This is a genomic window from Streptomyces sp. NPDC002156 (assembly GCF_053593675.1).
On sequence record NZ_JBSFDA010000036.1, the window covers coordinates 1 to 57,671 of the forward strand.

Consider the following 57,671-nt stretch of genomic DNA (forward strand, 5'->3'; position numbering starts at 1 on the left):
ATGGCCGAATCCGTCGCGGAGGCGATCGACGACGGATCCCATCACGTCTCCTGGGTGCGTCGGGCCCCCGGCGCGTTACAGCACCGGGCGCATCACCACGCCTGGGTGGGGCGCGGGACCCGAGTGGGTCACAGCACCTGGGGGCGTCAGAACACCCTGGCGGGTTACAGCACGGGGGCGCTACTGCACCGGGGTGGGTCACGACGCCTCGGCGCGTCACCACACCTCGGTAAGTCACGGCACCATGCGCATCACGTCTCCTGGGTGCGTCGGGCCCCTGGCGCGTCACAGCACCGGGCGCATCACCACGCCTGGGTGGGGCGCGGGACCCGAGTGGGTCACGGCATCCGGGGGCGTCAGAACACCCTGGCGGGTTACAGCACGGGGGCTCTTCACCGCACCGGGGTGGGTCACGGCGCGCAGGTGGGTCCGACCCCCCCGGCGGGTCCGCCCCCCCCGGTGGGTCACAGCACCGAGGTGGGGCACGTCACCTGGATGGGTCCGACCGCCCGGCGCGTTACAGCACCGGGCGCATCACCGCACCCGAGCGGGTCACGACACCGGGGTGCCCCACAGCATCCCGCGGCCTCACAACACCTTGTTCCGCACCAACAACGACAGCACCAGCGCCCCCGGTAGCAGCGGCAGCCAGACCGTCAGGACGCGGAAGCCGACGACCGTTGCGGCGGCCAGGGACAGGGGGGCGCCCAGGGCGGCCAGTGTGAAGACCAGGGCCGCGTCGACCGGGCCGATGCCGGCCGGCGCGGGTACGGCGCCGACCGCGGCGCTCGCCGCGAGGTAGGCGAAGAGGACGTCCGGCCAGGCGATCGGGAGCCCCAGTGAGGCTCCGACGCTGGCCAGTACCGCCGCCTGGCACAGGGAGAAGCCTGCGGCCCCGCCCCAGAGCGCCAGCACCCGGGCCGGCCGGGTGTGCAGCCGTCGCGCGTCGGTCAGGGCGGTGCGCAGACCGTCGAGCAGGGGGCGCCGCAGCGGACGTACGAGGGTCAGAAGCAGTGTCACGGCGGCCACTGCGACGGCCACGCCCACGCCGATGGGCAGCAGGGTTCCGCCGTCCGGGAGGAGGTCGGTGGCGCCGAGGGACGTCGGGAAGGTGGCCAGCAGCACGAGGATCACCAGGAGCTTCGCGACCGGTTTGACCAGGGAGTACAGGGCCAGGGATGCCGTGGCTCGGGCCAGGGGGATGCCTCGGCCGGTGAGGAAACGCAGGGTGACCGCGTGGGCGCCGAGACCGGCTGGAAGCACGTTGTTGGCGGCGCCCGCGGCGAACTGCGAGGCCAGGAGCAGCCCGGGCGGCAGCCGCTCCGGGATCGCCCCCTGCCGGGCGAAGGCGGCGGAGATCCAGCACAGCAGGGTGAACGCGCCCCCGATCGCCAGCCAGCCGGGGTCGGCGGTGGTGAGCTGGCGGGCCCCGTCGTGCAGGACCCGCCAGTTGTCCGCCGCCCAGACCCCGATGAGCAGGAGCGGCAGCAGACAGAGCACCCGGCGAGCGTGCCGGGCGCTGGGAAACCGTGGGGGGCGGGCAGCGGTGGGGGAGCGGTCCGGGGCGTCCTGGGTAGGGAGCGGGACCGTGGAGGCGGGCGGGGCTATGGGGACTATCGGCAATGAGGACACAGCGCGCGTCGTCCTTCCGCGTGGCGCCCACGCGGACGGGGCGAACGGGGGGAAATGAAGAGCGAAGCAAGCGGACGGCAGGAGCGTCCCCAGTCCGCGTGACGGGGTGGTGTCCAGGAGCAGAAGGGGTGAGGGCGGACGGGCGACACAAATGATGCCTGCATCTTTATTTACGGAGTCTCCCCCCGTCGTCGCCGATCGACGCCTCAATCGTGAGCCGTCTCACACGGCTGGCCGGGCGCGCCTGTTTCGCGCCGGTGCTTCATATGGGGCGGCCTCGCCCGATTTCTCCGACTGTCGGCGGAGTGTCGGAGGCGGTCCGTACGCTCGTCGGTATGGAGGGGAACGAGCTGCACGGGGAGCAAGGGGAGCAAGGGGAGCAGGGGGAGGAGCCCGGCGCCGGGGCTTGGCAGCGACTGAGCGCCTACAGCTATCTCAGCGCGCCCGAGCGACTGGAGTACGTCGCGGTGATGCGAGTGTTCTGCGGCACGCTGCTCGCGGATCTGTCCATACCCGATGTGCTCGCCAAACTGGGCCGGGCGGGCGGATCGGGGGCGGCAATCGACGCCGAGACACTCACCGCCAGGCTCGAGCAGCTGGTGCGCTGGGGCAATCTGCTGCGCAGCACGCACACGGTCAGGGCGATGAGCATCGCCGAGTACCAGCGCTCCCGGTCCCGTTACCAGCTGACCAAGCTGGGGGAGCGGGTGCAGCGTGACGCCGACGAGGTGCTGGCCGGGGCGGACGCCGCGCGCGAGGTGAGCAGCGAGTTGCTCGCCCTCGTCGACCGTGGGCTGCGTGAGATCGTCGCGCTGGCCACGGCGCCGGGCGGCGCGGACCCGCAGCAGGCGCTGGAGCGGATCAGCACCCTGTTCGTCCAGTTCGCCGAATTCGCCGAGTCGGTACGGGACTTCTACGCCTACCTGGGCCAGGTCCTGGCCCGCTACGACCTCGACGGAGCCGAATACCAGGGTTTCAAGGAACTGCTGCTCGACTATGTGGAGGCCATCACCGAGGACGTCTCCTTCAGGGCCCCGCGCATCGCCACCCACCTGGACGCCCTCTGGCCGCGGCTGCCCGAGCTGCTCGCCCGTGTCGACGGCCACGCGGCGGGTATCGCGGGTATCGGGGCGCTCGCCGACGGACTGCCCGAGACTCGCGTACAGCGCAGCCGGGGGCGGGACCTGGCGGACTGGGAGGGGCTGCGGGACTGGTTCACCGACACCGGCGGGCACGAACACGGGCCCCTGCACGGCAGCCAGGTGGACCAGCTCCGGGACGCCACCCTGCGCGCCCTCCAGTCACTGCTCGCCAACGCCAAGCGCATGCTGCGCTCCGCATCCGGCGAGATGTCGCGCCGCAAGGACCTGCTGCGCCTCGCGGCCTGGTTCGACGCCGCGGAGCCCGCGGAGGCCCACGATCTCGCGGTCGCCGCCTTCGGGCTCTACGGGGCACGGCACCTGGGTGTGGCACCGGATCCGGACCGGACCGTGCCGGCGTACGTGAGCTGGTGGACGGGGCCCGTCGTGGACGTGCCGGTGGCGTTGCGCGAGCGGGGGAGCAGGGCCCCGCGTGGACGTGCTGCGGCGGCCGAGGACCACACCGAGCAGAAGCGGCGCCTGATGGCAGAGGCCCGGGAGGAGGCCGAGGCCAGGCGGGCGGCGGCCGACGAGCTGCGCAGCGCGTCGGGCAGGTTCGACCAGGTGAGACTCGGCGCCCCGGCCATGCGGCTGCTGCTGGAACTCCTCACCGCGGCCCTCGGCAACGCCCAGCTACACAAGGGCGACAAGGGCGATAAGGGCGACAAGAGCGACACGGGAGACCAGGGAGGCAATGCCCCTGACGACTTCCTGCTCGACGGCGCGCACGCGAGCGACGCGGACCTCGGCATCCGGCTGACCGCATGGCGCACCCCGGGCCGGCACACGGTCCTGCGGTCCGTGGACGGCGACCTGACCGCGGACGACCTCACCCTGGCCGTCGAGCACGTCTCGGCAGTCCAGAGCCCCTCGGCAGTCCAGAGCCCCTCGGCAGTCCGGATCGACTCGGCACCCGCCGCCGCCGAGGAAGCGAGCGCTTGATGCCCCTGCCCTCCGCACACGACGTCGCACTCGCCGCCGAGCGCCGCACTGCCGCCCGGCTCCTCCTGGCCCACCCTCTGGTCACCGCCACCGGGCCGCACAGCGACACCTTCCCCCTGGTCAGGCGCCACGCCGACTGGCTCGCCCAGCGTTTCCAACAGGTCTTCGGATACCGGCTGTTGGTGGAGGCCACGTACGCCCGTCTCTTCAAGGCGGGCCTGGGCCCGGACTCGGGTCACCGCCTCGAACGTCCGTCGACCGGAACGCCGTTCACCCCACGGACGTACACCTATCTGGCCCTCGCCCTGTCGGTCCTCGTCACCGCACCCGAACAGCTCCTGCTCTCCCAGCTCGTCGCCGATCTGCGGGCCGCGGCCGTCGACGCCGGGATCGAGATCACCGACACCGGGCGGCAGGCCGAGCGCCGGACACTCGCCGCCGCGCTGCGCCAACTCGTCGACTGGGGTGTGCTGGTGGAGACCGAGGGCCGTGTCTCGGCCGTCGCCGAGGAACAGGGCGAGGGACGGAGTGGGGAACAGGCCGGAGAGGCGCTGCTGACCGTGGACCGGGAGATCGCGCGGGCAGCCGTCGCAGGCCCGCTCGCCCAGAGCCGCGACGGCGCGGACCTGGTACGCCGGGCCGCGGACCCCGGTTTCGGCGGGCCGCGTACGTACGTCCGCAGGCGCCTGGTCGAGACCCCCGTCGTTCTCCTCGACGACCTCACCGACGCCGAGCGCGAATGGCTGCGCACCCGGCAGCGCCGCGAGGCCCAGGCGTTCTCCGAACTGCTGGGTCTGGAGGCCGAGATCCGCGCCGAGGGCATCGCCCTCGTCGACCCGGACGCCGAACTCACCGACCTGCACCTCCCCGGCACCGGCACGGTGGCGCAGGCCGCGCTGCTCCTCGTGGCACGGCTGGCCGACCGGCTGCGCCCCGCCGGCCCCGGGCACCCGGCGGTGGGCGGGCGGCTGGTGATCGGCGTACCCGTCCCGGAGGGGCTGCTGCCCGGACTGCTCGACGAACTGATCGAGGAGTACGGCAGACGCGCCAACTGGATGCGTGGCCACCTGGAGGACCGGGACGGATTCCTCGCCGCCGTCCTCGACCTCCTGGCCAGGATGCGTCTGATGGCACCGGCCGGTCCGGTCCGCGCGGATGGCTACGGCGTGCCCGAGGGCTACGAGGAGACGGTCACCGACGGCCGTCCCGTCACGGACGTCTCCGGGGCACGTGGCCAACAGCGTGATGGCGGCTGGATGTTGCTTGCCGCCGCGGCCCGGTACGCCACCACGGTCGAGGTCAAGCCCCGTTCCGAACAGTTCCCCACGAACGATTCCCCCACGAACGATTCCCCCACGGACGGAATTCTCAAGGAGCCGCCCCGATGAGCCGCGCTGCCGCCCACCACCGGAACCGGTACCGCCTGCACCGCGCCGGTATCCGCAACGTCTGGCAGTACGACGAGCAGGAGTTCGCCTTCGGCGAGGGCCGGCTGCTGCTGCGCGGCAAGAACGGCGCGGGCAAGTCCAAGGCCCTGGAGATGCTGCTGCCGTACCTCCTCGACGGCGACGCCCGTGCCCTGGACGCCACCGGCACCGGCCGCACCTCCCTCCTCTGGCTGATGCTCGACGGCTTCGAACAGACCAACCGGCTGGGCTATCTCTGGGTGGAGTTCGTCCGGACGGACGAGGAGGGCGACGACCACCACCTCACCCTCGGAGCGGCCGTCCGCGCGTCCCGCTCGACCAGGACGGCGAAGCCCTTCTTCTTCGTGACCCCGCTCCGGGTCGGTGCCGATCTGGACCTGGCCCCGGCGGGCCAGCCGCTCCCCGTGGACCGGCTCAAGTCCCTCGTCGGCCCGGAGAACGTCACCGACCGGGCTGTCGAACACCGGGCCAGGGCCGCCCGTGAACTGTTCGGCCTGAGCGATCCGGCGCGCTACCGCAACCTCCTGCACCTCCTCCACCGGCTGCGCCGCCCCACCATCGGCGACCGCATCGACTCCGGAGGACTGGTCTCCGTCCTCGCCGAGACGCTGCCCGCCCTCGACGACGAGGTCGTGGAGAAGGTGGCCCGCAACCTCGACGACCTCGACGCCGTACGGGCCGACCTGGGCCGGCTGGAACGCACCGACCAGGCGCTGCGCACCTTCCTCACCGCCTACCGCGGCTATCTCCACGGCGCGTTGCGCCGCCGCGCCGACCGGGCGAACGGCGAACTGGAGCGACTGGCGGAGTACCGCAGGGCCGCGGGCAACGCGGCGCGGAAGGCGCAGGAACTCCGGCAGGAGGAGGATGAACTCGGCGCCCGTACCGAGTCGTTGGAGGACGAGCGGATCGCCGCCGAGACGGACCTCGCGGCGCTGCACGCCAGCACGGGATACCGCAGTCTCACGGAACTCGCCGAGAAACGCGCCACCGTCACCGCCCTGCACAGCGCCGCCACCACCGCCTTCAAGTCCGTGCGCCAGGCGCACAGCAACCAGGAGGAGGCGGCCCGCCGGCTCACCGAGGAGGCCCGGCGGCTCGGCGCCGACCTGGTCGAACTGAGCACGGCACACGGTGAGTTGGTACATGAGGCGGAACGGTCCGGACTCGACCCCGTGCACCTGGGGGAGCCCGTCGCGACCCGCGCCACGCCGGTCGCGCCCGCGACGACGGCCGAACTGACCTCCCCGGACGGCGACTTCCACCTCGTACGCCACCCCGAGGCGCTGGCGATCGACACCGAGCCGTGCACGACCGCGCTGCACGCCTGGGACGCCCAACTCGACGCCGTGCGGCCGGTGATCAGGAACCGGGCCCGGACGGTGACCGAACTGGGCATCCTCATCGAGCAGTCGGGCAGGGCGCAGATCGAGGCGCACGACGCCGACGCGGCTCGCGAACGACTGGAGGAACAGGCGGAACACGCGCGCGCCCGCACCGAGGAGCGCCGCCGGGAAACAGTGGCCGAGGGAGCCTCGTACGCCGACGCGGCCAAGGCGTGGACCGAGCGGCTGCGCAGCCTCACCGGGGTGCCCCTGGACGCCGTACTCACCCTGCTCGCACACGACCCGGTGGACGGGCCGCTGCCCGCACAGGCCCCCGACGAGGTGGCCGACGCGGCCAGGGCGGCCGTCGACCCGTGGCTGACGGAGCTCGGCGTGGAGCGTGACACCGTCGCCGTCACGCTCCACCGACTGACGGCCGACCGCGACCGCCTCCGGGGCGAGCGCGAGGACTGGGAGCGTCGTACCGACCCCGAGCCACCGGCTCCGCCCCACCGCGCGGCGCCCCGTACCCCCGGCACCGGCGCACCCTTGTACCGCCTCGTGGACTTCGCCCCCGACCTGCCGCCGGACGCGCGAGCGGGCCTGGAAGCCGCACTGGAGGCGAGCGGCCTCCTCGACGCCTGGGTCCGCGCGGACGGCACGCTCCTGGACCGGGCGACCCGGGACACCCTCCTGGTGCCGGGAGCGGCGATGGCAGGTCCCACACTCGCCGGGGTACTACGGCCCGTCGCCGCGCCGGACAGCGGGGTGACGGTGGAGCAGATCGAACGGGTGCTGGCGGCGGTGGCACTGGTGGGGGACGTGTCGGAGGGAGGGACGGGCGCGCACACCGTCGTCGGCATGGACGGCGCATGGCAGCTCGGCATCGTGCGCGGGCGTCACACCAAGGAGGCCGCCGAGTACGTCGGAGCGGAGGTGCGGGCGGAGACGCGGCGCCGGAAGCTGGCCGAACTGGACGCCCAAATAGCCGTGATCCAAGGTGAGTTGGCGGAGCGCGAACGTCACTTGCGGATGCTGACCGAGCATCGCGATCAGGTCGCCGACACCCTGCGCAGGCCGCCCCCGGCACGCCGGCTGACGGACGCGTGGGCCCGTACCGCCGAGGCCGACCGCGTCGCCGAGTCCCTCGCCGGGCAGGCGGCCACGGCCGCGCGCGAGGCGGAGCGGGCACGGGCCCGAGCTGTCGCGGCCCGCAGGGAGGCGGAGGCGACGGCGAGCGCCCACGCACTCCCGGCGGACCCGGGGGCACTCGACACGGTCCGCCTGGCCCTGAACCGCCTGGGACAGGGCACGGAGCAGCTGCGGCGGAGAGTACGCGCGGTCGTCTCCACCATCGACGGCCACCGCGCAGGCCGGACGGACTACGAGCGCGCCGAGTCGGCGGCCGGAGAAGCCGAGTCCGACTACGTCGCACCGCTCGGCCGCCTGGAGGCCGCCCGCCGCACGGTCCGGGGTCTGGAGGAGGCCCTCGGCGCCACGGAGCAGGAGATCCTCGCCCGCGAGGCCGCGACGAAGCGCCGCCTGGACACGGTTGGACGCCAACTCCCGGGAGCACGGCGCGACCTGGCCGACGTCCATGACAAGCGCGTACGAGCGGAAGAGGAGGAGAGGACGCGGCGCGAGAGCCTGGCGGCACAGGAGGACGAGGCGCTGACCTGCGGCAGACGACTGCGGACGGCTCTCTCGCTGCCGGGGGTGACCGGGGGTGCGGCTCTGGAGGGGGAGGAGGACGGCGAGGAGGACGGCGAGGGTGTTGCCGCCCTGAAGTCGCCGGACCCGGTCCACGACGACGTACGGGAACGCATCAAAGCACTGCACCTGCTGGTCGACGCGGTGCTGGCCCGTCTGAACCCTGAACGCCGCGACATCACGGACACGACACTCCTCAACCGCCACACCGAACTGCGCGACCAGCTCTCCGGAGGCTATGACGCGACGATCGAGGAACACGACGGCATCAAGCTCTGCAAGCTCGTCGACGACCACGGCCCGCAGGACATCGCGACGGTCGGCGAACGCATCGCGTCCCAGGCGGCCGACGCCCGCAACCGACTCACCGAACGCGAACGCGAGGTCTTCCAGCGCTTCCTGACGGGCGAGTTGGGCGACCACCTCTCCACCCAGGTCCTGGCGGCGGGCGCCCTGGTAGGGGCTCTGAACGCCACCTTGTCCACGGTCCGTACGTCACACGGTCTCGGCGTGACGCTCGACTGGAAACTGGCCGACGGCGTGGAAGCGGACGTCAAGGCGGCCGTGGATCTCCTCCGCAGTCCGTCGGGCCTGCGCACCCGCGACGAGTCCGAGCAACTCCGCGACGTCCTCCAGCGCCGTATCGAGGACGCCCGCCGCGCCGACCCGGCCGCGGGCTACGCCGCGCACCTCCGTACCGCCCTCGACTACCGCGACTGGTTCACGTTCACCCCGTGGGTGGTGGACGACGCGGCACCGTCGTCCCGCCGTAAGCTCTCGGGCCGAACGGGCATGAGCCAGGGCGAACAACGCGTCCTGTCCTACCTGGTCCTCTTCGCGGCAGCGGCGGCCCACTTCACCAGCCTCGCCGAATCCGCCCCGCACGCTCCCCGGCTGATCCTCCTCGACGACGCCTTCGCGAAGGTCGACGAGCCCACCCACGCCCGCCTCGGCCGCATCCTCGTCGACCTGGACCTCGACTTCGTCCTGACCAGCGAACGCCTGATCGGCAACTGGCCCGACGTACCGTCCCTGCACATCTACGAATGCCTGCGCGACCCGCACGTACGGGGCGTGGCCACGCTCCACTACACGTGGAACGGGCGGCAACGGAGACTGGTGTCGGTATGACGAAGGCCGAAGAGGCGGATGAACTGCCGCTGGACGGGGCGGGTGAACTGCCCCTGACCGCAGAGGCGTTCACGTTCCTCACCCGCCCGGGCCTGACCCGCCTCTGGACGGCGGCACGCACCCGCCTCGAACGCAACGGCCTCCGGCCCACCGGCACGATCCGCCTCCAGCACCTGGACGTGGCGGAGCGGGAAGCCCTGTCCCTGCTCCTGGCCAAGCCGGTGACCGGACCCACGGCCACGATCCGCCTGCCGGACCTGGACACCCGCCTCCGGTCGAGTGCGGTCGGCCGGGACCTGACGGCGACGCTGACGGCCCTGGGCCCACCCCTGACCGACCGGCGAGCGGCCCGCGACGCGGCGGCGGCCGAACGCACACACCTGTGGTCCACGGCAGAGGCGACGCTGGCCGCCACACCCCTCTCCGCCCACCTCTGGACCGCCCAATGGCTGGAGGAGATACGCCGATCCGGCACGCTGACCCGCCAGCCGTCCGCCATCGCGCTCACCACAGCAACCCAGGCCATCCAGACCCTCGCGACCCTCTACCCGGACAAGCGGCCAGACCCCACCCCCGCCACCTGGGGCCGGGGTGAACTGGCCACCCGCACCACAGGCTCGGCCCACGGCCTGGACGACGGCACCCTGCTGTCCCGACTGGTCCTGCGCGGCATAGCCCTGGCCCAGGGCGTCGACCTCCCGACGGACGCCCCGGGCCGCCGAGCCCTGTGGCGCCGGGCCTCGGTCACCCCCGACGAGGTCTCCAGCACGGTCCTGACGTACGGCCTGCGCCCGAGAGGCGGGACCTGGCAGGAGGCGTCCCTGTGCGAACGCGCCGCCCACGCCATGGAGACCCATCTGACACTCCGTGAACTGCGGGGCCTGCACCTGGAGTTGCCCCAGGGAACCCGCATCCACGTCTGCGAGAACCCGCGCGTGGTGGAGGCGGCGGCGGACGCCGGCTGCGGTGCCGCCCTGGTGTGCACGTCGGGGAGCGCGTCGACGGTGGTCCTCACGCTGCTGGACGCGCTGGCGGCGGCGGGCTGCGCTTTCGCGTACCACGGGGACTTCGACTGGGCGGGGATCGTGCTGGCCAACCGGATGATGCGGCGATACGAGGCCGACCCCTGGCGTATGACGGCAGCGGACTACGAGTACCTCGCGACCCGCACACAACTCCACGGCACCCCGCCCCTAGCCCTGGCAGGCCCGCCCGTCGAGGCCTCCTGGGACTCGGAACTGGCCCCGGCCATGGAGGCGTTGGGGGTGGCACTGCACGAGGAGGCGGCGCTCGATCTTCTGCTGGAGGACCTGGAGTGAGGGGAGGGAGTTCACACAGCGGAGCCCCAGGCCTCCATCAGCTGCTCGGGCCCGTACGTCACCGCCGGCCCGCCCGCCGTGAATCCGGAGCGGGACACCGCGATCAGCGGAGTGTCGTCGTCGGCACCGGGTACGGCCATGGCGTCACGAGCCAGCGCGGCCAGGGCGCGATGGTCGAAGGAGCCGCGTTCGTGCCACTTGATCGAGCCGACGAACCCGATCTCGCGGGCCGGTGACGACCTGTCCGCCCCCACCAGGTCCACCTCGGGATTGTTCGTACGAGGCCACCAGCCGCCCACTTCCCGCACCTGTGGCCACGTGTCGTCGGGGAGCAGCCGGGCCAGCGACTCCCTCACGACGGGTTCGATCGCCCGACCACGCCACGAGGTCCATCCGCGTTCGACTCTCTCGGCCACGATCCGGCCGCGCCCACGCTCGATCTCCGGAATCCCCTGCTCCAGGAAGGCGAGCCAGAAACGGAGGTAGGGATCGGCGACGCGGTAGCGGCGGTCGCGGTCTCCTGGGCGGGTGGAGAGAGGGGTGTCGGCAGCGACGAGTCCCTTGTCCGCGAGGGTGCGCAGGGCGGGGTTGAGCGAGCCGGGCGGGAGCGGCCGGTCCGCCGCCCCCGCCTTCGCGGCGATCGTGCCGAAGGTCCGCTCACCGCTGCCGATCACGGAGAGCACGTGCCTGGCCTGGAGGGCGGTCGGGAACTCGGCGGCCAGTATCCGCTCACCGGAGACGAGCAGGGGAGAGGTGGGATCGCCGAGGGTACGGGCGAGGAAGTCGACGCGGTGCTCACCTTCCTGCCACTCCTGGCAGACGAGCGGCAGACCGCCGGTGATCAGGTGGGCGTCGAAGGCGTCCGCAGCGGGGAGCCCGGTCATCGCCATGACTTCGGAGGGGGAGAGAGGCGCCAGCACCATCTCGACACCTCGCTGATGGAAGGGGCGGCCGTAGGCGGAGAGCTGCTCCATCATGGCCAGATCACTGCCGATGAGGATGAGCAGCACGGGTTTCCGGCTCAGTACGCGGTCCCACACGGTCTGCAGGGTGCCCTCCAGGACCGGGTCGCCTTCGAGCATCCAGGGCAGCTCGTCGAGTACGACGATGCTGGGGGCGTCGTCCGGGAGCACCACGGCGAGCTGACGAAGTGCGGTGTCCCATTCGGCGACGGTCGTGACACCGGCGAGGAGCGCGGTGTCGGGCAGTGCGGAGTGCCGGACCTCGGAGAGGAATCGGGCCCGTTCCCGGTGGGCGTCCTCACCCCGGGTGGCTTGGTGGACGACGTACGGTACCTGGGCGCGCTCACAGAACAGGTCCACCAGCCGCGACTTCCCGACCCGGCGCCGTCCTCGAAGCAGCAGGGCGCGGCCGCGCTGGTCGCCCCGACCGTCGCGCACCCAGGAGAGGTGGCGCTCCAGGGCTGCCAGCTCGGATTTGCGGCCTACGAAGCCTGGCATGGGTCACCTTCCGAGTTTGCTCGCACTGAACATACTCAAGTGAACCATAGTATGGAGAATACGAGTAACTACTCAATCACATTGAGTGATTCGGTCGCCCCGCCGAACTCCCTGACCGCCCCCTCGACGATCGCCTCCAGCCGCGCGTGGTGCGCGCCCCGCCAGTACAGGCGCTCGCAGTCCACGCACTGCGCGAACACGTCGTACGTCCGTCGCGTCCCGTGCTCCAGCCGCTCCCCGACGGTTTCCTTGTCGGCCTGCTCCAGCCGTCCGTTGCAGGCGGTGCAGCGGGTCCAGGGGGTGAGGGTGGGTGCGAACCTGTCCAGTACGTCCCGGAGTTGGTCGTCCGGGCGGTCGCTGTACACGTACGCGCCCGCCCACAGCTCCCGGCGTCGTAGCAGCCCCCGGTCCCGCGACAGCAGTACCCGCCGCTCCGCCGCCGACAGCGCGGCCAGCGCCGGATCGCCGATGTCCTCGCTCTCGTACGCGGCATCCACGCCGAGGAGCCGCAGCCGGCGCGCGAGCGTGCCCAGATGCACGTCGAGCAGGAATCGGAGCGGCGCTCCCGGGACCCGCTGCGGTCGGATGACCGCGGCGACCTCCACCGTCTCGCCCGCGACCGGCACATGGGACACCGGCATCTCCCGGCCGTCGACCAGTAGCCGTCCGGCCTCGGTGAGCGGCACACCCAGCGACTCGACCACATGCCCGAGCGAGGACGACCCGTCGGTGACCACGGTCGTATGTCCGGCACGCCGCTCGGCCGGGACGAAGAGCCGCAGCTCAGGGGCGAAACTGATCACGATCTCCGGTCTGCTCACCCGATCAGCATGTCATCGACCAGACCGGGAGCGCCCGGGACTTTTCGGTGCACTACTCTCAGCGCTCTCAACACGCCTCGCTGGTGGGGGAGTACGGCAACATGCAGTTCGAACGTACGGGCGTGCCCGGTTACGAGGTCGTCGAGGTCCTCGGGCAGGGCGGGTTCGCCACCGTGTACCGGGCCCGCCAACTGGCCGTGGGCCGCGAGGTCGCCCTCAAGATGGACAGCCGCGTCCTGGCGACCGACCGCGACCGGCAGCGCTTCCTGCGCGAGGTCACGGCGGCCGGCCAGCTCTCCGGCCACCCGCACGTGGTCGCGGTGTACGACGCCGGGGTGCTCGACAACGGCCGCCCGTACATGGTCCTGGAGCTGTGCCCCGGCGGCTCGCTCGGCGACCGGCTCCACCAGCACGGCCCGCTCCCGGCCGCCGAGGCACGGGACATCGGCGTACGCATCGCCGACGCGCTCGCCGCCGCCCACGCCGGCGGCGTACTGCACCGCGACATCAAGCCCGGCAACATCATGATCGACCGGTACGGCAATGTCGGCCTCGCCGACTTCGGGCTGGCCGCGATGCCCCGCCCCGGGCAGGAACTGTCGGCCACCCGCGAGGCGTTGACGCCCGCGTTCGCCCCGCCTGAGGCGTTCCGGCTGGCCGAGCCCACGCCCGCCGGGGACGTGTACTCCCTCGCCGCGACGGTCTACGCCCTCGTCCACGGCAGGCCCCCGCACTTCCCGGCGCAGGGCAGCCTCGGCATCGCGGAGGTCATCGTCCGGCACGACTGGCCGCTGCCGGACCTCCCCGGAGTGAGCCCGCGCCTCACCGAGGTACTCCGCCACGCCATGGCCCCGGACCCGGCCGACCGGCTGCCGAGCGCGGCGGCACTCAGGGACGCGCTGGCCGCCGTAGACCTGACGGAGGACGCCCCGGGCACCCGCACCGCGGCCTTCGTCCCCACCTTCGCCCCCACCGTCCCGCAGCCCGCCGCCCCGCCCACCACAGTCCCGCAGTCCGCTGCCGCCGCCGAGCGCAAGAAGAAGGGGCGGCTGCAGGTGTCCGTCGCGGTCGTGGGGGTGGTCGTCGTCGGTACGGGCGGGACGGTCGCGCACCAGTACCTGCCGCCGTCGACCTCCAAGGCGTCCACCGCCGGACCCTCTGCCTCCGCCTCCGGTACGGGCGGGGCGAGCGCGTCCGCCCAGGCCGCGAACGCCGGATTCGGTGTGCCGACGACGACCGAGGACTGTCCGGCGGCCGGTGTCGAGGGCGTGGGAGGCCGCTGCACCACGACCGCCGAATGCTGGGGCGGCATGGTCGTCAACGTCGGCATCGTCAGCGTGAACCGCTCCGACTGCCTGGTGTCGCACCCGTGGGAGACCTTCGCGATAGCCCCGCTCCCGTCAGACGGGATGACCAACAACCAGAAGGAACTGATCAACCACCCGGACGTGATCAAACTCTGCTCCCGCGAGGTCCTCGCCGCGTCCAGACAGAGCGACAAGGCCCTCGACATCGACCCCGCCCGCTGGATCATCGACGTGCTCCCGCCCACGGCGACCGAGTACGCCGACGGACTGCGCGTCATGCGCTGCGTGGCCACGGTCACCGGGGAGGAGTCGACGGGGGCGTACTTCCGACCACGGTCGTGAGGGCTCGGGTGTGAGGGCTCGGGTGCGAGGGCGCGATGCCGCTGTGATCCGTACCACAAAAGGGTTGCGAGGACTACAGTGGAGAGCGCCTGAGGGAAGTGATCCCGTTGTCCGTCGCCTGGGACGCCATCGGTGGGCTGGTAGACGCCCATGAACGGTTTCTGGCCGGTGCGCGGGTCGACTCGGACGTCCGGGACTCGGTGCTCGACTCATGGAAGCGGTGCCGGTACGCGGGGGTCGAGCCGGACCGGCTGCTGATCCCGTACGCCCCCGACCTGGCGCTCGACCACCGGTTCCTGCATGCCGCCGAGCCCGTCCTGGAGCGCCTCACCGCATCGCTCGCCGAGCTGAACACGACCGTCGCGCTCTGCGACGCCCAGGCCAGGATGGTCGAGCGCTACGGCGGCGACCGCACGCTCCGCGACCGCCTCGACGGCGTCAGCTTCGCCCCCGGGTTCGACGCTTCCGAACGGGCCGCCGGTACGAACGGTGTCGGCACCGCCCTCGCCGGGCGCGGCCCCGTCTACGTCGCGGGCCGTGAGCACTTCGCCGACTGTCTGCAACCGTTCGCCTGCGCGGGCGCCCCGATCCGCAACCCCCTCAGCGGCCGTATCGAGGCCGTCCTCGATCTGACCTGTCTGCACGACGACGGCGACCCCGCGATGATGCGGCTCGTACGGGAGGCCGCCCGGGACATCGAGACGCGGCTGCTGGAGCAGGCCACGGAGCGGGAGCGGGCGCTCCTCACCGCGTACCGCCGGGCCGACCACGGCACGCACGGGAGCGGATGGCCGGCCGAGCCCCGGCATCCGTCCCAGGCCGAGCCCCAGTCCCTGCACCTGGCCGCGAACCACGGAGCCGCCCCCGACGGCGTCGTCCTCGGCCCCATCGACCTCGCGGTCCTGCGCGAGAAGGCCGAGGCCCTGATCGCTGCCCCGCACCGCACCCTCGACGAGGTCCTGCTGTCCGGCGGCCGTACCGCCACCCTTCTGCGCCGCCAGGTCGAGGGCGCTGCGGGCGAGACGGGAGTGGTCGTCGAGGCCCGGGTCCTCGGCGGCCCGCGCCTGCGCCACACCCCGGCCGTGGATGTCCCACCTGTGCCGCGGCCGGCCCGAAAGCCCCCCGTCGTCCTGCGCGCAGTCCCCGAAGCGCCCCCGGCGCCGGAACCAACCGACACCGACGCATGGCTGCTCCTTGTCGGTGAACCCGGCGTCGGGCGGCTCGCCGTACTGGCCCGCCGACGGCTGGAACTGCTGCACGACGCAGGCGTCCGGATCGGCACCACCCTGGACGTCACCCGGACCGCCGAGGAACTCACGCAGGTCGCCGTCCCCCGCTTCGCCGACTTCGCAGCCGTCGACCTGCCCGACTCCGTGCTCAGGGGTGAGGAACCGGGGCACCTCGGCGCGGACACCCCGCTGCGCCGGGTCGCGCTGGGCGCCGTGCACGACGAGTCCTGGCTGTACGGGGTCGGCGACGAGGTCCGGTACATCGCGTCCACCCCGCAGGCCCGCGCGCTGGAGAGCCGCAAGCCAGTCCTCGAACCGGCGCTGACCGTCGACGGTGGCTGGATCGCCCAGGACCCGGTACGCGGCGAACGGATCCTGCGGGCGGGCATCCACTCCCTGATCACCGTGCCGCTGCGCGCCCGGGGCACGACCCTCGGCTCGGTCGGCTTCTACCGCTCCGAGCGGCCCGAGCCCTTCGAGAACGACGACCTCTCCCTGGCCCAGGAGTTGGCCGGACGCGCGGCGATCTGCATCGACAACGCCCGCCGCTACACCCGCGAACGCAACACCGCCCTCGCCCTCCAGCGCAGCCTGCTGCCCCGGGGCCGCTCCCAGCAGAACGCCGTCGAGGTCGCCTACCGCTATCTGCCCGCGCAGGCCGGGGTCGGCGGCGACTGGTTCGACGTCATCCCGCTCTCCGGCGCGCGCGTGGCACTCGTCGTCGGCGACGTGGTCGGGCACGGGCTGCACGCCGCCGCGACGATGGGCCGGCTGCGCACCGCCGTGCACAACTTCTGCGCGCTGGACCTGGCCCCCGAGGAACTCCTCACCCACCTCGACGAGTTGGTCGGACGCCTTGACCGGGGCGAGGGCTGGGCCGTCGAGAACACCCACCAGGACTCGGGAATCATCGGCGCGACCTGTCTGTACGCCGTCTACGACCCGGTGTCCCGGCGCTGCACCCTCACCCGCGCCGGGCACCCGGTCCCCGCGGTCGTCGGCCCCGACGGCACCGTGGACTTCGTCGACCTGCCGCCGGGACCGCCGCTCGGACTCGGCGGGATGCCCTTCGAGACCGTCGAGCTGGAACTCGCCGAGGGCAGCCAACTCGTGCTCTACACCGACGGGTTGATCGAGGACCGGCTCAGGGACATCGACATCGGCCTGGACCGCCTCCGCACCGTCCTGGCCTGTGCCGACCGGGCACCGGAGGACACCTGCGAGGCCGTCCTCGACGCCCTGCTGCCCGCCCGGCCGAGCGACGACGTGGCCCTGCTGGTCGCCCGTACCCACGCGTTGGGTCCTGACCAGGTCGCCCAGTGGCCGGTGCCGCGCGACCCGGCGTTCGTCTCGCACGCCCGCGCGGCCGTCATCGACCAGCTCACCGCCTGGGGTCTGGACGAACTGGCCTTCACCACCGAACTCGTGGCCAGCGAACTGATCACCAACGCCCTCCGGCACGCCACCGGCCCGGTCCAGCTCCGGCTGCTCCGCGACCGCGCGCTGATCTGCGAGGTCTCCGACGGCAGCAGCACCTCACCGCGACTGCGCCGAGCCCGCACCGAGGACGAGGGCGGCCGGGGCCTCTTCCTCGTCGCCCAGCTCACCGAGCGCTGGGGCACCCGCTACACGGCCGACGGCAAGATCATCTGGACCGAACAGCGCCTGCCGTGACCCGATCCCACGATCTGGTCCGGTTGTCCGGCATCCGGGCAATGGTTGACGTACGGCGAGCCGTACTGCTCAATTGTTCGCATGGATGCCCAGCAGCAGCGCTTGGTTACGCGCGGCCACATCGACCTCTGTCGAGTGTGCTCCGCCGCGTGTCGCGCCTGACTCGGCACAGGGCCGTCTGACCGGCCCATTTCCTCTCCTCTCTTCTTCTCTCTTCTTCGCGCTCCCTCGCCCTCCTTCGTTCCCCCGCGCCTCCGCCTCTCCTGACGAGCCGTCAACTTCGGCCGTACGCAGGGCTGTTCCGTCCTGCCCGGACGGCTCAGGGGAACCCGAGAAAGGCCGTTTCCCATGCCCGTGGAATTCCTTGGCATCGCCGCGACCAACGACGGCTCCGAGACCACCCCGCGCTCCGGCGCAGCCTTCGACAGGGACTACACGCTCCGGCTCGCCCGGGCGCACGAGGACCACGGCTGGGACCGGGTGCTGTTCGCCTACGGCTCCGGATCGCCGGATCCCGCGCCCGCCGCCGCGTACATCGCGAGCAAGCTGGACCGTCTCCAAATCCTCCTGGCCCACCGCCCCAACGTCTCCTACCCGACCTTCGCCGCCAAGACGTTCGCCACCCTCGACCAGATCAGCGAGGGCCGGCTGACCGTCCACTTCATCACCGGCGGCAACGACCAGGAGCAGGGCCGCGAGGGCGACACCCTCACCAAGGACGAGCGGTACGCCCGCACCCGTGAGTACATCCGGATCGTCAAGAAGATCTGGACCACCCACGAGTCCTTCGACCACGAGGGCGACCACTACCGCTTCCACGACTTCGTCAGCGACGTCTTCCCGGTCCAACAGCCGCGCCCGAACGTCTCGTTCGGCGGCTCCTCGCCCGCCGCGTACGCCGCCGGGGGAGCCGAGGCCGACATCTACTGCCTGTGGGGCGAGCCCCTGGACAAGACCGCCGAGCAGATCGAGGCCGTGAAGGCCGCTGCCAAAGCAGCGGGACGTACCGACGTCCCCCGCATCCAGGTGGCGTTCCGCCCGATCATCGCCCCGACGGAGGAACTGGCCTGGGAGAAGGCCCACCGCACGGTCGGCGCGATCAACGCCCGCAAGGAGCGGGGCGAGTTGATCAGCAAGCGCCACAACAGCCAGGCCCAGCCCGAGAATTCAGGCTCGCAGCGCCTGATCGCCATCGCCGAGGCGGGCGAGCGCTACGACCGCGCCCTCTGGACCCCGACCGCCGCCGCCACCGGAGGCGCGGGCAACTCCAACGCCCTGGTCGGCACCCCCGAGACCGTGGCCCGGGCCCTCCTCGACTACTACGACCTCGGCGTCGACATCCTCTCCGCCCGCGGCTACGACCTGCTGGGCGATGCCATCGACTTCGGCCGGCACGTCATCCCGATCGTCCGCGAGGAGGTCGCCAAGCGCGACGCGGAACGGGCGGCACGGGGTGCGCGGGTACTGGCATCGGCGGTGAACGGATGACCACGGCAACCGACTTGACGGTACGTCAGGTCACCGTGGCCGACCCCCTCGTAGAGCCGCTGCTGCGCGAACTCGGAGACGAGTACTCCACCCGCTACGGCAAGGACGCCCACGCCGAACTGGCCCGCTACCCCGACGAGGAGTTCACGGCCCCGTACGGCGGAGTCCTGCTCCTCCTCCTGGAACACGGCGAGCCGGTCGCAGGCGGCGCGTTCCGCAAATACGACACGAACACGGCAGAGCTGAAACGCATCTGGACCCACTCGTCCCACCGGAGACGAGGCCTGGCCCGCCGGGTGGTCGAGGAACTGGAACACGAGGCCGAGACCAGGGGCTACCACCGCATCTACCTCACGACGGGCCCCCGCCAGCCCGAGGCCCGAGCCCTCTACCTGACGACGGGCTACACCCCTCTGTTCGACACGAGAGCCGACCCGGAATCGATCGGCAAACTCCCCTTCGAGAAGCACCTGACGGCAGGCCCGACTCCCTGAGCCGACCGGATGAGGGTGCGCGCCAGCGCCCCGACAGGGGCGCGGGGAACTGCGCGACAAGCCCCCACCGGCCGGTAGCCAAACCACCAAGCCCAACCACCCCTCACCCCTCGACCCCGGACAGGAACCCACGATGGGCATCACCACCGACTCCACCGCCCCACCCGGGGACACCGAAACCCCACCCTCGCCCCGTCCGGAGGACCCCGCCTCCCTAAAAGTCATCCCCGTACGCCACTACGCCCGCTGGGCAGCAGCAGCCGCAGTACTCGTCCTGGCCGCCCAATTCACGCACGGCCTGATCACCAACCCCGTCTGGGAATGGAACGTCTTCGCCGACTACGTACTCTCCGAAACGATCGTCCAGGCAGTCGGCGTAACCCTCCAACTCACCGCCTACGCAACAGTGCTGGGCTTCCTCCTCGGCGCCGTACTCGCCTTCATGCGCCTCTCCCGGAGCCCGGTCCTGCAGACCGTCGCCTGGACCTACATCTGGATCTTCCGGTCGATCCCGATGATCGTCCAGCTCGTCTTCTGGTTCAACCTCGGTGCCCTGTACGACCGGTTGGGCGTCGGCATCCCCTTCGGCCCGGTGTTCTGGTCCGTCGACAGCAACACCCTGATCGGCACCATCGGCGCCGCCATCATCGGACTGACGCTGCACCAGGCCGCGTACGCCGCCGAGATCGTCCGGGGCGGGGTCATCGCGGTCGACCACGGCCAGCTGGAGGCCGCCGCCGCGCTGGGCATCCCCCGGCTCCGCCAGATCCGCCGGATCGTGCTCCCGCAGGCCATGCGCGCCATCCTCCCCACCGCGGGCAACGAGATCGTCGGCCTCCTCAAGGGCACCTCGGTGGTCTACGTGATGGCGATCGGCGAACTCTTCTACCAGGTCCAGGTGATCTACGGCCGCAACGGCCGGGTGATCCCGCTGCTGCTGGTCGCCACCGCCTGGTACGTCGTCCTCACCTCCCTCCTGACGGTCGCCCAGTACTACGTGGAGCGCCACTACGCCCGGGGCGCCAACCGCACCCCACCACCCACCCCGCTCCAGCGCGTACGCCGCTTCGTACGCGACCTGCGCACCGCGGCGGCCCAGCGCACCCAGCCCGTCGGACCCCTGAACCTCGCGGGAGACAAGCCATGAACGACGTCATGGTGGACGTCCGGGGCGTACACAAGAGCTTCGGCCCGCTGGAAGTGCTGCGCGGCGTAGACCTCCAGGTCAGGGCCGGCGAGGTGACCGTGATCCTCGGCCCGTCCGGCTCGGGCAAGTCCACACTGCTGCGCACGATCAACCACCTGGAGAAGGTCAACCGCGGCTGGATCAGCATCGACGGCGAGCTGATCGGCTACCGCCGCTCCGGCGACAAACTGCACGAGCTGCGCGAGAAGGACGTACTGAAGCAGCGCACCCACATCGGGTTCGTGTTCCAGAACTTCAACCTGTTCCCGCATCTCACCGTGCTGGAGAACCTCGTCGAGGCCCCCGTCTCCGCGCTGCGCCGCCCGCGCAAGGAGGCCGTAGCCACCGCCGAACGCCTCCTCGAACGGGTCGGCCTGACGGACAAGAAGGCCGCCTATCCACGCCAGTTGTCCGGCGGCCAGCAGCAGCGCGTCGCCATCGCCCGCGCACTCGCCCTCGAACCGAAGGTGCTCCTCTTCGACGAGCCCACCTCGGCCCTCGACCCGGAGTTGGTCGGCGAAGTCCTCGACGTCATCAAGGACCTGGCCAGCACCGGCACCACCATGATCGTCGTGACCCACGAGATCGGCTTCGCCCGAGAGGTCGCCGACACCGTGGTGTTCATGGACGGCGGACTCGTCGTCGAACAGGGCACGCCCACGGCGGTCCTGGACGCCCCGCAGCACGAACGAACGCGCGCGTTCCTCTCCAAGGTCCTCTGAACCAAGGCTCTTTGAACCGCCGCTCTCCGAACCGCCCTTGTTCCAACCGGCATTGATATCCACTCAAGGAGTACGACCGTGTCCAACACCCTCGCTCGCCGATCCACCGCAGCCGCCCTGGGCCTCGTCTCCGCCCTGGTCCTCGCCGCCTGCGCGAACCCCTCGGACGGCGGGACCACCGAGGTCGCGGCCACGAAGGGCGCAGGCAGCGGTACGAAGATCAACCTGAGCCCCGACCAGAACCGGGTCACCACCGAGAAGGTCGACTCCATAGCCGCCCAACTGCCCGCGAAGATACGCGAGAGAGGGACCCTGGAGATCGTCTACTCCTCGGGCAGCGCAGCGCCGTTGGGCTTCTACGCCACCGACAACAAGACCAGGATCGGCGTCGAGTCCGACCTCGCCCACCTCGTCTCCGAAGTGCTCGGCCTCAAGCCGGACTTCAACACCGTCTCCTGGGAGAACATCTTCGTCGGCCTCGACAGCGCCAAGTACGACGTCGGCTTCAGCAACATCACCGTCACCGAGGAACGCAAGGAGAAGTACGACTTCGCCACCTACCGCGAGGACAACCTCGGCTTCGAGGCGAAGAAGGGCAGCGGTCTGAAGATCACCGGGCCCGAGGACGTGGCGGGCAAGACCATCGCCGTGGGCAGCGGCACCAACCAGGAGAAGCTGCTCATCGAGTGGAGCAAGGAGGACGAGAAGGCCGGCCTCAAGCCGGTGGACATCAAGTACTACCAGAACGACAGCGACACCTATCTCGCCCTCCAGTCCGGCCGTATCGACCTCTACCTCGGCCCCAACCCGACCGCCGCCTACCACGCTGCCGCCACCGGGAAGACGGAGGTCGTCGGCACCTACTCAGGCGCCGGCGCCACCCTCCAGGGCCTCATCGCGGCCACCACCAAGAAGGACAGCGGGCTGGTGAAGCCGCTCGCCGCCGCGATCGACGAGATCATCGAGAACGGCACGTACGCCAAGGTGCTGGAGCGCTGGGGCCTGTCCGACGAGGCCGTGACCAAGTCGGAGATCAACCCGCCGGGACTGCCCAAGACCAACAAGTAGCCGAACAAGTAGCCCGGAGAAGAGCAGCAGCTCGGAGAAGAGCCCTCAAGTGGCCGTTGATCAGGGTCACTTGAGGGCGCCCATGGTGACGCCCGTACGCCAGTACCGACGCATCGCCACCATCATGATCGCCATCGGGACGATGGAGAGCAGCGCACCGGTCAGGACCAGGCTGGTGAGGTCGACACCGGACTCCGCACGCTTCCCGGACCAGTTGTACAGGCCCAGGTTGAGCGTCCAGTTCTCCTCGCCGCGCAGGACGGTCAGCGGCAGGAAGAAGGCGTTCCAGGTGTTGACGAAGGCGAGCAGGAAGACGGTCGCGCCGCCCGTCGTCATCATCCGCAGCACGATGCTGAAGAAGATCCGCAGCTCCCCGGCGCCGTCGATCCGGGCCGCCTCCAGGAGTTCGAAGGGGATCGTCGCCTCGACGTACACCTTGGCGAGGTACACGCTGAACGGGTTGATCAGGCAGGGGATCAGCATCGCCCACGGTGTGTCGACCAGCCCGATCTCCGAGAACAGCAGATACAGCGGCAGCGTGAGCAGCGCGATCGGGATCAGGAACGAGCCGACCACGGCCGCGAACACCGCACCGCGCCCGGGGAAGTCGAAGCGGGCCAGGCCGTAGCCGGTCGCGAGGGCGATCAGCGTGCCGCCGAGGGAGCCGACACCGGCGTACAGGAACGAGTTGGCCGTCCAGCGCAGGAAGATGCCGTCCTCGTAGGTGAACACCTGATGCAGGTTGTCCCAGAGGTGCCAGCCGGAGAACCAGAGGCCGTTGGACTGGTAGAGGCCCGTACGGTCCTTGGTGGCGGCGATGATCAGCCAGTACACCGGGAACAGGCTGTACACGCTGGCCAGTACCAGACCGACCAGCACGAACCGCTGTCCGCCGCGCGAACGCGCCCTGGGATCAGGCCGGCCCAGGCGCCGCGCGGCAGGAGCCTGGGACGACTGCTTCGAGGAGTCGGCGGTGTTGGTCGTGGTGGTGGCCATCAGTCGGTCTCCTTCGAGGTCAGGCGGTAGAAGAGGAAGGAGGCGACGCCGAGGATCAGCGCGAGCAGGACCGACAGGGCGGCGGCGTAGTGGTAGTTGCCGGCGTTGAACGCCTGGTTGTAGATGATCATGATGGGCGTGAAGCTGTCGTCGACCGTCTGCGGGGTGATGTTCCGGAAGAGCGCGGGCTCGTTGAAGATCTGCAGCATCTGGATGATCGAGAGCATGCCGGTCAGCACCAACGCCCCCCGTACGAACGGGACTTTGATGCTCGTAGCGATACGCCACTCACTCGCGCCGTCAAGCCGCGCGGCCTCGAACAGCTCACGCGGAACGCCCTGCAGCGCCGCGTAGATGATGACCATGTTGTAGCCGATGCCGTGCCAGGTCAGCAGGTTGCCGATGGACGGCCACACCATCGACGGCGCGAAGAAGTTCCAGTCGAGCCCGAAGAGGTGGCCGAGCGGGGTGAGCGGGCCGACGTCTGGGCTGTAGAGGTTGATCCAGACGAGCGCGGCGACCACACCCGGGATCATGTACGGCACCAGCAGCATGACCCGGAACCGGCCGGCCGCCTTGGCCGTGAGCGAGTCCAGGAGCAGCGCCAGCACCAGGCTGACCACCAGCATGACCGGGATCTGCACGAAGGCGAACAGCACCACCCGCAGCACGGAACCCATGAACTTCGGGTCCGTCAGGCCCTGTTGGTAGTTGTCGAGGCCGGAGAACTCGTCGGTGGTGCCGCCCAGGCCGAGACCGGAGGACTGCGACCGGTACAGCGACTGGTAGACGGCGTACCCGATCGGCAGCAGATAGAGGAAGACGAAGCCGAGCTGGAAGGGCACCGTGAAGGCGGCGCCCTTCCAGCGCAGTGAGCGAATCATCGGGATGTGCCTCAGCCCTTGACGTTGATACCGCGGGACTTCAGATCCTTGACCGTCCACTCCTGCATGTGCGCGAGGAGTTCGGTGACCGTCTGCTTCTTGCCGACCACCTGGCCCCACTGGCTCTGCAGCTCGGAGAACATCGCGGTCCAGTCGGGGCCGAAGGTCCAGTCGGTGGTCACGGTCGACAGGCTGTCCTTCACGATCTGCTGCGCCGGCTGGTAGTTCGAGCCGAGCAGCTTCTCGGAGATCGCCTCGGGGACGTACGCGTCACTGTCGGCCAGCGCCGGCATCACTCCGCTGCCGGTCTCCGGGCTCGCCATCGTCTTGACCGCGCCGGAGTCGGTGGACATCCACAACGCGGCCTCGGCGGCCTGCTCCTGGTGCTCGCACTGCTGGGACACCAGCGTCAGGTTGCCGCTCTGGTTGGTCCCGGCCGGGGTCTTCGCGGCCTCGCCCTTGTACGTCGGCCACGGCGCGAGCGCCCACTTGCCGAAGGAGTCGGTGAAGTTCTGCACCATCCCGGACATCTGCCAGGTGGAGATCTGCCGGGTCGCGGTGCCGCCCTTGTCGAAGTTGCGCTGCACGGCCGCGTAGTCGGCGAAGGACAGCTTCGAGTTGAGGTCGTTGTCGATGATGTCCTGGATCACCTTCGCCGCCTTCAGGCTGCCCGCGTCCTGGAAGTCCACCTTCCAGGCGTCGCCGTCGATGGCGTACCAGTGGGCGCCCGCCTGCATCGCCAGCACCTCCAGGGTGCTGGGGTCCTCACCGGCGTAGTTGGTGATCTTGATGCCGTGCTTGTCGAGCACCTTGCCCGCCGCGATGAAGTCGTCCCAGGTCGCCGGGGCCTTGAGGCCGTACTTCGTGAAGATGTCCGTACGGTAGATCGTGAACGCCGGTGCGGAGGCGGTCGGTACGCCGTAGACCTTGCCCTGGACCTGGCCGACGGCCCACGAGCCCGGGTTGAACTTGTCCTTGCTCGACTCGACGTACTTCGTGATGTCGGCCAGCGCGCCCTGCGCGACCCAACTCGTCACGTACTCACCGGTGTTCTGCAGCAGACAGGGTGCGTTCTCGGCCTTGACCGCGTTGCTCAGCTGCTTCTGCATCGTCAACTGGTCGGTCACCTTGGTGTACTTCAGCTGGATGTCCTTGTGCGAGGCGTTGAACGCCTTGACGACCGCCTCCTGGCCGTTGGCCCAGCCCCAGAAGTCGAGGGTGACCGGACCGGAGGACCCCGAGGCGTCGTCACCTGAACCGGACCCGCCGCAGGCGGAGACGGTGAGCGCGAGAGCGCAGACGACTCCGGCGAGGGCGGGGCGCCTGAATCTGACGGACATGAGCGTGCTCCTTAGGTAGCACCAGGTATCGCCGGGTGTCGCCGCGAGGCCAGGGATGTAACCGTTTGCCGTGCTGGACGGTAGGCCCGGGTATGGCCGAGAAGCAAGAGGTCGTCCGATTTCTGTTTCACACACCTTGCCGACGGGTTACGAACTGGCATGGATGACCTGGGGTTTCCTCTTCCGTACCAGTTCTGGAGAGTGGCGGCCGCGTGATCACATCTCCCTCGGGGGCATTGACCGACTCGGAGAACCGGTCCTAGCTTGGAATACGTTTACATCCCACACCCGTGGTGCGCGTCCAGCACCGAACCAGGAGTCCCATGCCCCCCGTGCAGTCCGTGCCCGCACCACGTCTCCCGGTCGCCCTGTTCGCGATGGACCCGGTGCACCTGCCCGAACTCTTCCCGCCCGCCCTGATGGAACGGCTGCGGGAACTGGTGCGGATCGACCCCACGCTGGTCGTCCAGGACTTCACCGACCCGGGAGCCGCCGCCGCGCTGGCCGAGGCGGAGGTACTGATCACCGGCTGGGGCTGCCCGCACATCGGCGCCGACGCCCTGGCCGCCGCACCCCGGCTGCACACCGTCCTGCACGCCGCGGGCAGCGTCCGCAGCCTGCTCGGCGACGCCGTCTGGGAGCGCGGGCTCACCGTCTCCAGCGCGGTACAGGCCAACGCCCTCCCGGTGGCCGAGTACACCCTGGCCGCCGTACTCCTCGCCGGCAAGGACGCGTTCGGCCTGCGCGAACGCTTCCGCCGCGAGCGGGTCTACCCGGCCCCGGCCGACTACGCGCGCGTGGGCAACCTCGGCCGGCGGGTCGGCGTGATCGGGGCCTCACGGGTGGGCCGCCGGGTACTGGAACTGCTACGCCCGTTCGAACTGACGGCGACGCTGTACGACCCGTACGTGGACGCGGAGGAGGCCCGGTCGCTGGGTGCGACATCCCTGTCCCTGGAGGAGTTGCTGCGCACCAGCGACATCGTCACCCTGCACGCCCCGGACATCCCGGAGACGTACCGCATGCTCGACCGCGAACGCCTCGCGCTGATCCCGGACGGCGGCGTCCTGATCAACACGTCCCGGGGCGCCCTGGTGGACCACGACGCGCTGACGGGGGAGTTGGTCTCCGGGCGGCTGGGCGCGGTGCTCGATGTCACCGAACCGGAGCCGCTGCCCGCGGGGTCCCCGCTGTACGACCTGCCGAACGTGTTCCTGACCCCGCACATCGCAGGGTCCCTGGGCAATGAACTCGCGCGGCTCGGTCGGACGGTGGTGGACGAGCTGGAACTGCTCGGCGCGGGGGTGCCGCTCGGGCATCGGGTGCGGCGGAGCGATCTGGCGAGGAGCGCGTAGGTGTGGGGCGGGGGTTTCGCCTGGGGCGCGGGCGCTGGGTCGAGGGCTGGCTCGGGCGCTGGCCCGGATGCTGGCGCGGGGGCTGGGCGTAATCGTTTTCATCAGGAGGGGAGGGAGTTGCTGCACAGCCACCGGTCGGCACACCGGCGATGCAGTAACGTCGGAACGTGACGGAGAACGGAACCGAAGCCCGGAAATCGGGCCCTCGCGCCACGTCGGGCAAGCGCAGACGGAACGGGGCCGACGGCGACCGGCCCAGCACGATCCGCGATGTCGCGGCCAAGGCGGGCGTCTCGGTGGCAACCGTTTCCAGGGCCCTGGCCGGCAGCCACCCCGTCTCCGCCGCCACCCGGGCCCGCGTCATGGCGGCCGTCGAGTCCCTGCACTACGTGGTGAACGTCCACGCCAAGGCACTGTCCGGCGGGGTGGCCGGCCCGGTCGCCCTCGTCATGGAGCAGATCATCGGCCCGTCGTTCGCCGATGTCGCCTCCGGAGTCGAGCAGGAGGCCGCCGCCAGGGGCCGGTTGAGCCTCGTCTGCACGACCCACGGTGACCAGAACCGGGAGCACGACCTCGTCCAGCTGATGCGGGAACAGCACGCGGCGGCGGTCATCCTCGTGGGCGGCGCGGTTCTGGACGAGGCGTACCACGAACGCATGGCCGAGTACGCCAGGGCCCTGGACGCGGTCGGCTCCCGCCTGGTGCTGTGCGGACGCCCGCCCCTGCCGGGCGACCTCCCGGTGACCGTCGTCGAGTACGACAACAGGGGCGGCGCCTTCCAGGCGGGCGACCACCTGCTCAGCGCGGGCCACCGCCGCATCCTTTACCTGGGCGGCGACCCCGCGATGAGCACGGCCGAACAGCGCCGGGCGGGCTACCTCCAGGCACTGCGCGCCCACGGGGTGCCGTACGCCGAGGAGTTGGACATCCCGGGGACCTACACCCGCGCCTCGGGGTACGACCGGATGCGGGACGCGCTGAAGGCGGGCCTGGAGTTCACCGCGGTCTTCGCGGGCACGGACATGGTGGCCACGGGCGTACTGGCGGCACTGCGCGAGTCGGGGCTCGACGTTCCCGGGGACGTCTCGATCATGGGCTTCGACGACGTGCCCTTCGCGGCCGACCTGTCGACGTCACTGACCACGCTCCGGGTGCCGTACGAGGACCTGGGGCGCACCGCGGTACGGCTGGCGCTGGACGGGGAACGGCGCGCGGCCGGCGGCGATCACGTGATCCTGGGGACGCAGCTGGTGATCCGGCAGTCGGTGCGGGCGCCGGGGGAGGGGCGGACGGGGCGGGCCGTGCGGGGGCGGAGGGGCCGGGGGTGACGGGGTGATGGGGGGCCGTTTGAGGGGCCAGAATGCAGGTGGAGACAGCGGTACCCGTCCTCCTGAGCCGCTTCCCCCACCTGTCCCTGGCGGCCCCGCCGACCTACCGGGACCAGCTGGTGACACGCGGTTTCGCCCGGATGGAGGTGACGCTCGGTACGACGTGACCCCGAAACCGCGCGGAACAGCGGCGACCAGCGGCAAGATGAGCCCATGACAAAACTGCCCGCACGCTCGGACGGATGCGCCACCTCTGGTGATGGATGCGCCACCTCTGGTTCAGTGCTGTCGCTGTGGTCACAGGACTCCGTGTTGTCGATCGGCTCGGTGGGGTCGGTGTTGTCCGTGGGGTCGGTCGGTTCGGCCCTGTCGATCGGTTCGATCGGAAGCGCGCTGTCGGTCGGCTCGATCGGTTCCTCCCTGTCGCTGATCTCGACCGGGTCGTGGCTGAGCATCGGTTCGCTGTTCTCTGCGCAGTCGCGGTGGTCGGTACTGTCCTGGCGTGCCAACCGGAGTTTCCTGACCGCGGGAGCGGTAGGGGCGGCAGCCGGCGGAGCCCTGCTGGTGGCCCAGATGCTGCACAAGTCCGGAACGGACTGACGCGGCAGGGCTGTTGGCGAACCGCATGACACATTCCCCCGTGACACATTGCCGCATGACACGTTGTCAGTGGCCCATGGCACGATCCCGGGCATGACATCGATCGACGAAGCACTCCTTCTCAAGACGGCGGCCGAGTACGGCGTTCCCGGCCCCGTCGCACGGGAGTTGCTGGCCCAGACCCGGCCGTGCGTCTACCTGGTGGAGCACCGGGAACTGCCCGCGTCCCGGCAGGAAAGCGCCCGCCCCGCCGCACGAACGGGCGGGCTCCCCGCACTGCCGGACGGGGTGGACTGGCCCGAAGGGCGATCGCCGCTCGTACTGAGCGTCGACTGCGCGGCCCTGCCCCAGGACGTCCTGGACATCGAACTGCCCGCCGACGGCCACCTGTTGCTCTTCTCGGAGATCTCGTACCCGCCCGACTCGGCCGCGGTGCTCCATGTCCCTGCCGGAGCACACATGACGGAGCGCGCCGCGACGTACGAATGGGAGGGCGAGCCCATGCAGACCACGGTCTACGAACCACGCACCCTGTACGCCGTGCCGGGACTGAGCTTGGACGGTGACTGGGAAGGAGGCCCGGAGACCGAGGCGTTCCTGGACGGGGAGGGTGAGGGGGCCGGGGAGACCCTGGAGCGATTCGAGGAAGCCGTACTCGACCTGGCCTACGGCGGACAACACCCCGGCGTCTGCATACAGATCGGCGGGTACTCCGACCCGTGGGACATGGCCCCGGACGAGGGCGAACTCGTACTCTTCGCGCAGCTGGCCGGGCAGGCGATCGACTACGACGTATGCACCATGAACCTGATCGTGGGCACCAGGGAGGACATAGCAGCCCGACGGTACGACGGCCTCCAGTACGAGCAGCAGACCTGATCCAGGCTCTGGCCGGCCGTAGTTCGGTGGGGTTCCGGCGCTCACTCCTGGACGGAGGCCATGCCCATCGGCGCGTAGCGGAATGTGCACCATGTCCGCCGACTACTTCGCCCGCCTGGAATGCGGCGACGGCCCGCAACCGTCGGAGCAGATGATCGCGGCGATCGCCCGCAGCCTACGTCTGACCCCCGACGAACGCGACCACCTGTTCCTGCTCGCGGGCCGGCATCAAACCTGGCGGACCTCCTCCGACGCACCAGCGAGGAGTTCGCCCGCTTGTGGGAGCGCCACGAGGTGGGCCGCCGCTGGAGCGAAACGAAACGCTTCATCCACCCCCAGGTGGGCGAACTGGCCCTCTACTGTCAACTCCTACTGGACCCGGACCAGGGCCAGTCCCTCCTCATCTTCACGGCGACCCCAGGCACAGAAAGCCACGAAAAACTCGCCTTGCTGACGGTCCTGGGCACCGACCAGTTCGCCACCGACTCGGAGTGAAGCCGGTTCAGAAGGCGTGAGCCATCAGTTCCGAGAACAGCGCGTGTTCGTCGACATCGAGGCCCCGTGAGCGGAACCAGCCGCAGATGTTGGCGCAGTCGCGCTGGAGGAAGTTCATCCCGTTGAGGTTGCCGACCAGGTCGACGATCTGTGGCAGGTCGATGACGACCAGCCGCTCGCCCGCGGCCAGGATGTTGTACGCCGAGAGGTCGCCGTGCACGACGCCGTTCTGCGCCATCGTCGCGAGCGCGTCGGTGAGTTGCTCGAAGTAAGCCGCCAACAGCTCGGGCGAGGGCCGGGTCTGGGCGAGCCGGGGCGCGGTCTGGACGGAGCCCTCCTCGTCGACGACGGTGATCCACTCCATCAGGATCTCGGTGCCGTCGATCTGGACCGGGTAGGGAACCGGCAGCCCGAGCTCCCAGAACCGCACCAGCGCACCCCACTCGGACACCGCCCACTCGCCGGCCGCGACCTGCCTGCCGAAGGTGCTCTTCCGCTTGACGGCCCGCTCGTCACGTGACCGCTTCATCGAGCGGCCCTCGGTGTAGGACGCGGAGCGGTGGAAGGACCGGTGCTCAGGAGAGCGGTACCGCTTGGCCGCCATGACCACACCGGCGGCGGGGTCGCGCGGGTCGGCGCGCTCGACGAGATGAACGTCGGCCTCCTTGCCCGTCTTGAGGACGCCGAGCTCGGTGTCGATCGCGCCCTGCGAGGTCACCACCCAGTCCGGGAGCGGCTCGGGGCCTCGGCAGAGAGGTTCGACGCTGAGCCAGGTCGACCAGCGCTGGCCGTCCTCAAGGTCGTCATAAGGACGGAAGTCGAAGACGAACCGTTCGTCGACGTCACCCAGCTCGTCCGGCGCCGGGACGTGATGACGGTAGGCGTCGGTGCTGAAGTCGTCAGGAAATACCGGGTGCTGAGGGTACTGCGAGAGATTGTCGTGAGACATCGCTGGAGGTGCTCCATGGGGTACGAGGGAGGCGGCCTGCGGGCAGACCGAGGACAGTCGTGGTCACGGTCACGCCTCCTCTCGTGGAGCACCGGGCAGCTCCCGGTGGTCCGCCCATGCTGAGGGACGGCCACGGGAAGCGGCAACCGAATAAACCCGACTCGCTTGGAGCGACCCCAGCAGTGCCGCAGGTGTGAGGCTTGCCCGCCCGTACCGAGCGCGACCAAGGCCCTGTTCGGGCTGACGTTGGCCGGACGTTGCCGGCCGGACCCGCAGTGGGCGAGCGGGCCCCGACGCCCGCTGGAAACGGGATGGAGACTCGTACTTCCCGCAGCAGGACGGCAACGGCGGCATTGACGTGATGCATCGCGACGTCCGGGACGGCCGCTCCTGCCGCACCGGGCTTCCTGCTAGAGGTGGATCGAGGCCGGCCTGGTTGTATGCAGGTGTGGGCCTCGTGTTCGATCGGTCAGACGGCAACCCGTCAGATCTTGATGACGGTGACGCGCCCGCGGCAGAGCGCAGCGAGGTCCTCGGGGTCAGAGGTGAGGACGGTGACGGGGCCGGGGGCGGCCAACGCCGTGGCGCTGAGCATGGCGTCGACAGCGTACTTGTGACCGTGCAGACCGGCGTCGGCGAGGAGGGCGGCGGCGTGACGGGCGATGGGCTCGGTGACCGCTTCGACGACGAGCCGGGACAGGGTCCATTCCAGGGCCGGACGATTGATCCGTGGGTGAATCACTTCCACGAGGGTGGCTGCGGAAGTGATCACCCGCAGGTCGTCGGCGCGGGCGAGGGCGAGCCAGCCGCTCACCGTCCGGTCACGCAGGACGGCCTTGGCCAGCCCTTCGCTGTCGAGGACCAGGGTGCCGCCGGGGGTGGCGGGGGAGGGGGTCACGCGGCGTTCGCCCCACCTGGAGTCTGTTGCTCCCGGGCTTGGTGGAGTTGGTCGCGCAGAGCCTGAATCTCCTCGTCGGTGATGGGGCCGTGTTCGGCCTCCGCCACCGTGATGAGTTCGTTGAGGTTGTCCCGCTCGATCTGCCGGGCGACGGCTGCGGCGACGTAGGCGGACAGCCCGGAGGGGCCGCTGCGGGCCTTGGCGGCTTCGGCGATATCGCGCGGCATGGTGATCGAGTACTTGCCGGTAGGCTCACTCATGCCACCTATCCTACCGTGCATCCTCCTCGGATCGAATGTGGCTTGAGGACTCGACATCTCAGGCGCGCGTCGTCCTCACCCGGAGCCGCAGCCCTCCTGGCTGCCTCCGTGAGAGAGCGCGGTGGTCGTCATGGCACCTGAGAAGGCGGCCGAACTGCTCACGGTCCGGCAGATGCTCGAAGAACTGGGCGGGATCTCCCGGCGCACCTTCTATGTGCTGCTCAAGATCTACGCGAAGCCTCGGAGAGATCCGAGGCTTTCGTCATGCCTAAATTACGGCTGTGCATCCCCTTCACTTCCAGAGCTCGAAGGAGCAGGGCATCAATGTCTACCGCTACCTTCCCGGCACGCAAACAGCCGTGACACGTCACTGGCCGGGTCTGTTCCAGGACTGGCCGCCCGAGCCGACTCCCTTCACCGAGTACGCGGTGAACAACAACAACATGGAAGAGGTGGCCGTCTACACCGGTCTGGTCTGGCGTCTGACCGCGGGGCTGGCTCGATACGCGATCCCCACCTACTACCGAGAAGAGGCCGCACAGACTCTGGGACGTGAGCCGGTACTCGTCGACTGGGAGTACGACATCGAAGCAGAGGCTCCGCACGCGGTGCGTGACAACGGCTTCGTCCCAGGGCGCTCAACTGCCAGTAGCCTACGGCCAGATGCCTGGAAGGATGTCAATCGCGCTGGGCTGTTCAATCTCTCAACACCCCGAGACCTCGTTCGTCTGCTGCACGTCGTTCTGTTGGATGCGTCCTCGGAGATCAGTGTCTTTGCGGTTGCCCCCGGCCCCGCCCGGCTGAAGGATCTCGTCGCCTCACTGTCCGGCTCGTCCAGGCCGAGCCTGCTCTCGGTCATCAGGGACGCGGATGTCTTCGTCGACCTGACCATCGGCAGTGACGTCGACTACTACGACGCGATCACGGTTGCCTCCCACGCCGACCTCCAGCCACGGCTTGACGCGTTGGCGAACGACTTCGCACAACGGATCGAGGTCTTCGAAGGCCGCGTAGACGGCCTGACTGACGTAGCTGCCTTCCTCGGGGTCGTCCCCGAGCTGTCAGGGATCGACCTGGACGCTGAGTGAGCGTGTACCGGGGCATCCGGTACCACCGCAACCGAGGCCTTCTATGCAGCTTGAGGTGCGGAAAGAGCGCCCAAGATCAACACGCTATTACAACGCGATCACTGTCATGGGGCTGCTTTCGACGGCATCCGCCTGCACACACGCGAAGACCCCGTCCTCAGCTGGAGCGCTGATGGCGGGGTCTTTGGGCACCTTCTGCAAGGTGCCCCCGGCAGGATTCGAACCTGCGCACACGGCTCCGGAGGCCGTTGCTCTATCCCCTGAGCTACGGGGGCGTGTCTGGCGCGTTGCGCGGTGACGAGTGAAACCCTACCAGCTCGTCCGGGGTGTTCATGAACGGGTTTTGGGGGTCCAGGGGAGGTGCCGGCACCTCCTCGCACGAGTGGAAGGGGAGGGGGCCCGCGCCCCCCTCGCGCGCGTGGAAGTGGGGAAAAGCCGGACGCGGTGGCCGGTCTCGACCTACCCTCGACTTGTGCCAGGCGTGTCCGGCCGGGTGCTTGTTGTGGACGACAACAAGGTCATCCGGCAGCTGATCAGGGTCAACCTCGAACTGGAGGGTTTCGAGGTCGTGACCGCTGCTGACGGTGCCGAGTGTCTGGAAGTCGTTCATCAGGTGCGCCCCGATGTCGTCACCCTCGACGTCGCGATGCCCCGGCTCGACGGTCTGCGCACCGCCGCCCGTCTGCGCGCCGACCCCCGTACTCGCGACCTGCCCCTCGCCATCATCAGCGCCTGTTCGCAGTACGAGGTCGAGGCCGGCCTCGATGTCGGCGTCGACGCCTTTCTCGCCAAGCCCTTCGACCCCGCCGAACTCATCGGCCTCGTACGGCAGTTGGCCGAGCGCGGACGGGACAGCGCCTCCCTCGAGAGCGCCCTCGCGCCACCCCTCGGCGCCCCCAACGAAGCCGAGCGCGCCGGCTGGGGCGCGAGCGGCTGACCCGGGCACTCTTCTCCCAGTCCTCCCGTCTCTCACCGCCGCCGCTCTCCCCGTCCACATACCGGACCCCCGCAAACCCAGTCGCACCCCCACCCCCCTCCTCCCATACCCTTGTCCCGTGACCCCCGTCGAGCTGTCCCGTACCGTGCTGTGCGCGGTACGTCGTGCTGTCGACGAGGGAGAGCTCAGCGTCGCCGTCCCCGCACGCGCCGTCGTTTCCGCGCCCGGGCCCGGCGGCACCGGGGACTACGCCACGAACATCGCGCTGCAGCTGGCCCGGCCCGCCGGACGCACCCCCCGCTACGTCGCCGAAGTGCTGCGCGAGCGGATCAGCGTCGCCCCCGGTATCCGCGACGTCGAGATCACCGGGCCCGGATTCCTCAACATCAGCCTCGACAGCGCCGCCCCCGCAGCCCTCGTCCGCGAGATTCTCCGGCAGGGTCTGCGGTACGGGCACAGCGACGTCCTCGTCGGCCAGGTGCTCTCAGTAGTGCTGCCCAACAAGAGTGACGTCCGCGCCGAAACCCTCGCCGACGCCCTCGCACGCATCCTCGCCGCCCAAGGCGGCCGGGTTCACATCCAGCGCGGCAGCAGCCGACAGAGTGCCGCCCATGACGTCGGGACTCTCGGGACTCTCGACCTCCGCACCCTCCCCCCAGCCCCCCACGACCCCACCCCCCTCGGCCCCGACGCCGCCCGCTGGGCCCTCCTCCACCCCGCGCCCCACGACCGGCCCCGTATCGGCGCCGAGCACCTGGTCCAGCGGGAGAGCAACCCCCTCTTCCGGGTGCGTTACGCCTACGCCCGTACTCGCGCCCTCGGTCGTAACGCCGCCGAGCTCGGCTTCACGGCGTACCCCGGTGACCTCACCGACGTATCGCAGCCCCCGCTCCTCACCCCCCTCGCCGACCACCCCCGCCTCCTCCTCAGCGCCGCCACCCACCGCGCCCCGGACCGGCTCGCCCGGCATCTCGTCACCGTCGCCGATGCCACGCTCGCCTTCACGCCCACCGTGCTGCCGCTCGGCGACGAGAAACCCTCGGCCGCCCATCGGTCCCGGCTCGCGCTCGCCGAAGCCGCCGGGACGGTGCTGGCCGGCGGCCTGTCCCTGCTCGGCATCGACGTACCCGAATACCTTTGACATACCTCTGACATGTCTGGACCGACATGTCTTGACACCTCTGAGGAAGCCGCACCAGCCATGAGCCGTTCCGCACACCCCGCCGGGCCCCGCCACGCCGATGTGCTGCCCGAGGGGCATCCCTCCGCGCCGCCCGCCGACCTCAACGCCCTCGATGGGAAGGTCTGGGCGTCCACTGTCACCCGTACCCCCGACGGTGTCGTCACCGTGGGAGGGGTTGAGGTCACGACGCTTGCCGAGGAGTTCGGTACCCCGGCCTATTTCCTCGACGAGACTGACTTCCGTGAGCGTGCCCGCGCCTGGCGTACCGCCTTCGGGCCCGACGCCGACGTCTTTTACGCCGGTAAGGCGTTTCTCTCGCGTGCCGTTGTGCGGTGGTTGCACGACGAGGGGCTCAATCTTGACGTCTGCTCGGGGGGTGAGCTGACCACTGCCCTCTCCGCCGGTATGCCCGCCGATCGCATCGCCTTCCACGGCAACAACAAGTCCGTCGAGGAGATCGAGACCGCCATTCGCGCCGGTGTCGGGCGGATCGTGCTCGACTCCTTCCAGGAGATCGTGCGCGTCGCCCACATCGCGCAGTCCCTCGGTAAGCGGCAGCGCGTGCAGATTCGTATCACCGTCGGTGTCGAGGCTCATACGCACGAGTTCATCGCCACCGCCCATGAAGACCAGAAGTTCGGTATTCCGCTTGCCGGTGGCCAGGCCGCCGAGGCTGTGCGGCGGGCCCTTCAGCTCGATGGGCTTGAGCTGATCGGCATTCACTCGCACATCGGGTCCCAGATCTTCGACATGTCCGGGTTCGAGGTCGCCGCGCATCGCGTCGTCGGGCTGCTCAAGGACATTCGTGACGAGCACGGGGTCGAGCTGCCCGAGATTGATCTCGGTGGTGGGCTCGGGATTGCTTACACCAGCGACGACGATCCCCGCGAGCCCCACGAGATCGCCAAGGCTCTGACGGAGATCGTCAGTCGGGAGTGCGAGGCCGCCAGGCTCAGCACTCCTCGTATCTCTGTCGAGCCCGGGCGCGCCATCGTCGGCCCCACCGCCTTCACCCTCTACGAGGTCGGCACCATCAAGCCCCTCGAAAATCTCCGCACCTACGTGTCCGTCGACGGAGGCATGTCCGACAACATCCGGACCGCGCTGTACGACGCCGAGTACAGCGTCGCTCTCGTCTCCCGGACCTCCGAGGCCGCGCCCATGCTCGTGCGGGTCGTCGGCAAGCACTGCGAGAGCGGGGACATCGTCGTCAAGGACGCCTTCCTGCCCGCCGACCTGGCACCCGGTGACCTGATCGCGGTGCCGGCGACCGGTGCGTACTGCCGGTCCATGGCCAGCAACTACAACCACGCCCTTCGGCCGCCCGTCGTCGCCGTGCGGGAAGGCGAGGCGCGGGTGATCGTGAGGCGGGAGACCGAGGAGGATCTTCTCCGTCTCGACGTGGGATGAGACCACTCGACGTGGGATGAGACCAAAGAAACCCGCTGCACACCGCGCGGCGGAAGATCTCCTGTCTTCCGCCGCCCGGAAAACGAAATAAACATCTCACGATCCGGACGATGGATAGAAACTTCAGTCCGGTGAGTGAGACTTGTCGAACCTAGACGGTATGAGGAAACGAGGTCGGATGATGCGTACGCGTCCGCTGAAGGTGGCGCTGCTGGGCTGTGGGGTTGTCGGCTCAGAGGTGGCGCGCATCATGACGACGCACGCCGACGATCTCGCCGCCAGGATCGGCGCTCCCGTTGAGCTTGCAGGCGTTGCCGTTCGCCGGCCCTCCAAGGTGCGTGAGGGAATTGACCCCGCCCTTGTCACCACCGACGCCACCGCCCTCGTCAAACGCGGCGACATCGATGTTGTCGTCGAGGTCATCGGGGGTATCGAGCCCGCTCGCTCCCTCATCACCGCCGCCTTCGAGCACGGCGCGTCCGTCGTCTCCGCCAACAAGGCCCTCCTCGCCCAAGACGGCGCAGCTCTCCACGCCGCCGCCGAGGACCACGACGCCGACCTGTACTACGAGGCCGCCGTCGCCGGTGCGATTCCTCTCATCCGGCCGCTGCGTGAGTCCCTCGCCGGTGACAAGGTGAACCGGGTGCTGGGGATCGTCAATGGCACTACTAACTTCATCCTCGACAAGATGGACTCCACGGGGGCCGGCTATCAGGAGGCCCTTGATGAGGCCACCGCCCTTGGGTACGCCGAGGCCGACCCCACCGCCGATGTCGAAGGCTTCGACGCCGCCGCCAAGGCCGCCATCCTCGCCGGAATCGCCTTCCACACGCGCGTGCGGCTCGACGACGTCTACCGCGAGGGTATGACCGAGGTCACTGCCTCCGACTTCGCCTCCGCCAGGAACATGGGCTGCACCATCAAGCTGCTCGCCATCTGTGAGCGGGCCGGGGACGGGCAGTCCGTCACCGCGCGTGTGCATCCGGCCATGATTCCGCTGACGCATCCGCTCGCCTCCGTGCGTGGCGCGTACAACGCCGTGTTCGTCGAGTCCGATGCCAGTGGTCAGTTGATGTTCTACGGGCCCGGCGCCGGCGGTGCGCCGACCGCGTCCGCTGTGCTCGGCGACCTCGTCGCCGTGTGCCGCAACCGGCTGAACGGGGCCACCGGGCCCGGCGAGTCGGCGTACGCCGCGCTGCCCGTGTCGGGCATGGGCGATGTCGTCACGCGCTACCACATCAGCCTCGACGTCGCCGACAAACCGGGTGTTCTCGCCCAGGTGGCCACCGTGTTCGCCGAGCACGGGGTTTCCATCGATACGGTTCGGCAGACGGGCAAGGACGGCGAGGCATCCCTCGTCGTCGTCACCCATCGTGCGTCCGACGCCGCCCTGGGCGGAACCGTCGAGGCGTTGCGCAAGCTCGACACCGTGCGGGGTGTCGCCAGCATCATGCGGGTTGAAGGAGAGTAACCAGCAATGACCCACCAGTGGCGCGGAATCATCGAGGAGTACCGGGACCGGCTGCCCGTCTCCGACAGCACGCCGGTCGTGACGCTCCGCGAGGGCGGCACGCCCCTCGTCCCCGCGCAGGTGCTCTCCGAGCGCACGGGCTGCGAGGTCCACCTGAAGGTGGAGGGCGCCAACCCCACCGGGTCCTTCAAGGACCGCGGGATGACCATGGCCATCACCCGGGCGAAGGAGGAGGGGGCCAAGGCCGTTATCTGTGCCTCCACGGGCAACACCTCTGCCTCCGCCGCCGCCTACGCCGTGCGCGCGGGCATGGTCTCGGCCGTGCTCGTGCCGCAGGGCAAGATCGCCCTCGGCAAGATGGGGCAGGCGCTCGTCCACGGCGCCAAGATCCTCCAGGTCGACGGCAACTTCGACGACTGCCTCACCCTCGCCCGGTCGCTCAGCGACAACTACCCGGTGGCGCTGGTGAATTCGGTCAACCCGGTGCGTATCGAGGGACAGAAGACGGCCGCCTTCGAGATCGTCGACATGCTCGGCGACGCGCCCGACATCCATGTCCTGCCGGTCGGCAACGCGGGCAACATCACCGCGTACTGGAAGGGCTACACCGAGTACGCCGCCGACGGCATCGCCCGGCGCACCCCGCGCATGTGGGGGTTCCAGGCGTCCGGCAGTGCCCCGATCGTGCGCGGCGAGGTCGTCAAGGACCCCTCGACGCTCGCCACCGCGATCCGTATCGGCAACCCTGCGTCCTGGAAGCAGGCGCTGGCCGCGCGCGACGACTCGGGCGGCCTCATCGACGAGGTGACGGACCGTGAGATCCTGCGCGCCTACCGGCTGTTGGCCGCGCAGGAGGGCGTTTTCGTCGAGCCGGCGTCCGCCGCGTCCGTCGCCGGACTGCTGAAGCTGGCCGAGCAGGGCAAGGTCGACCCGGGCCAGACCATCGTCTGCACGGTCACCGGCAACGGTCTGAAGGACCCGGGCTGGGCCACAGAGGGCGCACCGAAGCCGGTCGTCGTGCCCGTGGACGCCGCGACCGCAGCCGAGCGACTCGGACTCGCGTAGACCGGGTACTGACCATCCGAACCGGGGTACTCCCTACGTAGTCCCTACGGCGGGTGCACAGGGGGCTTACGACACGCATCGTGCGCCTCCTGTGCGCCCTATGTCGCCACAGAACCTTCCTTCGATAAGCTGGGGTGAACCCGCCCGCCGCATATGCCCCGGCACATGGCACGGCGCCGCGTCGTCCCAGCGGCCTGAGGGTCTCCGTGCAGGTCCTCAGCCGTATTTCAGTAGCCGTTCTCCAGTGTCGTATCGCATGTCTTCGACGAAATCGCAGCTCAAGGAGAGTCATCGAGCGATGGCCGGTCCAGCGTTCCGCGCCGCCGCCGTCCGGGTGCGCGTCCCCGCCACCAGCGCCAATCTCGGTCCGGGCTTCGACGCCCTGGGCCTGTCGCTGGGGTTGTACGACGACGTGGTCGTCCGGGTGGCCGACTCCGGGCTGCACATCGACATCGCGGGTGAGGGCAGCGAGACCCTCCCGCGCGACGAGAACCACCTCCTCGTACGGTCCCTGCGCACCGCCTTCGACCTGCTGGGCGGACAGCCGCGCGGGCTTGAGATCGTGTGCGCCAACCGCATTCCGCACGGGCGGGGGCTCGGCTCCTCCTCGGCCGCCATCTGCGCCGGCATCGTCGCCGCGCGGGCCGTCACCATAGGCGGCGACAGTCGGCTCGACGACGAGGCGCTGCTCGAACTCGCCACCGAGATCGAGGGCCACCCCGACAACGTCGCAGCCTGTCTCCTCGGCGGGTTCACGCTCTCCTGGATGGAGGCCGGAGCCGCCCGGGCGATCAGGATGGAGCCGCACCGTTCCATCGTTCCGGTGGTTTTCGTGCCGGGGAAGCCGGTTCTGACCGAGACCGCGCGCGGTCTCCTGCCGCGCACCGTCCCGCACGTCGACGCCGCGACAAACGCTGGGCGCGCCGCCCTGCTCGTCGAGGCGCTGACCAGGCGTCCTGAGCTTTTGCTGCCGGCCACCGAGGATCGGCTGCACCAGGACTACCGCGCCCCCGCCATGCCGGAGAGTGCGGCGCTGGTGGAGCGGCTGCGGGCCGACGGCATCCCCGCAGTGATCTCCGGTGCGGGGCCCACGGTGCTTGCGCTGGCCGACGAGGCCACGGCCGACAAGGTCTCCCGGCTGGCGGGCGAGGGCTGGGCCGCCAATCGGCTCGGTCTCGACGCCCGGGGCGCGAGTGTCATGCCGCTCGCGGCACCCGGGGAGAGCTGAATCAACGCCGTGACCTCCGACGCTGTGACATTCAACTACATACCGTTGCCGGATTTCGAGAGGGGGAATGTTTGTTGGATCCGGTAGTGTTAACCTCAAGTCTGCACCCGACCCCACCATGGCGAGGTGCTTTGTGTCCCCGTCCGGGACAGACATTCTTCCGGGAGCCTCCCAAGCCACTCTGTGTTTCATGCGGCGTTCCATTCGTCGTGTGCAGGCGCTGAGCGGCATTCAGGGCACGCTCCGGAACCGGTGTGACCAAGCCGCCTGACACGGACACTCAGTGTCATGGCTTTGGGAAACGCCATCACCAGAAACCTCTTCCGCCGCTTCGGCGGACCACCGCCCCGGCACGGTCCACTCATGAAGGACCGAAGCCGGACAGCACAACCGGTCGCCGTGCCAGACAGGCCGACGTCCGCTCCAGGGAAGGACCCTTCGTGAGCGACACCACCGATCTGATGGGCGCACGTGTCGAGGAGACCGCTGCCGCGCCCTCCACGGACGCCTCCGCGCCTGCCACGGGTGCCGGCTCCCGGCGGCGCCGCGGTACCGGCCTCGACGGCATGGTGCTGGCCGAGCTGCAGCAGGTCGCATCCGGCCTCGGTATCAAGGGCACTGCGCGGATGCGCAAGAGCCAGCTGATCGAGGTCATCAAGGAGGCGCAGGCCGGAGGCGGGACCTCCAAGGCCGCCTCCCCCGCCGGGGACGCCGCCGAGGCCAAGCCGAAGCGCCGCGCCACCTCCAAGGCCCGTACGGGCGAGGACGCCGCGCCCGCCGCCGCAGAGCAGAAGGCGGCCGTGCAGGTCGAGGCGCCCGCCGAGAAGGCCGTGGCCCAGCAGCAGATCGAGATCCCCGGTCAGCCCGCCAGCGACGACGCCCCGGTCGGGCGTGGTCGGCGCCGCGCCACGGCCGAGGCCGGCAGCCCCGAGACGGTTGTCGCCGAGGCGAAGAGCGAGCCGAAGGCCGAGACGCCGGCCGCGCAGCCGCAGGCCGACGCCGGTGACGGCGACGGCCGTCAGGGCCGCCGCGACCGCCGGGACCGCGGAGACCGCGGCCGGGACCGCGACCGCCGGGGCAACAAGGGCGACGAGCAGCAGGGCGGCGCCCAGCAGCGCGGTACCCAGCAGGGCCAGGGCCAGCAGGGTGACGGCCGTCAGGCCGACGGCCGTCAGGGCCGCCAGGACCGTGCCGAGCGCCAGGACCGCCAGCAGCGCGACCAGCGTGACAGCGGGCCGCGCGACAACGGCCCCCGGGCCGATGAGGACGGGGACGACTTCGACGGCGGACGCCGCGGACGCCGTGGCCGCTACCGGGACCGCCGGGGCCGTCGCGGGCGCGAGGAGTTCGGCCCGAACGAGCCGCAGGTCGCCGACGACGACGTCCTGATCCCCGTCGCGGGCATCCTGGACATCCTCGACAACTACGCCTTCATCCGGACCTCCGGCTATCTGCCGGGCCCGAACGACGTGTACGTCTCCCTCGCCCAGGTCCGCAAGAACGGCCTGCGCAAGGGCGACCACGTCACCGGCGCGGTCCGTCAGCCGAAGGAAGGGGAGCGCCGCGAGAAGTTCAACGCGCTCGTCCGCCTCGACTCCGTCAACGGCATGGCGCCCGAACACGGCCGTGGCCGCCCGGAGTTCAACAAGCTGACCCCGCTCTACCCGCAGGACCGCCTCCGTCTGGAGACGGACCCGGGCATCCTCACCACCCGCATCATCGACCTCGTCGCGCCGATCGGTAAGGGCCAGCGCGGTCTGATCGTGGCCCCGCCGAAGACCGGCAAGACCATGATCATGCAGGCGATCGCCAACGCGATCACGCACAACAACCCTGAGTGCCACCTGATGGTCGTCCTGGTCGACGAGCGTCCGGAAGAGGTCACCGACATGCAGCGGTCGGTGAAGGGCGAGGTCATCTCCTCGACCTTCGACCGCCCGGCCGAGGACCACACCACGGTCGCGGAGCTGGCCATCGAGCGCGCCAAGCGTCTGGTGGAGCTGGGTCACGACGTCGTCGTGCTGCTCGACTCGATCACGCGTCTGGGCCGTGCGTACAACCTCGCCGCCCCGGCCTCCGGCCGCATCCTGTCCGGTGGTGTCGACTCGACCGCCCTGTACCCGCCGAAGCGCTTCTTCGGTGCGGCCCGCAACATCGAGGACGGCGGCTCGCTGACCATCCTCGCCACCGCGCTGGTGGACACCGGGTCCCGCATGGACGAGGTCATCTTCGAGGAGTTCAAGGGCACCGGCAACGCCGAGCTGAAGCTCGACCGGAAGCTCGCCGACAAGCGCATCTTCCCGGCGGTGGACGTCGACGCGTCCGGTACCCGTAAGGAAGAGATCCTGCTCGCCCCCGACGAGCTCGGGGTCGTCTGGAAGCTGCGCCGGGTGCTGCACGCGCTCGACCAGCAGCAGGCGGTCGAACTGCTCCTCGACAAGATGAAGCAGACGAAGTCGAACGCCGAGTTCCTGATGCAGATCCAGAAGACGACGCCGGGCAACGGCAACGACTGACGGTCGGTAAACGGAACGACCGACGGCCGGTAAACGGCCGGCAAGCAGTCCACAAAGGGTCACCTCTTGTTCCAGGGGTGGCCCTTTGTGGTGTTTGGGACAGGTGTACGATCGCGCTCTTCGGGCCGGTTCCTGTGGGGTGCCCGAACTGACGATCCCTAGGGGGGACTTGAGTGGGTATATCCCTGTCCGGTGAGGGCCGCCACAGACGTCGTGTGCGGATCGCCGTTCCTTTCGTTGCCGCCGGCCTCGCCGCCGCGGTCACGGGCGCGCTGATGATGTCGTCCGCGAACGCCGCCACCGCGCTGCCGCAGCCCACCGCCGACCTGAGCCGCAGCGCGGTGCCGAGCACCGCGGAGCTGAAGGAGCGCGTCGCGGGCGCGGCCACCGGCGACGGCACCCTGGCGTCCAAGAAGACCTCGCTCACCGCCGGCTCCGTCGGTGGCACCAAGGACGCGAAGATCATCGGTGGTTCGACGACCACCATCTCGGCGGCGCCGTACATGGCGCAGCTCTGGTACTACGACGACAAGGGCACGCCGGACGCGACCGGCGACGACGTCGACTTCTTCTGCGGCGGCGCCGTCATCGCGCCCACCAAGATCCTCACCGCCGCGCACTGCGTCAAGGGCTACAACTGGAAGGCCAACGGCGCCGTCGTCACCGGCACCGCGACGCTTCCGGACGCCGACGGGAACACGAACGGGACGGTCTCGGGCGTCTGGCGCCAGTGGAACAACCCGTCGTACAGCTCGGTGACGTTCGACAACGACGTCGCCGTCCTGACGCTGGCGTACCCCGTCAAGGCCGCGCCGATCCGGATGACGACGGCCGGTGACACCGTCTCCTACAAGGCGCTCACCAACGCCAAGGTCTTCGGCTGGGGACGCACCACGTCCACCACCCAGGACATCTCCCCGACGCTGAAGACGGCCACGCTGCCCATCCAGTCCGACGCCACCTGCAATGGCGCCTACGGCACCGACTTCGTCGCGGGCCACATGGTCTGCGCGGGCACGCCCGCCACCGGCAGCGACACCGGCACCACCACCGCCTGCAACGGCGACTCCGGCGGACCGCTCGTGGTCGCAGGCAAGGTCGTCGGCGTCGTCTCGTGGGGTGTGACGGACTGCGTCGAGAAGGGCGCCTACAGCGTCTTCTCGAAGGTCACCTCGTACGTCGGCGCGGTGTACCCGCGCGTCGAGGACGCCAACCTCAGCGGCGACCAGCTGGCGGACCTGTGGCTGCGCCGCGCCTCCACCAAGGTCGGCTACGAGAAGGACTCCAAGGGCACGAGCTTCGGCCCGAGCGTGGTCTGGGGCAACTGGGACGGCGTCAACGTCGTCCTCCAGACCGACCTGAACCGGGACGACTACCAGGACCTGGTGGTCCGCGACAGTGCCACCGGCGCCGTCTACTGGATGCACTACGTGCCCGACAGCGAGTCCTGGGCCACGACGCAGATCTTCGCCAACTGGAAGAGCCGCACCCGGATCATCACCCCGGGCGACGTCACCGGCGACTACAAGCCCGACGTCCTGTCGGTCGACTCGGCTGGTGCCCTGTGGATCTACCCGGGCAACGGCAACGGCACCTTCGGGTCGCCGTCCAAGGTCTCCACCGGCTGGAACCAGTACAGCACCATCGTCGGCCACGGCGACTTCACCGGTGACGGCAAGGCCGACCTGCTGGCCCGCACCAAGACCGGCGGAGTCGGCTACCTCCTCAAGGGCAACGGCAAGACCGGCTCCCAGGCCTTCGTGCCCCGGGTCAAGGTCCGCTCCTGGAGCGGCTTCAACACCCTGGTCACCCCCGGTGACGTGACCGGTGACGGAAAGGCCGACTTCCTGGCCCGTACGCCCGCCGGAGTGATGTACCTGTACCCGGGCACCGGCAAGGGCACGAGTGCGATCTTCGGCACGCCGAAGTCCGTCGGAACCGACTACAAGCAGTGGGACATCATCAGCTGAACCCGCAGGTGAACGGGGTCCTCTGAGTCCTTTCCGAGGAACATCCCGTCCGTTCGGTCACGAACTGTGCCCTTCGCACCACGCGAAGGGCACAGTTCGTTGTGCAACCCTTTTTCCGTAATGACCGTCTGACTGACCGGTTACGACGGAACAAGGACTGGCCCTGAAAGCAGGGGGTAACCGACCGGACGAGACCGAGGGGAACACATGTCCGCCGAGAGCGATCCGCTTGATCCCGCTGATCCAGCGAAGAGGCGCAGCCGCCGCAAGCCCCGCGGCAAGCACTCCAGGGCGCTCCTCGTCACTGCCTGGATCGCCGCGGCCATCGTCGTGCTCGGCGGTACCGGACTCGGGTACGTGTACTTCAAGCTCAACGGCAACATCAAGAGCGTCGACATCAACCAGGTCCTGGGCACCGACCGCCCGACCAACGTCGACAACGGCTCCGAGGACATCCTGGTCCTGGGCTCGGACACCCGCTCCGGCGCCAACAAGAAGCTCGGCGGCGGTACGGACGACGGCAGCGCCCGCTCGGACACCGCGATGATCGTCCATGTGTACGAGGGCCACAAGAAGGCCAGTGTCGTCTCCGTCCCCCGGGACACCCTCGTCGACCGGCCCACGTGCACCGACGCCAAGGGCGTCACGCACGACGCGGCGAAGGGCGTGATGTTCAACTCCGCGTACTCCACGGGGGGCGCCGCCTGCGCGGTGAAGACCGTCGAGTCGCTCACCGGTATCCGGATGGACCACTACATCGAGGTCGACTTCACCGGCTTCCAGAAGCTCGTCGACGAGCTGGGCGGCGTGGAGATCACCACGACGGAGGACATCAAGGACTCGGACAGCCACCTGAACCTGAAGGCCGGCACACACAAGCTGAACGGCAAGCAGGCCCTCGGCCTGGTCCGCACCCGCCACGGCGTCGGCGACGGCTCCGACCTGGGCCGCATCCAGCTCCAGCAGGCGTTCATCAGGGCCCTGGTCGACCAGATCAAGGACGTAGGCGTCCTGACGAACCCCAAGAAGCTCTTCGACCTGGCGGACACGGCCACCAAGGCGATCACCACGGACTCCGACCTGGGCTCGGTCCGCTCCCTGACCTCCTTCGCCACGGGCCTGAAGAGCATCAGCTCCACCAACATGACCATGATCACCATGCCGGTGGAGTACGACCCGTCCAACCCCAACAGGGTGATAGTGGACGACACCAAGGCCCAACTGGTCTGGAACGCCCTGAAGGCGGACAAGCCCATCCCGGCAGCCGCAACAAAGGACACGGCAAAGGGAGACGCGGCAGGAGTGGTGAGCTGAAAAACAGGAGGGCGCAGCCCTCCGTTTTTCAGGGGCGCGGGGAACTGCGCGAGAAGCCCCACGCACCCGCAGGGAATATCCAACCCCCACCCCCGGTTTTGGGGGATGCGCCCAGTCCTGGCAGACTGGTACGTCGGCCCCGGTTCACGCACCCGCATCCCGCGGAGGCGACCCGGTGCCCTCCCGAATCTAGGAGAACCCCTTGAAGCGCGAAGTCCACCCCGAGTACGTCGAGACGCAGGTCAGCTGCACCTGTGGCGCGTCGTTCACCACCCGCAGCACGATCACGAGCGGCAACATCCGCGCCGAGGTCTGCTCCGAGTGCCACCCGTTCTACACGGGCAAGCAGAAGATCCTCGACACCGGTGGCCGTGTGGCCCGCTTCGAGGCCCGCTTCGGCAAGGCCACTGCCGGCTCCAAGAAGTAGCGAGGCACCAGCGCCGGTCCACGGTCGCCCTCCGGGGCGTACCTGGACCGGCGTTTTTGGTCGCCCGCCTTCCCCCACGCACCACACGTTTTCAGGAGCCCCCATGTTCGAGGCCGTCGAGGATCTGCTCACCGAGCACGCCGACCTGGAGAAGAAGCTCGCCGACCCGTCGGTCCACGCCGACCAGGCCAACGCGCGCAAGCTCAACAAGCGCTACGCCGAGCTGACCCCGATCGTCGCGACCTACCGCTCCTGGAAGCAGACCGGGGACGACATCGGCACGGCGAAGGAGTTCGCCGTCGACGACCCCGACTTCGCCGCCGAGGTCAAGGAACTGGAGAAGCAGCGCGAGGAGCTCACCGAGAAGCTGCGCCTGCTGCTCGTTCCCCGGGACCCCAACGACGACAAGGACGTGATCCTTGAGGTCAAGGCGGGCGCCGGCGGCGACGAGTCCGCCCTGTTCGCCGGCGACCTCCTGCGGATGTATCTGCGGTACGCCGAGCGCGTCGGCTGGAAGACCGAGATCATCGACGCCACCGAGTCCGAGCTGGGCGGCTACAAGGACGTCCAGGTCGCCGTGAAGACCAAGGGCGGCCAGGGCGCCACCGAGCCCGGCCAGGGCGTCTGGGCCCGCCTGAAGTACGAGGGCGGTGTGCACCGCGTACAGCGTGTGCCCGCGACCGAGTCGCAGGGCCGCATCCACACCTCCGCCGCCGGTGTCCTCGTGACCCCGGAAGCGGAGGAGGTCGACGTCGAGATCAACCCGAACGACCTCCGCATCGACGTGTACCGCTCCTCCGGTCCTGGCGGGCAGTCCGTCAACACGACCGACTCCGCCGTGCGCATCACGCACATTCCCACCGGAGTCGTCGCTTCCTGCCAGAACGAGAAGAGCCAGCTGCAGAACAAGGAGCAGGCGATGCGTATCCTGCGCTCCAGGCTCCTCGCGGCAGCCGTGGAGGAAGCGGAGAGGGAGGCCGCCGACGCCCGCCGCAGCCAGGTCCGCACCGTCGACCGCTCCGAGAAGATCCGTACGTACAACTTCCCGGAGAATCGCCTCTCGGACCACCGCGTCGGGTTCAAGGCATACAACCTCGACCAGGTCCTCGACGGCGACCTCGACGCCGTCATCCAGGCCTGTGTCGACGCGGACTCGGCCGCGAAGCTGGCGGCAGCGTAAGCCCCGTACGAGCCCCGTACGAGTGACAAGTACCGGAGGACCAGCGTGCAGCAGAACATTGGGGGACGGCCCCCGAGCCCCCGCAGCGTGCTGCTCGCGGAGGTGGCCCAGGCCACCCAGCGGCTGGCCGACGCGGGTGTGCCCTCGCCGCGCAACGACGCGGAGGAACTCGCCGCGTTCGTGCACGGCGTGAAGCGGGGCACGCTGCACACCGTCAAGGACACCGACTTCGACGCCCGCTACTGGGAGGTCATCGCCCGCCGCGAGGCCCGCGAGCCGCTCCAGCACATCACCGGGCGGGCCTTCTTCCGGTACCTGGAACTCCAGGTCGGGCCAGGCGTGTTCGTGCCGCGCCCCGAGACCGAGTCGGTCGTCGGCTGGGCCATAGACGCCGTCCGGGCGATGGACGTCGTCGAGCCGCTGATCGTCGACCTGTGCACCGGCTCCGGCGCCATCGCGCTCGCCCTCGCCCAGGAGGTCCCGCGCTCCCGCGTGCACGCCGTGGAGCTGTCCGAGGACGCCCTGGCATGGACCCGCAAGAACATGGAGGGGTCCAGGGTCGACCTGCGGCAGGGCAACGCCCTGGACGCCTTCCCCGACCTCGACGGCCAGGTCGACCTGGTCATCTCCAACCCGCCCTACATCCCGCTCACGGAGTGGGAGTACGTCGCTCCCGAGGCCCGGGACCACGATCCCGAACTCGCCCTGTTCTCCGGCGAGGACGGCCTCGAACTCATCCGGGGCCTGGAACGCACCGCCCACCGTCTGCTGCGTCCCGGCGGCGTCGTCGTCGTCGAGCACGCGGACACCCAGGGCGGCCAGGTGCCGTGGATCTTCACCGAGGAACGGGGCTGGGCCGACGCGGCCGACCACCCCGACCTCAACAACCGCCCCCGCTTCGCGACCGCCCGCAGGGCCATGCCGTGAGCGTCACCCAGACTTTCTACCCCCAGCAGTACGTGTACGAGGAGGCCCGCTAAATGGCTCGGCGATACGACACCAACGACGCGACCGACCGCACGACCGGTCTGCGCGAGGCCGCGTCCGCCGTCCGCCGCGGCGAGCTGGTGGTCCTCCCGACCGACACGGTCTACGGCATCGGTGCCGACGCGTTCTCCTCCGAGGCCGTCAACGACCTGCTGGAGGCGAAGGGCCGTGGTCGTGGCATGCCCACGCCCGTTCTGATCGGCTCCCCGAACACCCTGCACGGCCTGGTCACGGACTTCTCCGAGATGGCCTGGGAACTCGTCGACGCCTTCTGGCCGGGCGCCCTCACCCTCGTCGCCAAGCACCAGCCGTCCCTCCAGTGGGACCTCGGGGACACCCGCGGCACGGTCGCCGTACGCATGCCGCTGCACCCCGTCGCCATCGAGCTGCTGACCGAGGTCGGCCCCATGGCGGTCTCCTCCGCCAACCTGACGGGCCACCCTGCGCCCGAGGACTGTGACGCCGCGCAGGAGATGCTCGGCGACTCCGTCTCCGTCTACCTCGACGGCGGTCCTACGCCCGGGAACGTCCCGTCGTCGATCGTCGACGTCACGGGCAAGGTGCCGGTCCTGCTGCGCGCGGGCGCACTGTCGGCCGATGAGCTGCGCAAGGTGGTCCCCGACCTCGAGGTGGCGAATTGACAGCCCCTGACGCGGGGCGTGGCATAGGCACGCGTACGGGGGTCACGGGGACTCAGCACTGGGACGGGGCCTCGCGGGACGCCTTCCGCATCCTTTATGTCAGCACCGGCAACGTATGCCGCTCACCGATCACCGAGCGGCTGACCAGGCATGCCCTGGCGGACCGGCTCGGCGACCCGCTGTGGGGCGGCCTGATCGTGGAGAGCGCCGGTACGTGGGGCCACGAGGGCGCGCCCATGGAGGCCAACGCGGAGGCGGTCCTCGCGGAGTTCGGCGCGGACCCCTCCGGGTTCACCGGGCGCGAGCTGCTCGACGAGCACGTGATCCGGGCGGACCTGGTGCTGACGGCGACGCGGGACCATCGCGCGCAGGTCATCTCCATGGGGCACTCGGCGGGCCTGCGCACGTTCACGTTGAAGGAGTTCACCCGCCTGGTGAAGGCGATCGACCCGGCGACGCTGCCGCCGCTGGACGACGGCATGATCCAGCGCGCCCGCGCCCTGGTCCGCGCGGCGGCGGCTCTACGCGGGTGGCTCCTCGCCCCCACGGCGGAGGCGGACGAGGTGTACGACCCGTACGGGGCCCCTCTGACCTTCTTCCGGTCGATCGGGGACGAGATACAGCAGGCGCTGGATCCGGTGGTGACAGCGCTGACCGGGGTGCCTGCGAAGGCCTGAGCGCCCATCGTCCTGCCTCTGTGTGTCGTTTTGCGGCTGCGGGTCCGTCGTGGCCGGTCGCGCAGTTCCCCGCGCCCCTTTGGGGCGCGTCTCCGCGGATGCGGATGACGACGGGCCCGGCGCGGAGGCCGGTCGCGCCCGCGCGGCGGAGCGGCATATCGATACAGCCCCGCGCCCCTTCAGGGCGTTGACGCGCCCATTCGGGGTGCTGCGGCCTACCCTGGGCATACGTCACCGTCGACGTCCGGAGCCCGTCATGTCGGTCGTACATGCCCTTGAGAGCGATGTTGATGTTCTGCGCCGCCAGGATCCCGAGCTCGCCGAAGTGCTGCTCGGGGAAGCCCAGCGGCAGGCGACCACGCTTCAGCTGATCGCCGCCGAGAACTTCACCTCGCCCGCCGTACTGGCCGCGCTGGGCTCGCCGCTCGCCAACAAGTACGCCGAGGGATATCCCGGCGCCCGGCACCACGGCGGCTGCGAGATCGTCGACGTCGCCGAGCGCCTCGCCGTGGAACGGGCCAGGGCCCTGTTCGGCGCCGAACACGCCAACGTCCAGTCCCACTCGGGGTCTTCGGCCGTACTGGCCGCCTACGCCGCCCTCCTGCGCCCCGGTGACACCGTCCTGGCCCTCGGGCTGCCGTACGGCGGCCACCTCACCCACGGGTCGCCCGCCAACTTCTCCGGGCGCTGGTTCGACTTCGTGCCCTATGGGGTGGATGCCGAGAGCGGGCTCATCGACTACGACCAGGTGCGCGCTCTCGCCCGTACCCACCGCCCCAAGGCCGTCGTCTGCGGGTCCATCGCCTACCCCCGGCACATCGACTACGCCCTCTTCCGCGAGATCGCCGACGAGGTGGGCGCCTATCTCATCGCCGACGCGGCCCACCCCATCGGGCTCGTCGCCGGGGGAGCGGCGCCCAGTCCCGTGCCGTACGCCGATGTCGTCTGCGCGACCACCCACAAGGTGCTGCGCGGGCCGCGCGGCGGGATGCTGCTGTGCGGCGCGGAGCTCGCGGAACGGGTCGACCGGGCGGTTTTCCCGTTCACGCAGGGCGGCGCCCAGATGCACACGATCGCCGCCAAGGCCGTCGCCTTCGGCGAGGCGGCGACCCCGGCCTTCACGGCGTACGCCCATCAGGTGGTCGCCAACGCGCGCGTGCTGGCGGAGGGGCTGGCCGCCGAGGGGCTGATCGTCACCACGGGCGGGACCGATACGCATCTCATCACCGTCGATCCGGCGCCGCTCGGCGTGGACGGACGTACCGCGCGGGGGCTGCTTTCCGCCGCGGGAGTGGTTCTGGACTGCTGTGCGTTGCCCCATGGGGAGGCCCGCGGACTGCGGCTCGGGACGGCGGCGCTGACCACGCAGGGGATGGGAGAAGCCGAGATGGCGCGGGTCGCGGTGCTGGTCGCGGGTGTGCTGCGCGGGGCTGTGGAGAGTGGTGGGGCGCGTGAAGAGGTGCGGGAGCTGGCCGGTAGATTTCCGCCGTATCCCGGGCGGTGAGGGGTAATCGTCAACTCGTGCACAGGCCCGCGTGCAACCATCGTCGCTACCCGGAAGTCCCCAACCTTATGCGTCCCTCGCTAGGGTGTGGGGCCTGGATGGCCAGCGAGACCTGTGGGGAAGCCTGTGCGTGAATACCTGCTGACGCTCTGCATCACGGCCGCGGTGACGTATCTGCTGACAGGGCCGGTACGGAAGTTCGCGATCGTGGCCGGAGCGATGCCGGAGATCAGGGCCCGTGACGTGCACCGGGAACCCACTCCGCGGCTCGGCGGGATCGCGATGTTCTTCGGGCTGTGCGCCGGTCTGCTGGTCGCCGACCATCTCACCAACCTCCACGAGGTCTTCGAGACGTCGAACGAGCCGAGGGCGCTACTCTCCGGTGCCGCCCTCATCTGGCTGATCGGCGTGCTCGACGACAAGTTCGAGATCGACGCCCTGATCAAGCTCGGCGGGCAGATGATCGCCGCCGGCGTGATGGTCATGCAGGGTCTGACGATCCTGTGGCTGCCGATCCCGGGCGTCGGGAACGTCGCGCTGACCCAGTGGCAGGGCACCCTGCTGACGGTCGCGCTCGTCGTCATCACCATCAACGCGGTGAACTTCGTCGACGGCCTGGACGGCCTCGCGGCCGGCATGGTGTGCATCGCGTCGGCCGCGTTCTTCCTCTACGCCTACCGGATCTGGGTCTCGTACGGCATCGAGGCCGCCGCCCCGGCCACCCTGTTCGCGGTGATCCTCATGGGCATGTGCCTCGGCTTCCTGCCGCACAACATGCATCCCGCGCGGATCTTCATGGGCGACTCCGGGTCGATGCTCATCGGCCTGGTGCTGGCCGCAGGCGCGATCTCCATCACCGGGCAGATGGACCCGGACGCGATGAACCTGTTCTCCGGGTCCGAGCGCGAGACCGTGCACCAGATGGTCCCGGTCTACATCCCGCTGCTGATGCCGCTCACCATCATCGCGATCCCCGCCGCCGACCTGGTGCTGGCCATCGTGCGGCGCACCTGGCGCGGACAGTCGCCGTTCGCGGCCGACCGGGGGCATCTGCACCACCGGCTCCTGGAGGTCGGCCACTCGCACAGCAGGGCCGTCCTGATCATGTACTTCTGGTCGGCGCTCATCGGCTTCGGCGCCCTGTCCTACTCGGTCAACAACGCGTCCATGTGGATCGTCCTCAGTGTGGTGGCACTGAGCGCGATCGGGCTCGTACTCCTGTTGCTGCCGCGCTTCACCCCGCGCACCCCACGCTGGGCCGAGGGCTTCGTGCCGCCGCGCTACCGGCGTGGCCGGACGGTGGAGGGGCCGGCGGCCGAGGCGACGGCGCCCGCCGCGTCCACGCCCTCCGTACCCGCGGAACAGCACCACGCACCGGTGCGGGCCGGGGTCTCCGGAGTCAACGGAGCGACGGCGATCAGCTCTCGTTCGCGGCTCCTGGACCGGCGTAAGGCCGGGTCGTCACGCTGACGCAAGGTAAGAATCTGACTAACACTTTGCTTGAGCCCGCGCGAACAAAGTGCCCTAATACCAGACAAGTGGGCGCCGATTCTGCACAGACGCGCGGGTTCACTCTCATGTGTGACACCGAGCACACCATCCAGGTAAAGACCTCATCAAATAGTTTGTGATACGGTTCACGAGAACCCAGGACAGAGCCGAAGGACCGTGGTGCGACGGTCCATTGGTGTGAGGTATCCACTCTCCGTCCAGGACTACGCTCGTCCATGACGACACCCCACGCCCCCTGCGAAAGCGGAGTTGCCGCCATGCCGTCCAATGACGCCCGGAACCTTCTGCACACCGCTGTCCCCACAGCGGCTGTCGGCGCGATTGTCATCGCCGTCAGCGCCGGGGTCGCCGGTGGCAAGGGTGCGCTGGGTGCCGCGGTCGGCACGGTCATCGCGATTCTCTTCATGGGTATCGGGCTCTACGTGTTGCAGTGGACGGCAAAAACGCTCCCGCACCTGTTCCAGGCCATGGGGTTGATGCTCTATGTCGCCCAGTTGCTGCTGTTGCTGATCTTCGTGGGCCTGTTCCAGGACACCGATGCCTTCAATCCGAAGGCCTTCGCGGTCGCCTTGGTCGTGTCGACCGTCGTATGGATGGCGGCGCAGGCTCGCGCGCACATGAAGGCCAAGATCTTCTACATCGATCCGGACTCGTCGAAGACTGAAAAGTCCGAGAAGTCCGGGTCGACATCGTGAGGGGTAGGGCCGGGATAAAGGCAGTCGGGTTCTCCTGCTATCGTCCGGTGCCAACTGCGGCATCGCGGGCGCGGGCATCTGAGCTGACGCCTGCTCAATCGCGAGGCTTGATGCCCCAAAGCCGCCCCCACATCCGTTTCACCAGTCCAGTGCCGACCCGCGGCTGCGTGCCGCGCCGACACAACGAGGTTGCCGTACCCATGCGTCACGCCGAAGGAGCCCGTGGTGAGTGCTGACCAGACCCAGCTCGCCTTTGAGTGGAACTGTCGGATCATGTCCGACAACGGCTGCGGCTTCCCGGCACCGGGCCTGCACTCGTTCCTCTTCCAGCCGATCGCGACGGTCGGCGGGTTCGAGTTCAACAAGGTGATGCTGCTCGCGCTCATCACCACCCTCCTGGTCATCACCTTCTTCACGCTTGCCTTCGGCAAGGCGAAGGTGGTGCCGGGCAAGCTCCAGATGATCGGCGAGGCCGGCTACGACTTCGTACGCCGCGGCATCGTCTACGAGACCCTCGGCAAGAAGGAGGGCGAGAAGTACGTCCCTCTGATGGTCTCGCTGTTCTTCTTCATCTGGATCATGAACATCTGGTCGGTGATCCCGCTCGCCCAGTTCCCGGTGTCGTCGATCATCGCGTTCCCGATGGTGCTGGCCGCCATCGTGTACGTGCTCTGGGTGTCGCTGACCTTCAAGAAGCACGGCTTCGTCGGCTTCTTCAAGAACGTCACCGGCTACGACAAGTCGCTCGGCCCGGTGCTGCCGCTCGTGATGGTCATCGAGTTCTTCTCGAACCTGCTGGTGAGGCCGTTCACGCACGCGGTCCGACTGTTCGCCAACATGTTCGCCGGCCACCTCATGCTGGTGATGTTCACGGTCGCCTCCTGGTACCTGCTGAACGGCGCGATGGTCCCGGCGGCCGGTGTCTCCTTCGTGATGACCATCGTCATGATCCTCTTCGAGCTTTTCGTGCAGGCGGTCCAGGCGTACGTCTTCGTGCTCCTCGCCTGCTCGTACATTCAGGGTGCTCTCGCCGAGCACCACTGAGCACACCTCCCGCAAGCCCCAAGCGTCCGGTGGCCAACCCCCGCCGGTCACATGAAACAGAAGGAAGATTCAGCATGGCTGCCACTGAGACCCTTGCCGCTGTCTCCGGTTCGCTCGGTTCCATCGGCTACGGCCTCGCCGCCATCGGCCCCGGCGTCGGCGTCGGCATCATCTTCGGCAACGGCACCCAGGCCCTCGCTCGTCAGCCCGAGGCTGCCGGCCTGATCCGCGCCAACCAGATCTTGGGCTTCGCCTTCTGTGAGGCGCTCGCCCTCATCGGCATCGTCATGCCGTTCGTGTTCGGTAAGTAATCACTCCTTACCCACACGTATCGACGAAAGGCACTGATGTGATCGACAACCTGGTGCGGCTCGCCGCCGAGGAAGAGCAGAACCCGCTCCTCCCGCCCGGCCCCGAGCTGCTCGTCGGCACCATCGCCTTCGCCATCGTGTTCTTCTTCTTCTGGAAGAAGCTGCTTCCGAACATCAACAAGGTTCTGGAGGAGCGTCGCGCGGCGATCGAGGGCGGTATCGAAGAGGCCGACGCCATGAAGGTCGAGGCCCAGAGCGTGCTTGAGCAGTACAAGGCTCAGCTCGCCGAGGCCCGGCACGAGGCCGCGCGGCTGCGCCAGGAGGCGCAGGAGCAGGGTGCCACGCTCATCGCCGAGATGCGCGCGGAAGGCCAGCGGCAGCGCGAGGAGATCGTCGCCGCCGGTCACTCCCAGCTCGACGCCGACCGCAAGGCCGCCTCGTCCGCGCTCCGCCAGGACGTCGGCAAGCTCGCGACCGAGCTGGCCGGCAAGCTCGTAGGCGAGTCCCTTGAGGACCACGCCCGGCAGAGCCGCGTGATCGACCGCTTCCTCGACGACCTCGAGGAGAAGGCCGAGGCGACTCGATGAGCGTGCACGGAGCCAGTCGCGAGGCTGCCGCCGCCGCACGTGAGCGTCTCGACGCGCTGACGGACTCGACGTCCGCCGACGCGAAGAAGCTGTCCGAGGAGCTGGCCGCGGTCACCGCGGTGCTGCACCGCGAGGTGTCGCTGCGTCGGGTCCTCACCGACCCGGCGCAGGCCGGCGAGGCCAAGGCCGAACTGGCCCAGCGCCTCTTCGGCAGCCAGGTCGGCGGGCCCACCACCGACCTGCTGGCCGGCATGGTGCGCTCCCGCTGGTCGCGTTCGCGCGACCTGGTGGACGCGCTGGAGGAGCTGGCGGACATCGCCGACCTCACGGCCGCCCAGCAGGCGGGCACGCTCGACAACGTCGAGGACGAGCTGTTCCGGTTCGGCCGGATCGTCTCTTCGAACACCGAGCTGCGTGCCGCGCTGACCGACCGTGGCGCGACCACCGGCGCCAAGGGCGAGCTGCTGCGCAGCCTGCTCGGGGGCCGGGCCGTCGCCACCACCGAGCGTCTGGTGACGCGCCTTGTGACCGCGCCGCGGGGACGTAGCCTGGAGGCGGGACTCGAGTCCCTGTCCAAGCTCGCCGCCGACCGCCGGGACCGCATGGTCGCCGTCGTCACCTCGGCGGTTCCGCTGAGCGACCCGCAGAAGCAGCGCCTCGGCGCCGCCCTCGCGAAGCTCTACGGCCGCCAGATGCACCTCAACCTCGACGTGGACCCCGAGGTCCTCGGCGGGATCCGGGTGCTGGTCGGCGACGAGGTCATCAACGGCAGCATCGCGGACCGCATCGAGGACGCCGGCCGCCGCATGGCGAGCTAGCACAAAACTTCACAGCAGTACGTACGTACACCTACGGCCCTGGTTGGGCCGTGTAGAGGATTCACCTCTTATTGGGGGGAGTCCGGGAGTCTAGGCACCCCCCAAGTGAAACTTCGGGCCCAACAAGGAGAGCAGGGAACCCAGATGGCGGAGCTCACGATCCGGCCGGAGGAGATCCGGGACGCGCTGGAGAACTTTGTCCAGTCGTACAAGCCGGACGCGGCCTCGCGCGAGGAGGTCGGTACGGTCACCCTTGCCGGCGACGGCATCGCGAAGGTCGAGGGCCTCCCCTCGGCCATGGCCAACGAACTGCTGAAGTTCGAGGACGGCACCCTCGGCCTCGCGCTCAACCTCGAAGAGCGCGAGATCGGTACCGTCATCCTCGGCGAGTTCAGCGGCGTCGAGGAGGGCCAGCCGGTCACCCGTACCGGCGAGGTCCTGTCCGTGGCCGTCGGCGAGGGCTACCTCGGCCGCGTCGTCGACCCGCTCGGCAACCCGATCGACGGCCTCGGCGAGATCGAGACCAGCGGTCGTCGCGCCCTGGAGCTGCAGGCTCCGGGCGTCATGGCGCGCAAGTCGGTGCACGAGCCGATGGAGACGGGCTACAAGGCCGTCGACGCGATGACCCCGATCGGCCGTGGCCAGCGTCAGCTGGTCATCGGTGACCGCCAGACCGGCAAGACCGCCCTGGCCGTCGACACGATCA

48 protein-coding genes, 1 tRNA gene and 2 pseudogenes (1 of these 51 running past the window's edge) are annotated in these 57,671 nt (G+C 69.7%); 41 read left to right on the forward strand and 10 right to left on the reverse strand.

Annotated elements, in window-relative coordinates:
* Positions 1-588: 588 nt before the first annotated feature.
* Complete coding sequence (locus tag ACWCRB_RS17260) at positions 589-1,632, reverse strand: lysylphosphatidylglycerol synthase transmembrane domain-containing protein (protein ID WP_450996847.1); 1,044 nt, start codon at positions 1,630-1,632, stop codon at positions 589-591.
* 335 nt (positions 1,633-1,967) lie between these two features.
* Between ACWCRB_RS17260 and ACWCRB_RS17265 the strand changes: the two genes are divergently transcribed.
* From ACWCRB_RS17265 to ACWCRB_RS17280, 4 genes are read left to right on the forward strand one after another with little or no spacing between them, the layout of a single operon-like run.
* Entirely contained in the window at positions 1,968-3,713 is a 1,746-nt protein-coding gene (locus ACWCRB_RS17265; RefSeq protein ID WP_450996848.1) for a TIGR02677 family protein, read from the forward strand.
* Entirely contained in the window at positions 3,713-5,101 is a 1,389-nt protein-coding gene (locus tag ACWCRB_RS17270; RefSeq protein WP_450996849.1) for a TIGR02678 family protein, read from the forward strand. Before ACWCRB_RS17265 ends, ACWCRB_RS17270 begins: the two co-directional genes overlap by 1 nt.
* On the forward strand, positions 5,098-9,306 hold the full coding sequence (locus ACWCRB_RS17275) for a TIGR02680 family protein (protein ID WP_450996850.1): 4,209 nt from the start codon (positions 5,098-5,100) through the stop codon (positions 9,304-9,306). Before ACWCRB_RS17270 ends, ACWCRB_RS17275 begins: the two co-directional genes overlap by 4 nt.
* Complete coding sequence (locus ACWCRB_RS17280; protein WP_450996851.1) at positions 9,303-10,625, forward strand: TIGR02679 family protein; 1,323 nt, start codon at positions 9,303-9,305, stop codon at positions 10,623-10,625. Before ACWCRB_RS17275 ends, ACWCRB_RS17280 begins: the two co-directional genes overlap by 4 nt.
* A gap of 11 nt (positions 10,626-10,636) precedes the next feature.
* Here ACWCRB_RS17280 and ACWCRB_RS17285 read toward each other — a convergent pair whose 3' ends face one another.
* Both ACWCRB_RS17285 and ACWCRB_RS17290 read right to left on the reverse strand, forming a co-directional pair.
* Positions 10,637-12,085, reverse strand: a complete 1,449-nt coding sequence (locus tag ACWCRB_RS17285) for an ATP-binding protein (protein WP_450996852.1) — start codon at positions 12,083-12,085, stop codon at positions 10,637-10,639.
* Between the two features lie 68 nt (positions 12,086-12,153).
* On the reverse strand, positions 12,154-12,906 hold the full coding sequence (locus ACWCRB_RS17290) for a Mut7-C RNAse domain-containing protein (protein ID WP_450996853.1): 753 nt from the start codon (positions 12,904-12,906) through the stop codon (positions 12,154-12,156).
* Positions 12,907-13,007: 101 nt separating this feature from the next.
* On the opposite strand from ACWCRB_RS17290, the gene ACWCRB_RS17295 reads away from it, so the two are divergent.
* The 7 genes from ACWCRB_RS17295 to ACWCRB_RS17325 all read left to right on the forward strand — a co-directional run bounded on the left by ACWCRB_RS17295 (position 13,008) and on the right by ACWCRB_RS17325 (position 22,416).
* Positions 13,008-14,555 carry a serine/threonine-protein kinase gene (locus tag ACWCRB_RS17295; protein ID WP_450996854.1) on the forward strand — a complete coding sequence of 516 codons (1,548 nt, stop codon included), beginning with the start codon at positions 13,008-13,010 and terminating at the stop codon, positions 14,553-14,555.
* A gap of 98 nt (positions 14,556-14,653) precedes the next feature.
* Complete coding sequence (locus ACWCRB_RS17300) at positions 14,654-17,458, forward strand: SpoIIE family protein phosphatase (protein ID WP_450996855.1); 2,805 nt, start codon at positions 14,654-14,656, stop codon at positions 17,456-17,458.
* Between the two features lie 348 nt (positions 17,459-17,806).
* Positions 17,807-18,946, forward strand: coding sequence for an LLM class flavin-dependent oxidoreductase (locus tag ACWCRB_RS17305; RefSeq protein WP_450996856.1), 1,140 nt, complete (start codon positions 17,807-17,809; stop codon positions 18,944-18,946).
* Positions 18,943-19,440: a GNAT family N-acetyltransferase gene (locus tag ACWCRB_RS17310; RefSeq protein ID WP_450996857.1), complete on the forward strand. Its 498-nt coding sequence runs from the start codon at positions 18,943-18,945 to the stop codon at positions 19,438-19,440. The genes ACWCRB_RS17305 and ACWCRB_RS17310 overlap by 4 nt, the downstream gene beginning before the upstream one ends.
* A gap of 133 nt (positions 19,441-19,573) precedes the next feature.
* A complete protein-coding gene (locus ACWCRB_RS17315) occupies positions 19,574-20,587 on the forward strand; it encodes an amino acid ABC transporter permease (protein WP_450996858.1) in 1,014 nt (337 codons plus the stop codon).
* Positions 20,584-21,348, forward strand: coding sequence for an amino acid ABC transporter ATP-binding protein (locus ACWCRB_RS17320; RefSeq protein ID WP_450996859.1), 765 nt, complete (start codon positions 20,584-20,586; stop codon positions 21,346-21,348). Before ACWCRB_RS17315 ends, ACWCRB_RS17320 begins: the two co-directional genes overlap by 4 nt.
* Before the next feature lie 78 nt (positions 21,349-21,426).
* Complete coding sequence (locus tag ACWCRB_RS17325) at positions 21,427-22,416, forward strand: ABC transporter substrate-binding protein (protein WP_450996860.1); 990 nt, start codon at positions 21,427-21,429, stop codon at positions 22,414-22,416.
* Between the two features lie 66 nt (positions 22,417-22,482).
* On the opposite strand, the gene ACWCRB_RS17330 is transcribed toward ACWCRB_RS17325, so the two are convergent.
* The 3 genes from ACWCRB_RS17330 to ACWCRB_RS17340 are packed head-to-tail and all read right to left on the reverse strand — an operon-like array spanning position 22,483 to position 25,636.
* Positions 22,483-23,412, reverse strand: coding sequence for a carbohydrate ABC transporter permease (locus ACWCRB_RS17330; RefSeq protein WP_450996861.1), 930 nt, complete (start codon positions 23,410-23,412; stop codon positions 22,483-22,485).
* Positions 23,412-24,296 (reverse strand): carbohydrate ABC transporter permease, encoded by an 885-nt coding sequence (locus ACWCRB_RS17335; RefSeq protein WP_450996862.1) that lies wholly within the window; start codon positions 24,294-24,296, stop codon positions 23,412-23,414. Before ACWCRB_RS17335 ends, ACWCRB_RS17330 begins: the two co-directional genes overlap by 1 nt.
* Positions 24,297-24,307: 11 nt before the next feature.
* Entirely contained in the window at positions 24,308-25,636 is a 1,329-nt protein-coding gene (locus tag ACWCRB_RS17340; RefSeq protein WP_450996863.1) for an ABC transporter substrate-binding protein, read from the reverse strand.
* Between the two features lie 323 nt (positions 25,637-25,959).
* Between ACWCRB_RS17340 and ACWCRB_RS17345 the strand changes: the two genes are divergently transcribed.
* The 6 genes and pseudogenes from ACWCRB_RS17345 to ACWCRB_RS17370 form a co-directional block, all read left to right on the forward strand.
* Positions 25,960-26,991 (forward strand): hydroxyacid dehydrogenase, encoded by a 1,032-nt coding sequence (locus ACWCRB_RS17345; RefSeq protein ID WP_450996864.1) that lies wholly within the window; start codon positions 25,960-25,962, stop codon positions 26,989-26,991.
* A 167-nt stretch (positions 26,992-27,158) separates the two neighbouring features.
* Positions 27,159-28,319: a LacI family DNA-binding transcriptional regulator gene (locus ACWCRB_RS17350; RefSeq protein ID WP_450996865.1), complete on the forward strand. Its 1,161-nt coding sequence runs from the start codon at positions 27,159-27,161 to the stop codon at positions 28,317-28,319.
* Between the two features lie 32 nt (positions 28,320-28,351).
* Positions 28,352-28,486: a cytochrome P450 gene (locus ACWCRB_RS17355; RefSeq protein WP_235474847.1), complete on the forward strand. Its 135-nt coding sequence runs from the start codon at positions 28,352-28,354 to the stop codon at positions 28,484-28,486.
* 46 nt (positions 28,487-28,532) lie between these two features.
* Complete coding sequence (locus tag ACWCRB_RS17360) at positions 28,533-28,919, forward strand: hypothetical protein (RefSeq protein ID WP_450996866.1); 387 nt, start codon at positions 28,533-28,535, stop codon at positions 28,917-28,919.
* Positions 28,920-29,012: 93 nt separating this feature from the next.
* The gene (locus tag ACWCRB_RS17365) at positions 29,013-29,798 is read left to right on the forward strand and encodes a DUF1963 domain-containing protein (RefSeq protein ID WP_450996867.1); all 786 of its coding nucleotides are present in this window, start codon (positions 29,013-29,015) and stop codon (positions 29,796-29,798) included.
* 76 nt (positions 29,799-29,874) lie between these two features.
* Positions 29,875-30,293: pseudogene (locus tag ACWCRB_RS17370) on the forward strand (helix-turn-helix transcriptional regulator); the annotation flags it as partial.
* Between the two features lie 7 nt (positions 30,294-30,300).
* On the opposite strand, the gene ACWCRB_RS17375 reads toward ACWCRB_RS17370, so the two are convergent.
* The 3 genes from ACWCRB_RS17375 to ACWCRB_RS17385 all read right to left on the reverse strand — a co-directional run bounded on the left by ACWCRB_RS17375 (position 30,301) and on the right by ACWCRB_RS17385 (position 32,400).
* Positions 30,301-31,242: a serine protein kinase RIO gene (locus tag ACWCRB_RS17375; protein ID WP_450996868.1), complete on the reverse strand. Its 942-nt coding sequence runs from the start codon at positions 31,240-31,242 to the stop codon at positions 30,301-30,303.
* A gap of 484 nt (positions 31,243-31,726) precedes the next feature.
* The gene (locus ACWCRB_RS17380; RefSeq protein WP_450996869.1) at positions 31,727-32,140 is read right to left on the reverse strand and encodes a DNA-binding protein; all 414 of its coding nucleotides are present in this window, start codon (positions 32,138-32,140) and stop codon (positions 31,727-31,729) included.
* Complete coding sequence (locus tag ACWCRB_RS17385) at positions 32,137-32,400, reverse strand: CopG family transcriptional regulator (RefSeq protein ID WP_359229798.1); 264 nt, start codon at positions 32,398-32,400, stop codon at positions 32,137-32,139. Before ACWCRB_RS17385 ends, ACWCRB_RS17380 begins: the two co-directional genes overlap by 4 nt.
* A gap of 130 nt (positions 32,401-32,530) precedes the next feature.
* Here ACWCRB_RS17385 and ACWCRB_RS17390 point away from each other — a divergent pair.
* Together ACWCRB_RS17390 and ACWCRB_RS17395 are read left to right on the forward strand one after the other, a co-directional pair.
* Positions 32,531-32,614, forward strand: a pseudogene (locus ACWCRB_RS17390) (helix-turn-helix transcriptional regulator); the annotation flags it as partial.
* A gap of 67 nt (positions 32,615-32,681) precedes the next feature.
* Positions 32,682-33,488: a hypothetical protein gene (locus tag ACWCRB_RS17395; RefSeq protein WP_450996892.1), complete on the forward strand. Its 807-nt coding sequence runs from the start codon at positions 32,682-32,684 to the stop codon at positions 33,486-33,488.
* Between the two features lie 203 nt (positions 33,489-33,691).
* Here ACWCRB_RS17395 and ACWCRB_RS17400 read toward each other — a convergent pair.
* A tRNA-Arg gene (locus ACWCRB_RS17400) sits at positions 33,692-33,763 on the reverse strand.
* Positions 33,764-33,960: 197 nt separating this feature from the next.
* Here ACWCRB_RS17400 and ACWCRB_RS17405 point away from each other — a divergent pair.
* From ACWCRB_RS17405 to atpA, 22 genes are all read left to right on the forward strand, one after another.
* Complete coding sequence (locus ACWCRB_RS17405; protein ID WP_235474824.1) at positions 33,961-34,425, forward strand: response regulator; 465 nt, start codon at positions 33,961-33,963, stop codon at positions 34,423-34,425.
* Positions 34,426-34,543: 118 nt separating this feature from the next.
* Positions 34,544-35,566 (forward strand): ArgS-related anticodon-binding protein NrtL, encoded by a 1,023-nt coding sequence (gene nrtL, locus ACWCRB_RS17410; protein ID WP_450996870.1) that lies wholly within the window; start codon positions 34,544-34,546, stop codon positions 35,564-35,566.
* Between the two features lie 60 nt (positions 35,567-35,626).
* Positions 35,627-37,018 carry a diaminopimelate decarboxylase gene (gene lysA / locus ACWCRB_RS17415; protein WP_450996871.1) on the forward strand — a complete coding sequence of 464 codons (1,392 nt, stop codon included), beginning with the start codon at positions 35,627-35,629 and terminating at the stop codon, positions 37,016-37,018.
* A gap of 178 nt (positions 37,019-37,196) precedes the next feature.
* Positions 37,197-38,489, forward strand: a complete 1,293-nt coding sequence (locus tag ACWCRB_RS17420; RefSeq protein ID WP_235474821.1) for a homoserine dehydrogenase — start codon at positions 37,197-37,199, stop codon at positions 38,487-38,489.
* A gap of 6 nt (positions 38,490-38,495) precedes the next feature.
* Positions 38,496-39,554, forward strand: a complete 1,059-nt coding sequence (gene thrC / locus ACWCRB_RS17425) for a threonine synthase (RefSeq protein WP_389348778.1) — start codon at positions 38,496-38,498, stop codon at positions 39,552-39,554.
* 298 nt (positions 39,555-39,852) lie between these two features.
* A complete protein-coding gene (gene thrB / locus ACWCRB_RS17430) occupies positions 39,853-40,782 on the forward strand; it encodes a homoserine kinase (protein WP_450996872.1) in 930 nt (309 codons plus the stop codon).
* A gap of 440 nt (positions 40,783-41,222) precedes the next feature.
* On the forward strand, positions 41,223-43,298 hold the full coding sequence (gene rho, locus ACWCRB_RS17435) for a transcription termination factor Rho (protein ID WP_450996873.1): 2,076 nt from the start codon (positions 41,223-41,225) through the stop codon (positions 43,296-43,298).
* 215 nt (positions 43,299-43,513) lie between these two features.
* On the forward strand, positions 43,514-45,268 hold the full coding sequence (locus ACWCRB_RS17440) for a trypsin-like serine protease (protein ID WP_450996874.1): 1,755 nt from the start codon (positions 43,514-43,516) through the stop codon (positions 45,266-45,268).
* Positions 45,269-45,475: 207 nt separating this feature from the next.
* Positions 45,476-46,582 carry an LCP family protein gene (locus ACWCRB_RS17445; RefSeq protein ID WP_450996875.1) on the forward strand — a complete coding sequence of 369 codons (1,107 nt, stop codon included), beginning with the start codon at positions 45,476-45,478 and terminating at the stop codon, positions 46,580-46,582.
* 202 nt (positions 46,583-46,784) lie between these two features.
* Positions 46,785-47,009 carry a 50S ribosomal protein L31 gene (gene rpmE, locus ACWCRB_RS17450; protein WP_235474815.1) on the forward strand — a complete coding sequence of 75 codons (225 nt, stop codon included), beginning with the start codon at positions 46,785-46,787 and terminating at the stop codon, positions 47,007-47,009.
* Between the two features lie 103 nt (positions 47,010-47,112).
* A complete protein-coding gene (gene prfA / locus ACWCRB_RS17455) occupies positions 47,113-48,189 on the forward strand; it encodes a peptide chain release factor 1 (protein WP_235474814.1) in 1,077 nt (358 codons plus the stop codon).
* Between the two features lie 87 nt (positions 48,190-48,276).
* Positions 48,277-49,116 (forward strand): peptide chain release factor N(5)-glutamine methyltransferase, encoded by an 840-nt coding sequence (gene prmC / locus ACWCRB_RS17460; protein WP_450996888.1) that lies wholly within the window; start codon positions 48,277-48,279, stop codon positions 49,114-49,116.
* A gap of 53 nt (positions 49,117-49,169) precedes the next feature.
* Positions 49,170-49,817: an L-threonylcarbamoyladenylate synthase gene (locus ACWCRB_RS17465; RefSeq protein WP_369033110.1), complete on the forward strand. Its 648-nt coding sequence runs from the start codon at positions 49,170-49,172 to the stop codon at positions 49,815-49,817.
* Complete coding sequence (locus ACWCRB_RS17470) at positions 49,814-50,494, forward strand: arsenate reductase/protein-tyrosine-phosphatase family protein (protein ID WP_389348785.1); 681 nt, start codon at positions 49,814-49,816, stop codon at positions 50,492-50,494. Before ACWCRB_RS17465 ends, ACWCRB_RS17470 begins: the two co-directional genes overlap by 4 nt.
* 256 nt (positions 50,495-50,750) lie before the next feature.
* Positions 50,751-51,998, forward strand: coding sequence for a serine hydroxymethyltransferase (locus ACWCRB_RS17475; protein ID WP_450996876.1), 1,248 nt, complete (start codon positions 50,751-50,753; stop codon positions 51,996-51,998).
* 126 nt (positions 51,999-52,124) lie between these two features.
* The gene (locus tag ACWCRB_RS17480) at positions 52,125-53,468 is read left to right on the forward strand and encodes an MraY family glycosyltransferase (RefSeq protein WP_450996877.1); all 1,344 of its coding nucleotides are present in this window, start codon (positions 52,125-52,127) and stop codon (positions 53,466-53,468) included.
* A gap of 299 nt (positions 53,469-53,767) precedes the next feature.
* Entirely contained in the window at positions 53,768-54,205 is a 438-nt protein-coding gene (locus ACWCRB_RS17485; protein WP_450996889.1) for a hypothetical protein, read from the forward strand.
* A 273-nt stretch (positions 54,206-54,478) separates the two neighbouring features.
* Positions 54,479-55,249: a F0F1 ATP synthase subunit A gene (atpB, locus tag ACWCRB_RS17490; protein WP_450996890.1), complete on the forward strand. Its 771-nt coding sequence runs from the start codon at positions 54,479-54,481 to the stop codon at positions 55,247-55,249.
* A gap of 74 nt (positions 55,250-55,323) precedes the next feature.
* Complete coding sequence (locus tag ACWCRB_RS17495) at positions 55,324-55,560, forward strand: ATP synthase subunit c family protein (protein WP_015657805.1); 237 nt, start codon at positions 55,324-55,326, stop codon at positions 55,558-55,560.
* Positions 55,561-55,598: 38 nt separating this feature from the next.
* A complete protein-coding gene (locus ACWCRB_RS17500) occupies positions 55,599-56,147 on the forward strand; it encodes a F0F1 ATP synthase subunit B (protein ID WP_235474809.1) in 549 nt (182 codons plus the stop codon).
* A 2-nt stretch (positions 56,148-56,149) separates the two neighbouring features.
* Positions 56,150-56,965, forward strand: coding sequence for a F0F1 ATP synthase subunit delta (locus ACWCRB_RS17505; protein ID WP_450996891.1), 816 nt, complete (start codon positions 56,150-56,152; stop codon positions 56,963-56,965).
* Positions 56,966-57,109: 144 nt separating this feature from the next.
* On the forward strand, positions 57,110-57,671 hold the beginning of the coding sequence (gene atpA, locus ACWCRB_RS17510; RefSeq protein WP_235474808.1) for a F0F1 ATP synthase subunit alpha. The gene runs 1,028 nt beyond the window's last position; only the first 562 of its 1,590 coding nucleotides appear in the window; it begins with the start codon at positions 57,110-57,112; its stop codon lies off the right edge, out of view.

Bases quoted from the DNA above. Each gene is read 5' to 3' on its own strand.
- ACWCRB_RS17265 (WP_450996848.1), top strand. From the start codon at position 1,968: ATGGAGGGGAACGAGCTGCACGGGGAGCAAGGGGAGCAAGGGGAGCAG.
- ACWCRB_RS17270 (WP_450996849.1), top strand. From the start codon at position 3,713: ATGCCCCTGCCCTCCGCACACGACGTCGCACTCGCCGCCGAGCGCCGC.
- ACWCRB_RS17275 (WP_450996850.1), top strand. From the start codon at position 5,098: ATGAGCCGCGCTGCCGCCCACCACCGGAACCGGTACCGCCTGCACCGC.
- ACWCRB_RS17280 (WP_450996851.1), top strand. From the start codon at position 9,303: ATGACGAAGGCCGAAGAGGCGGATGAACTGCCGCTGGACGGGGCGGGT.
- ACWCRB_RS17285 (WP_450996852.1), bottom strand. From the start codon at position 12,085: ATGCCAGGCTTCGTAGGCCGCAAATCCGAGCTGGCAGCCCTGGAGCGC.
- ACWCRB_RS17295 (WP_450996854.1), top strand. From the start codon at position 13,008: ATGCAGTTCGAACGTACGGGCGTGCCCGGTTACGAGGTCGTCGAGGTC.
- ACWCRB_RS17305 (WP_450996856.1), top strand. From the start codon at position 17,807: ATGCCCGTGGAATTCCTTGGCATCGCCGCGACCAACGACGGCTCCGAG.
- ACWCRB_RS17310 (WP_450996857.1), top strand. From the start codon at position 18,943: ATGACCACGGCAACCGACTTGACGGTACGTCAGGTCACCGTGGCCGAC.
- ACWCRB_RS17315 (WP_450996858.1), top strand. From the start codon at position 19,574: ATGGGCATCACCACCGACTCCACCGCCCCACCCGGGGACACCGAAACC.
- ACWCRB_RS17320 (WP_450996859.1), top strand. From the start codon at position 20,584: ATGAACGACGTCATGGTGGACGTCCGGGGCGTACACAAGAGCTTCGGC.
- ACWCRB_RS17330 (WP_450996861.1), bottom strand. From the start codon at position 23,412: ATGGCCACCACCACGACCAACACCGCCGACTCCTCGAAGCAGTCGTCC.
- ACWCRB_RS17335 (WP_450996862.1), bottom strand. From the start codon at position 24,296: ATGATTCGCTCACTGCGCTGGAAGGGCGCCGCCTTCACGGTGCCCTTC.
- ACWCRB_RS17340 (WP_450996863.1), bottom strand. From the start codon at position 25,636: ATGTCCGTCAGATTCAGGCGCCCCGCCCTCGCCGGAGTCGTCTGCGCT.
- ACWCRB_RS17345 (WP_450996864.1), top strand. From the start codon at position 25,960: ATGCCCCCCGTGCAGTCCGTGCCCGCACCACGTCTCCCGGTCGCCCTG.
- ACWCRB_RS17355 (WP_235474847.1), top strand. From the start codon at position 28,352: ATGCAGGTGGAGACAGCGGTACCCGTCCTCCTGAGCCGCTTCCCCCAC.
- ACWCRB_RS17360 (WP_450996866.1), top strand. From the start codon at position 28,533: ATGACAAAACTGCCCGCACGCTCGGACGGATGCGCCACCTCTGGTGAT.
- ACWCRB_RS17365 (WP_450996867.1), top strand. From the start codon at position 29,013: ATGACATCGATCGACGAAGCACTCCTTCTCAAGACGGCGGCCGAGTAC.
- ACWCRB_RS17375 (WP_450996868.1), bottom strand. From the start codon at position 31,242: ATGTCTCACGACAATCTCTCGCAGTACCCTCAGCACCCGGTATTTCCT.
- ACWCRB_RS17385 (WP_359229798.1), bottom strand. From the start codon at position 32,400: ATGAGTGAGCCTACCGGCAAGTACTCGATCACCATGCCGCGCGATATC.
- lysA (WP_450996871.1), top strand. From the start codon at position 35,627: ATGAGCCGTTCCGCACACCCCGCCGGGCCCCGCCACGCCGATGTGCTG.
- ACWCRB_RS17420 (WP_235474821.1), top strand. From the start codon at position 37,197: ATGATGCGTACGCGTCCGCTGAAGGTGGCGCTGCTGGGCTGTGGGGTT.
- thrC (WP_389348778.1), top strand. From the start codon at position 38,496: ATGACCCACCAGTGGCGCGGAATCATCGAGGAGTACCGGGACCGGCTG.
- thrB (WP_450996872.1), top strand. From the start codon at position 39,853: ATGGCCGGTCCAGCGTTCCGCGCCGCCGCCGTCCGGGTGCGCGTCCCC.
- ACWCRB_RS17445 (WP_450996875.1), top strand. From the start codon at position 45,476: ATGTCCGCCGAGAGCGATCCGCTTGATCCCGCTGATCCAGCGAAGAGG.
- prfA (WP_235474814.1), top strand. From the start codon at position 47,113: ATGTTCGAGGCCGTCGAGGATCTGCTCACCGAGCACGCCGACCTGGAG.
- ACWCRB_RS17465 (WP_369033110.1), top strand. From the start codon at position 49,170: ATGGCTCGGCGATACGACACCAACGACGCGACCGACCGCACGACCGGT.
- ACWCRB_RS17475 (WP_450996876.1), top strand. From the start codon at position 50,751: ATGTCGGTCGTACATGCCCTTGAGAGCGATGTTGATGTTCTGCGCCGC.
- ACWCRB_RS17485 (WP_450996889.1), top strand. From the start codon at position 53,768: ATGCCGTCCAATGACGCCCGGAACCTTCTGCACACCGCTGTCCCCACA.
- atpB (WP_450996890.1), top strand. From the start codon at position 54,479: ATGTCCGACAACGGCTGCGGCTTCCCGGCACCGGGCCTGCACTCGTTC.
- ACWCRB_RS17495 (WP_015657805.1), top strand. From the start codon at position 55,324: ATGGCTGCCACTGAGACCCTTGCCGCTGTCTCCGGTTCGCTCGGTTCC.